48 protein-coding genes are annotated in these 56,945 nt (G+C 64.2%); 20 read left to right on the top strand and 28 right to left on the bottom strand.

Going from position 1 to position 56,945, the window contains the following annotated elements:
• The first annotated feature begins 127 nt into the window (after positions 1-127).
• On the top strand, positions 128-1,522 hold the full coding sequence (gene lpdA, locus I2H31_RS20905) for a dihydrolipoyl dehydrogenase (protein WP_230687965.1): 1,395 nt from the start codon (positions 128-130) through the stop codon (positions 1,520-1,522).
• A gap of 103 nt (positions 1,523-1,625) precedes the next feature.
• On the opposite strand, the gene I2H31_RS20900 is transcribed toward lpdA, so the two are convergent.
• The 3 genes from I2H31_RS20900 to I2H31_RS20890 all read right to left on the bottom strand — a co-directional run bounded on the left by I2H31_RS20900 (position 1,626) and on the right by I2H31_RS20890 (position 5,274).
• Positions 1,626-2,513: an energy transducer TonB gene (locus I2H31_RS20900; RefSeq protein ID WP_196294998.1), complete on the bottom strand. Its 888-nt coding sequence runs from the start codon at positions 2,511-2,513 to the stop codon at positions 1,626-1,628.
• A gap of 176 nt (positions 2,514-2,689) precedes the next feature.
• Positions 2,690-3,613, bottom strand: coding sequence for a DMT family transporter (locus I2H31_RS20895; protein WP_196294997.1), 924 nt, complete (start codon positions 3,611-3,613; stop codon positions 2,690-2,692).
• A 167-nt stretch (positions 3,614-3,780) separates the two neighbouring features.
• Positions 3,781-5,274 carry an ArnT family glycosyltransferase gene (locus tag I2H31_RS20890; protein ID WP_196294996.1) on the bottom strand — a complete coding sequence of 498 codons (1,494 nt, stop codon included), beginning with the start codon at positions 5,272-5,274 and terminating at the stop codon, positions 3,781-3,783.
• A 129-nt stretch (positions 5,275-5,403) separates the two neighbouring features.
• Between I2H31_RS20890 and I2H31_RS20885 the strand changes: the two genes are divergently transcribed.
• From I2H31_RS20885 to I2H31_RS20875, 3 genes are all read left to right on the top strand, one after another.
• A complete protein-coding gene (locus tag I2H31_RS20885) occupies positions 5,404-6,732 on the top strand; it encodes a replication-associated recombination protein A (RefSeq protein ID WP_196294995.1) in 1,329 nt (442 codons plus the stop codon).
• A gap of 206 nt (positions 6,733-6,938) precedes the next feature.
• Positions 6,939-8,714, top strand: coding sequence for a signal peptide peptidase SppA (sppA, locus tag I2H31_RS20880; RefSeq protein WP_196294994.1), 1,776 nt, complete (start codon positions 6,939-6,941; stop codon positions 8,712-8,714).
• 155 nt (positions 8,715-8,869) lie between these two features.
• Positions 8,870-9,694 (top strand): purine-nucleoside phosphorylase, encoded by an 825-nt coding sequence (locus I2H31_RS20875; protein ID WP_196295055.1) that lies wholly within the window; start codon positions 8,870-8,872, stop codon positions 9,692-9,694.
• A gap of 173 nt (positions 9,695-9,867) precedes the next feature.
• On the opposite strand, the gene I2H31_RS20870 is transcribed toward I2H31_RS20875, so the two are convergent.
• The 4 genes from I2H31_RS20870 to I2H31_RS20855 all read right to left on the bottom strand — a co-directional run bounded on the left by I2H31_RS20870 (position 9,868) and on the right by I2H31_RS20855 (position 14,164).
• Complete coding sequence (locus I2H31_RS20870; protein ID WP_196294993.1) at positions 9,868-10,719, bottom strand: DUF4249 domain-containing protein; 852 nt, start codon at positions 10,717-10,719, stop codon at positions 9,868-9,870.
• Positions 10,720-10,844: 125 nt separating this feature from the next.
• Positions 10,845-13,160 (bottom strand): TonB-dependent receptor, encoded by a 2,316-nt coding sequence (locus I2H31_RS20865; protein ID WP_317192253.1) that lies wholly within the window; start codon positions 13,158-13,160, stop codon positions 10,845-10,847.
• A 137-nt stretch (positions 13,161-13,297) separates the two neighbouring features.
• Positions 13,298-13,609 (bottom strand): thioredoxin, encoded by a 312-nt coding sequence (trxA, locus tag I2H31_RS20860; RefSeq protein ID WP_196294991.1) that lies wholly within the window; start codon positions 13,607-13,609, stop codon positions 13,298-13,300.
• Between the two features lie 102 nt (positions 13,610-13,711).
• Positions 13,712-14,164 (bottom strand): hypothetical protein, encoded by a 453-nt coding sequence (locus I2H31_RS20855; protein WP_196294990.1) that lies wholly within the window; start codon positions 14,162-14,164, stop codon positions 13,712-13,714.
• Positions 14,165-14,331: 167 nt separating this feature from the next.
• Between I2H31_RS20855 and I2H31_RS20850 the strand changes: the two genes are divergently transcribed.
• Positions 14,332-14,661 carry an HNH endonuclease gene (locus I2H31_RS20850; RefSeq protein ID WP_230687964.1) on the top strand — a complete coding sequence of 110 codons (330 nt, stop codon included), beginning with the start codon at positions 14,332-14,334 and terminating at the stop codon, positions 14,659-14,661.
• Here the strand turns inward: I2H31_RS20850 and I2H31_RS20845 are convergent.
• The 4 genes from I2H31_RS20845 to I2H31_RS20830 form a co-directional block, all read right to left on the bottom strand.
• Positions 14,658-18,401 (bottom strand): SbcC/MukB-like Walker B domain-containing protein, encoded by a 3,744-nt coding sequence (locus I2H31_RS20845; protein ID WP_196294989.1) that lies wholly within the window; start codon positions 18,399-18,401, stop codon positions 14,658-14,660. The two genes, I2H31_RS20850 and I2H31_RS20845, sit on opposite strands and share 4 nt — an antisense overlap.
• A 125-nt stretch (positions 18,402-18,526) precedes the next feature.
• A complete protein-coding gene (gene sbcD, locus I2H31_RS20840) occupies positions 18,527-19,780 on the bottom strand; it encodes an exonuclease subunit SbcD (protein WP_196294988.1) in 1,254 nt (417 codons plus the stop codon).
• 138 nt (positions 19,781-19,918) lie between these two features.
• Positions 19,919-20,743, bottom strand: coding sequence for a metallophosphoesterase (locus I2H31_RS20835; protein WP_230687963.1), 825 nt, complete (start codon positions 20,741-20,743; stop codon positions 19,919-19,921).
• A gap of 142 nt (positions 20,744-20,885) precedes the next feature.
• Positions 20,886-22,265, bottom strand: coding sequence for an MBL fold metallo-hydrolase (locus I2H31_RS20830; protein ID WP_230687962.1), 1,380 nt, complete (start codon positions 22,263-22,265; stop codon positions 20,886-20,888).
• Between the two features lie 136 nt (positions 22,266-22,401).
• Between I2H31_RS20830 and I2H31_RS20825 the strand changes: the two genes are divergently transcribed.
• Complete coding sequence (locus tag I2H31_RS20825) at positions 22,402-23,889, top strand: T9SS type A sorting domain-containing protein (RefSeq protein WP_196294987.1); 1,488 nt, start codon at positions 22,402-22,404, stop codon at positions 23,887-23,889.
• 92 nt (positions 23,890-23,981) lie between these two features.
• Here the strand turns inward: I2H31_RS20825 and I2H31_RS20820 are convergent, their stop codons facing one another.
• Positions 23,982-24,422, bottom strand: coding sequence for a hypothetical protein (locus I2H31_RS20820; protein ID WP_196294986.1), 441 nt, complete (start codon positions 24,420-24,422; stop codon positions 23,982-23,984).
• A 163-nt stretch (positions 24,423-24,585) separates the two neighbouring features.
• Positions 24,586-25,005: a hypothetical protein gene (locus tag I2H31_RS20815; protein WP_196294985.1), complete on the bottom strand. Its 420-nt coding sequence runs from the start codon at positions 25,003-25,005 to the stop codon at positions 24,586-24,588.
• Between the two features lie 255 nt (positions 25,006-25,260).
• Here I2H31_RS20815 and I2H31_RS20810 point away from each other — a divergent pair, with 255 nt between their 5' ends.
• Positions 25,261-26,841, top strand: a complete 1,581-nt coding sequence (locus I2H31_RS20810; protein ID WP_196294984.1) for an amino acid permease — start codon at positions 25,261-25,263, stop codon at positions 26,839-26,841.
• 86 nt (positions 26,842-26,927) lie between these two features.
• Here I2H31_RS20810 and I2H31_RS20805 read toward each other — a convergent pair whose 3' ends face one another.
• Positions 26,928-27,137 carry a hypervirulence associated TUDOR domain-containing protein gene (locus I2H31_RS20805; protein WP_196294983.1) on the bottom strand — a complete coding sequence of 70 codons (210 nt, stop codon included), beginning with the start codon at positions 27,135-27,137 and terminating at the stop codon, positions 26,928-26,930.
• A gap of 167 nt (positions 27,138-27,304) precedes the next feature.
• Between I2H31_RS20805 and I2H31_RS20800 the strand changes: the two genes are divergently transcribed.
• The 6 genes from I2H31_RS20800 (at position 27,305) to I2H31_RS20775 (ending at position 39,266) form a co-directional block, all read left to right on the top strand.
• On the top strand, positions 27,305-30,454 hold the full coding sequence (locus tag I2H31_RS20800) for an amidohydrolase family protein (protein ID WP_230687961.1): 3,150 nt from the start codon (positions 27,305-27,307) through the stop codon (positions 30,452-30,454).
• 91 nt (positions 30,455-30,545) lie between these two features.
• Positions 30,546-31,847, top strand: a complete 1,302-nt coding sequence (locus I2H31_RS20795) for an amidohydrolase family protein (protein WP_196294982.1) — start codon at positions 30,546-30,548, stop codon at positions 31,845-31,847.
• A gap of 217 nt (positions 31,848-32,064) precedes the next feature.
• Positions 32,065-33,972 (top strand): tetratricopeptide repeat-containing sensor histidine kinase, encoded by a 1,908-nt coding sequence (locus I2H31_RS20790; RefSeq protein WP_196294981.1) that lies wholly within the window; start codon positions 32,065-32,067, stop codon positions 33,970-33,972.
• Between the two features lie 92 nt (positions 33,973-34,064).
• Positions 34,065-36,077, top strand: coding sequence for a tetratricopeptide repeat-containing sensor histidine kinase (locus I2H31_RS20785; RefSeq protein WP_196294980.1), 2,013 nt, complete (start codon positions 34,065-34,067; stop codon positions 36,075-36,077).
• 169 nt (positions 36,078-36,246) lie between these two features.
• A complete protein-coding gene (locus I2H31_RS20780) occupies positions 36,247-36,924 on the top strand; it encodes a response regulator (RefSeq protein ID WP_196294979.1) in 678 nt (225 codons plus the stop codon).
• Positions 36,925-37,259: 335 nt separating this feature from the next.
• The gene (locus I2H31_RS20775; RefSeq protein ID WP_196294978.1) at positions 37,260-39,266 is read left to right on the top strand and encodes an RICIN domain-containing protein; all 2,007 of its coding nucleotides are present in this window, start codon (positions 37,260-37,262) and stop codon (positions 39,264-39,266) included.
• Between the two features lie 104 nt (positions 39,267-39,370).
• Here I2H31_RS20775 and I2H31_RS20770 read toward each other — a convergent pair whose 3' ends face one another.
• The 7 genes from I2H31_RS20770 to I2H31_RS20740 all read right to left on the bottom strand — a co-directional run bounded on the left by I2H31_RS20770 (position 39,371) and on the right by I2H31_RS20740 (position 45,999).
• Complete coding sequence (locus I2H31_RS20770) at positions 39,371-40,405, bottom strand: hypothetical protein (RefSeq protein ID WP_196294977.1); 1,035 nt, start codon at positions 40,403-40,405, stop codon at positions 39,371-39,373.
• A gap of 131 nt (positions 40,406-40,536) precedes the next feature.
• On the bottom strand, positions 40,537-42,174 hold the full coding sequence (locus I2H31_RS20765) for an NAD(P)-binding protein (RefSeq protein ID WP_196294976.1): 1,638 nt from the start codon (positions 42,172-42,174) through the stop codon (positions 40,537-40,539).
• Between the two features lie 185 nt (positions 42,175-42,359).
• Complete coding sequence (locus tag I2H31_RS20760) at positions 42,360-43,916, bottom strand: polyamine aminopropyltransferase (protein WP_196294975.1); 1,557 nt, start codon at positions 43,914-43,916, stop codon at positions 42,360-42,362.
• Positions 43,909-44,124 (bottom strand): DUF350 domain-containing protein, encoded by a 216-nt coding sequence (locus I2H31_RS20755; RefSeq protein ID WP_196294974.1) that lies wholly within the window; start codon positions 44,122-44,124, stop codon positions 43,909-43,911. The genes I2H31_RS20760 and I2H31_RS20755 overlap by 8 nt, the downstream gene beginning before the upstream one ends.
• Positions 44,125-44,136: 12 nt before the next feature.
• A complete protein-coding gene (locus tag I2H31_RS20750) occupies positions 44,137-44,337 on the bottom strand; it encodes a hypothetical protein (protein ID WP_196294973.1) in 201 nt (66 codons plus the stop codon).
• A 13-nt stretch (positions 44,338-44,350) separates the two neighbouring features.
• Positions 44,351-45,634, bottom strand: a complete 1,284-nt coding sequence (locus I2H31_RS20745; RefSeq protein ID WP_196294972.1) for a DUF4178 domain-containing protein — start codon at positions 45,632-45,634, stop codon at positions 44,351-44,353.
• Positions 45,631-45,999: an S-adenosylmethionine decarboxylase family protein gene (locus I2H31_RS20740; protein WP_196294971.1), complete on the bottom strand. Its 369-nt coding sequence runs from the start codon at positions 45,997-45,999 to the stop codon at positions 45,631-45,633. Before I2H31_RS20740 ends, I2H31_RS20745 begins: the two co-directional genes overlap by 4 nt.
• Positions 46,000-46,191: 192 nt before the next feature.
• On the opposite strand from I2H31_RS20740, the gene I2H31_RS20735 reads away from it, so the two are divergent.
• Positions 46,192-47,082 (top strand): DUF6929 family protein, encoded by an 891-nt coding sequence (locus tag I2H31_RS20735; protein WP_196294970.1) that lies wholly within the window; start codon positions 46,192-46,194, stop codon positions 47,080-47,082.
• 14 nt (positions 47,083-47,096) lie between these two features.
• Here the strand turns inward: I2H31_RS20735 and I2H31_RS20730 are convergent, their stop codons facing one another.
• Positions 47,097-47,498: a hypothetical protein gene (locus tag I2H31_RS20730; protein ID WP_196294969.1), complete on the bottom strand. Its 402-nt coding sequence runs from the start codon at positions 47,496-47,498 to the stop codon at positions 47,097-47,099.
• A 214-nt stretch (positions 47,499-47,712) separates the two neighbouring features.
• On the opposite strand from I2H31_RS20730, the gene I2H31_RS20725 reads away from it, so the two are divergent.
• Positions 47,713-48,138, top strand: a complete 426-nt coding sequence (locus I2H31_RS20725) for a hypothetical protein (RefSeq protein ID WP_196294968.1) — start codon at positions 47,713-47,715, stop codon at positions 48,136-48,138.
• Positions 48,139-48,317: 179 nt separating this feature from the next.
• On the top strand, positions 48,318-49,385 hold the full coding sequence (locus I2H31_RS20720) for a cobalamin B12-binding domain-containing protein (RefSeq protein ID WP_196294967.1): 1,068 nt from the start codon (positions 48,318-48,320) through the stop codon (positions 49,383-49,385).
• Positions 49,386-49,545: 160 nt separating this feature from the next.
• On the opposite strand, the gene I2H31_RS20715 is transcribed toward I2H31_RS20720, so the two are convergent.
• Both I2H31_RS20715 and I2H31_RS20710 read right to left on the bottom strand, forming a co-directional pair.
• Complete coding sequence (locus I2H31_RS20715; RefSeq protein WP_196294966.1) at positions 49,546-50,682, bottom strand: AI-2E family transporter; 1,137 nt, start codon at positions 50,680-50,682, stop codon at positions 49,546-49,548.
• 222 nt (positions 50,683-50,904) lie between these two features.
• Positions 50,905-52,098: a lactonase family protein gene (locus I2H31_RS20710; RefSeq protein WP_196294965.1), complete on the bottom strand. Its 1,194-nt coding sequence runs from the start codon at positions 52,096-52,098 to the stop codon at positions 50,905-50,907.
• A 191-nt stretch (positions 52,099-52,289) separates the two neighbouring features.
• On the opposite strand from I2H31_RS20710, the gene I2H31_RS20705 reads away from it, so the two are divergent.
• The 4 genes from I2H31_RS20705 to I2H31_RS20690 all read left to right on the top strand — a co-directional run bounded on the left by I2H31_RS20705 (position 52,290) and on the right by I2H31_RS20690 (position 55,014).
• A complete protein-coding gene (locus I2H31_RS20705) occupies positions 52,290-53,240 on the top strand; it encodes a helix-turn-helix domain-containing protein (protein WP_196294964.1) in 951 nt (316 codons plus the stop codon).
• Between the two features lie 93 nt (positions 53,241-53,333).
• On the top strand, positions 53,334-54,074 hold the full coding sequence (locus tag I2H31_RS20700) for an SDR family oxidoreductase (RefSeq protein WP_196294963.1): 741 nt from the start codon (positions 53,334-53,336) through the stop codon (positions 54,072-54,074).
• Between the two features lie 95 nt (positions 54,075-54,169).
• Positions 54,170-54,376 (top strand): hypothetical protein, encoded by a 207-nt coding sequence (locus I2H31_RS20695; protein ID WP_196294962.1) that lies wholly within the window; start codon positions 54,170-54,172, stop codon positions 54,374-54,376.
• A 242-nt stretch (positions 54,377-54,618) separates the two neighbouring features.
• Complete coding sequence (locus tag I2H31_RS20690; protein WP_196294961.1) at positions 54,619-55,014, top strand: SRPBCC family protein; 396 nt, start codon at positions 54,619-54,621, stop codon at positions 55,012-55,014.
• A gap of 28 nt (positions 55,015-55,042) precedes the next feature.
• Here I2H31_RS20690 and I2H31_RS20685 read toward each other — a convergent pair whose 3' ends face one another.
• The 4 genes from I2H31_RS20685 to I2H31_RS20670 all read right to left on the bottom strand — a co-directional run bounded on the left by I2H31_RS20685 (position 55,043) and on the right by I2H31_RS20670 (position 56,846).
• On the bottom strand, positions 55,043-55,600 hold the full coding sequence (locus tag I2H31_RS20685) for a hypothetical protein (RefSeq protein ID WP_196294960.1): 558 nt from the start codon (positions 55,598-55,600) through the stop codon (positions 55,043-55,045).
• A gap of 36 nt (positions 55,601-55,636) precedes the next feature.
• On the bottom strand, positions 55,637-55,924 hold the full coding sequence (locus I2H31_RS20680) for a hypothetical protein (protein WP_196294959.1): 288 nt from the start codon (positions 55,922-55,924) through the stop codon (positions 55,637-55,639).
• 153 nt (positions 55,925-56,077) lie between these two features.
• Complete coding sequence (locus I2H31_RS20675; RefSeq protein ID WP_196294958.1) at positions 56,078-56,452, bottom strand: hypothetical protein; 375 nt, start codon at positions 56,450-56,452, stop codon at positions 56,078-56,080.
• A 103-nt stretch (positions 56,453-56,555) separates the two neighbouring features.
• Entirely contained in the window at positions 56,556-56,846 is a 291-nt protein-coding gene (locus tag I2H31_RS20670; RefSeq protein WP_196294957.1) for a hypothetical protein, read from the bottom strand.
• Between the last annotated feature and the right edge of the window lie 99 nt (positions 56,847-56,945).

Genomic DNA, 56,945 nt, shown 5'->3' with positions numbered 1-56,945 from the left:
GGCAAGCTAAGCAGTAGCTACGGGATTGCGGCGCGGTGCGGACGTGCGGCTATCTTTGCGAACCTAATTGGGCGGGCCCCCAGCCGGGCCCGGTGTACTTTTTTCTTCCTGTCTTCCTGAGAAGTTTATGGCATTGCAATTTGATTTGGTCGTGGTCGGCAGTGGCCCCGGCGGGTACGTGGCCGCCATCCGGGCCTCGCAACTGGGCCTGAAAGTGGGCGTGATTGAGCGCGAATCCTTGGGCGGCATCTGCCTCAACTGGGGCTGCATTCCCACCAAAGCGCTGCTCAAGAGCGCGCAGGTGTTCGAATACCTCAACCACGCCGCCGATTACGGCCTCAAAGCCGAAGGCGTGGGCTACGACTTCGGCGCCGTGATTTCGCGCAGCCGCGGCGTGGCCGACGGCATGAGCAAGGGCATCAATTTCCTGTTCAAAAAGAACAAAATCGAAACCGTGATGGGCACCGGCAAAGTGCTGGCCCCCGGCAAAGTGGAAGTGACCAAGGCCGACGGCAGCAAGGAAACGGTGGAAGCCAAGAGCATCATCCTGGCCACCGGCGCCCGCTCGCGCGAGCTGCCCACCATGCCCGTCGACAACAAAAAAATCATCGGCTACCGCAAGGCCATGGCCATGGAACAGCTGCCCAAGCGCCTCGTGGTGGTGGGCTCGGGCGCCATCGGCGTCGAGTTTGCCTACTTCTACCGCACCATGGGCTCGGAAGTGACGGTGGTGGAATACCTGCCCCGCATCGTGCCCGTGGAGGACGAGGAAGTGTCGCGCCAGATGGAGAAGTCGTTCCGCAAAATCGGCGTGAACGTGCTCACCAGCGCCGAAGTTACCAAAGTGGACACCGCCGGCGAAGGCTGCCAAGTGACCATCAAAACCGCAAAGGGCGAGCAGGTGATAGAGTGCGACGTGGTGCTGAGCGCCGTGGGCGTGACCACCAACCTCGAAAACATCGGCATCGAAGAGCTGGGCATTAAAGTGGAGCGCGGCCGCGTGATTGTGGACGACTTCTACCAGACCAACGTGCCCGGCATCTACGCCATCGGCGACATCGTGCCCGGCCCCGCGCTGGCCCACGTGGCCTCGGCCGAAGGCATCATCTGCGTGGAGAAAATTGCCGGTCACCACCCCGAGCCGCTCAACTACCAGAACATCCCCGGTTGCACCTACGCCTCGCCCGAAATTGCCAGCGTGGGCTACACCGAAGCCGAAGCCAAGGAAAAAGGCTACGACGTGCTGGTGGGCAAATTCCCGTTTTCGGCCTCGGGCAAAGCCAGCGCCGCCGGCGTGAAAGACGGCTTCGTGAAAGTCATCTTCGACAAGAAGTACGGCGAGTGGCTCGGCGCCCACATGATTGGCTCGAACGTGACCGAGATGATTGCCGAAGTGGTGGTGGCCCGCAAGCTGGAAACCACCGGCCACGAAATCATCAAGGCGGTGCACCCGCACCCCACTATGAGCGAAGCCATTATGGAGGCCGCCGCCGCCGCGTATGGCGAGGTGATTCACTTGTAAAATTTGCCCGAAATCATATAGTAGAAAGGCCCGGCTTATTCAGTCGGGCCTTTTTCATTTAAAAGAAGGGGATGCAAACAAGAAGTATCTCGCACAGGAGAGCTTACTGAGGAACCGCTACTTGGGCGTCGCTGAATCGCAACGACTCGAAGTTGGGCTGCATTCGGGCATCCAGGATGGACTTCTCGTTCAGAATTTCCGGTTGGTTTTCGTTGGCGAGGTTCCAGGTGCCCACGTAATGTAACTTCCCGGCTTCCACCACAAACTGGAAGCGGGTGCTGCTCAAAGACGAGGAATAGCCCCGGCCGGGGGCGGGCTTGCGGATGCTCTCCGTGTGCATTCGGCAGGCGCCCCACACAGGGTCGGGAAATTCGTAGAGGTACAAGGCGTAGCGGCCCGCCGGCAATGCGTAGCAAAAGGCGTTTTCCCGGCGGGAATTGAGCGCGGGCTTGACGTTTAGCCGCACCGACTTGCCGGTCCTGACGTTCACGAGGCGCACGTACTCGCCCGTGCCCAGGCTGCTGGTCCCGCCGAGGCGTTGCAGGCAACTGCCGTAGATGAGGCCTTTGCCGGCGGGCAGCGCCTTGCGGTCGCTGTTCCAGGCCTGGGTCGGGAGAGCCAGCTTTTGAAAAGGGCCCAGGTCCAGAGAGTCGGCGGACCAGGGGGAAGGAGCGTCCTTGGTGCCAGTGCTAACGCTGAAGGTAAGGGGCGCCGTGAACGAGACGCTGACGGGGCGGCCGTCCTGCCATCCCGGCTGCCAGGTAACGGCTGCGAGGCGCTGAATGCAACGCAACGCCTCGGCGTCGATGTCGGCCCGAACGCCTTTTACCAGCTTGAGGTCGGTGGTGTGGCCCTGCGCGTTGACCGTGAAAGAAAAAAAAACCCTTCCCCCAACGCCGTCGCGCAGAGCGGTGCGCGGGTATTTGAAGTCTTTGCTGATGAAACGGGTCATCCGCTGGCTGGTGGTGCGGGCGCTATCGCCGGGTTCCAAAACCGGAAACACGGGCATTTTCTCCGAATAAGTGCGGCGTAGGGTTGCCGTAGAATCTACCGGAGCGGCGGTCTGAGCGGACGCATAACCCGGTAAAAGCATCAGCACGCCTAACAATGTCACCAAAACAAGACGCATGGCGGAGTCGAAGGGTAAAATGGAGAGTGCGTAAATTACTACTCCACCGCTACCTCCGGTACCTTGGTCGCCTTGGGTTTCTGGCTCACCAGCCACACGCCCAGGAAGATGAGCGCCGCCTGCCCGGCCTTGCCCAGGGTGAGGTGGTCTTTGCCCAGGCCCACGGCGATGAGCACGGCCAGCACCGGCTGCAGGTAGATGTAGACGCCCAGCAGGGCAGGGGAGGCGTATTTCAGCGCCCAGTTGTTGAGCAAATAAGCCAGGATGGTGAGAAAGAAAATCATGAACCCCACCTCGGCCCAGATGTAGAGCGGGAAGCTGGCATAGTCGGCCGTGAGAACCTCGCGCCAGCCGAAGGGAATGGCAATGAACCCGCCCACCAGAAACACCCGTCCCAGCACCGTGAACGGGTGGTACTTGCGCATGAGCGGCGTGACAATGACCAGGTAAACCCCAAATACGGTGGCGTTGAGCAGGATAAAAATGTTGCCCAGCGTGCCCTGCGGGTACACCGCCGCCGTGTGCGCGTTGCGGCCCAGAATGAGCGAGGCCGCACCCACCGCGCCCACGCCAATGCCCAGGGCCCGGGGCAGCGTGATGCGCTCGCGGAGCAGCACGGCCGAGGCGATGACCACCACAATGGGCGCCACCGTTTGCAGCAGCGAGGCGCTGATGGGCGCGGTCAGGTTCAGGCCCGAAAAGAACAGCAGCTGGTTGAGCCCGATGCCGAGCACGCCGCAGGCAATGGAGCGCAGGTTGTCGGCCCGGCCCGTAATGCGGTCTTCGCGGGCCACGATGAATTTGATGACGGCGAAGAAAATAATGGCCCCGATGATGCGCAACGAGACGATGCCGAACGGGTGCAGGTAGTGCGGCATCACGTCTTTCGACAAGCTGTAGTTGGCCGCGTAGATGACGGTGACGAGGAAGAGGGCCGCGTGCACGCGGTATTGAGTGCGCATAAGTGGAGATGGAGCGTGGCGCGGGATGGCGCGAACCAGAAGCCGGGCTAGGCCGGCGCCAATGGTTCGGAAGCAGGAGCCGCAAAGTTCGCGCTGCGCCGCTACACCGGCCGGTTATTTTCGCCGAACGACGAAACCGCCCGGCCGCCGCGCCGCCACGGGGGCGGCTATTTAGGGCCCAGAATCCGAAGGAAAACCCCTGAGGCAACGGGCATTAGCAACTTGGTATAATAACGCTGCTGCACGGAGCGAAGCATGGGCTCGGAGCCCACGAAAAGCAGCCCGGGGCGCAGGCGCCCCAAGGTCACGTCTTCGGCCGGCACAACAACCGGCTGCACGCCGGCCTGGCGCAGGGCGGCCACGTAAAAATTCAGCACGGCGTGGTACCGGTCTTCCTGCAGAATGCTGAAGGTGTAATACCTGGGCCGGCTGGCCGCGAGGGGTGGCAACTGGTAGCCGTAGCGCAGTAGGGGGTCGGTTTTTTCGGCTTCCCGGCGGGCGTGCTCGTGGTGCAGCAGCAGGCCCGTCGGCACCGCCAGCGCCACGGCCAGCGTGCCCGTCACGGCCGTGGCGGGCCAGTGCCAGCGAAGCCGGGCCTGCCGGGCGAGGTGCTCCAGGCCGAGCGCGCACAGGAGCGCGGCCATGGGGTACACGGGCGCGCTGTACCACCCCAGCCGGGTGCGCGCCACCGATATCAGGACCAGAAAGGTGAGGACAAACAAGCCGGCAAATTGGGCAAAGCGGCGTTTGGGGCCGGGGACCAACGTGGCCGAAAGCCCCAGCCAGGCGCCCACCGGCAGCAGCCAGCTCCAGGTCATCAGGCCGGGGAAAAGCAGGCGCTGGAAATAAATCCACCACGGATACTGCACCGTGACGATGTGCTGGCTGAACCGGCCGTACCAGTCATTAAACCAGGTGGCCGCCAGGTAGCCCGGCGCCGCGGCCTCCCGCAGCCCATAAAACAGCCCCAGCGGCCCAAACGCCGCGGCAATGGCAACATACGTGGGCCACTGCCGCAGTGCCCGGCGCCCGCCCGGCAGCGCCAGCCCGCCCACCGCCACCGCTGGCAGCACCAGTACTGCCGCGGCCGATTTGGTGAGCAACGCCAGCGCAAACCAGCCGGCCCCCCGCCACAGCCAGCGCCCCTGCTGCTCCTGCGCGTAGCGGTACCAGCTCAGGGCCGCGGCCGTAAGCCCGAAGGTCAGCAGAGCGTCGTAGTCGCCGAAACGGGCCACGTGCGTGCCGTTGAAGCCCGGGCTGGTGGCGAGGATGAGGGCCGCGAACGTGCCCACGAAGCGGCTGCCCAGCACCGCGCGCCCAAACCGGTAGAGCGCCCCGGCCGTGGCCAGCGCCGCCAGCACCGAGGGCAGCCGAACGGCCCACGGGCTGTAGCCAAACAGCCCCAGGCTGCCCGCCTGCAGCCAGATGAGCAGCGGCGGCTTGGTGTTCCACAGGTCGGGCTGCCCTTCGTAGCGCGTGATGAGCCAGTCGCCGCTGCGCAGCATCTCGGTGGCATTCACGGCGAGGCGGGCTTCGTCCCACACGTGCAAAACCGGGGCGCCTACGTTCCAGGCAAACAGGAGCAGCAACGCGGCCAGCAGGCCCAATTTCGGCCAGTCGAGGGGATTAGTTGCCCGGAAGCGCTGCCGAAAAAAAGCCATGCCCAAAGGTATGGCCGTGGCAGCACGGCCGAGCGCGCCCCTGCAAATACGCACTGCCACGCTTTCATGAAAAGCAAAAAACACGTATTCATCCCGGCGCGCTGCCCGAACTTTGCCCAAAACCTGCCCATGGCCTCCCTCTTTCCCGACGACGAACCCGCCGCTTTCACCCCGCCGCCCGCGCCCGGCCCCGACGCGCCCCTGGCCGAGCGCCAGCGCCCGCGCCGCCTGGCCGACTACGCCGGCCAGCAGCACCTGGTGGGCGAAACCGGCGTGCTGCGCCGCTACCTCAACGCCGGCCGGTTGCCCAGTCTCATTCTGTGGGGCCCGCCCGGCGTGGGCAAAACCACCCTGGCCCACCTGCTGGCCAGCGAGCTCAAGCAGCCTTTTTCGGCCCTCAGCGCCATCAATGCGGGCGTGAAGGACGTGCGCGACGTCATCGACAAAGCCAAGCGGCAGCGCGGCACCGTCTTGTTCATTGACGAAATCCACCGCTTCAGCAAGGCCCAGCAGGATGCTTTGTTGGGCGCGGTGGAGAACGGCACGGTCACGCTCATTGGCGCCACCACCGAAAACCCGTCCTTTGAGGTCATTCCGGCCTTGCTCTCGCGCTGCCAGGTGTACGTGCTGGAGCCGCTGAGCGCGGAAACGCTGCGCGATTTGGTGAAGAAAGCGCTGACCGAGGACGAAGCCCTGAAGCAGAAAAAGGTCAACCTCAAAGAAGACCATGCTCTGCTGGCCCTCAGCGGCGGCGATGCCCGCAAGCTGCTCAACCTCTTGGAAATCGTGGTGCAGAGCACGCCCCCCGATAAAAAAGGCACCATTCAGATTACCGACGCCGTGGTGCAGCAGGTGGCCCAGCGCCCGCTGGCCCGCTACGACAAGGGCGGCGAAATGCACTACGACGTCATTTCGGCCTTCATCAAAAGCATGCGCGGCTCCGACCCCAACGCCGCGCTCTACTACCTGGCCGTGATGCTGGAGGGCGGCGAGGACGTGAAGTTTATTGCGCGCCGCATGGTCATCCTGGCCTCCGAAGACATTGGCAACGCCAACCCCAACGCCCTAATGCTGGCCACCAGCTGCTTCCAGGCCTGCACCGTCATCGGCCTGCCCGAGTCGGACCTGATTCTGGCCCAAACCGTGGTGTACCTGGCCACTTCGCCCAAAAGCAACGCTTCCTATCTGGCCATCCGGGCGGCGCAGGCCGAGGTGAAGGCCCACGGTGTGCACCCCGTGCCGGTGCCGTTGCGCAACGCCCCCACGCGCCTGATGAAGCAGCTGGGCTACGGCAGGGAATACGCCTACTCGCACAACGGCGAAGGCAATTTTGAAGAGCAGGAGTTTCTGCCCGACGCCCTGAGCGGCACCCGTTTCTACGAGCCCGGCCAGAACGCCAGCGAGCAGAAAATCCAGGAGCGCCTGCGCGGCTGGTGGGGCGAGAAGTATGGCTATTGACCGCAGATTTAACGGATTTTAACGGATAAAACAGATTTTTTGTGGTTCTGAGTAACACCTCGCGTTTGCGTAATGCACGCCAAAGGCAAACGATACAAGTGCGTGTAACTTGCCGGCTAATTGGCCGCAATCCTGGCCGAACTAGGTGGGCGCGAAACCACAAAAAATCCGTTTCATCCGTTAAAATCTGTTAAATCTGCGGTCTTATGCGTCAGTTTTTTAAGTTTGTGCTGGCCACCATCGTGGGCCTGGTCGCATTCAGTTTCCTGGGTTTCGTGGTCTTTGCGGCCATCATTGGGGCGGCGGCCAGCGCCGGCGATAAGAAGGAGGTCGCGGCCAACTCGGTGCTGGAATTGAAGCTGAACGAGCCGCTGAGCGAGCGTGGGCGCGACAGCAGGTTCAGCCTCGGCGGCAACAATTCTTCCACCGGCCTGGTGAACCTGAAAGAGGCCATCCGGCGCGCCAAAACCGACGGCGACATCAAGGGCATTCTGCTCAACCTGGGCATCATTCAGGGCGGCATGGCCTCGCTGGAGGAAGTGCGCGACGCCCTGATTGATTTCAAGAAGAGCGGCAAATTCGTGGTGGCCTACCACGAAATCGCTTCTGAAAAAAGCTTCTACCTCTCCTCGGTCGCCAACGAAATCTACCTCAACCCGCAGGGCACGCTTGAATTCAACGGCCTGAGCTCGGAGGTGATGTTCTACAAACGCCTGTTCGACAAGGCCGGCATTCAGCCCTACATTTTCCGCGTCGGCTCGTTCAAAAGCGCCGTGGAGCCCTTTTTTCGGGAGAATTTCTCCGATTCGGCCCGCTACCAGACCGTCTCGTTCCTGAACTCCATCAACGGCTACATGGTGGGGCAGGTGGCCAAAGCCCGCGGCATCGACCCCGCCCGCCTCAAGGTCATCTCGGACTCCATGCTGGTGCACAACGCCCCCGACGCCCTGCGCCTGAAACTGGTGACCAAGCTCGGCTACTTCGATGAAGTGCAGGACTACATGCGCGGCAAGCTCGACCTGGCCAAAGACAAAAAGCCCAGCCTGGTGAGCTTGAGCGAGTACACCGACAGCGACGACGCCGACGAAAAAGAAGGCAAGACCAGCGGCAACCGCATCGCCGTGATTTACGCCGAGGGCGACATCGTGACCGGCAAAGGCTCCGACGACAACATCGGCAGCACCAAGTTTGCCGAGGCCATCCGCAAGGCCCGGCTCGACGACAAAGTGAAGGCCGTGGTGCTGCGCATCAACTCGCCCGGCGGCTCCTCGCTGGCTTCGGATATCATTTACCGCGAAGTGGTGCTCACCAAAAAAGTGAAGCCGATTATTGCCAGCATGAGCGACGTGGCGGCTTCGGGCGGCTACTACATCGCCATGGCCTGCGACACCATCGTGGCCCACCCGAACACCATCACGGGCTCCATTGGGGTATTTATGGTGCTGCCCAACATCCAGCCGCTGCTGGCCGACAAGCTCGGCATCACGGTGGACCGCGTGACGACGGGCAAGTTTTCGGACCTGCCCACCATCACCCGCCCGCTGTCGGAGTTTGAGCGCAAGGCCCTGCAGCACGAAGTGGACCGGACGTACGCCGACTTCACCAGCAAGGCCGCCCAGGGCCGCCACATGCCCGTGGAGCGCCTGCGCCGCCTGGCCTCAGGCCGCGTCTGGAGCGGCCTCGAAGCCAAAGAAAATGGTCTCGTGGACGTGCTGGGCGACTACCAGGACGCCCTGCAACTCGCGGCCCAGCGCGCCCACCTCAAGGCCGACGACTACCGTGTGCAGCGCCTGCCGCGCCAGCGTTCGGAGCTTGAAGGCCTCCTGAGAACGTTCGGCTTGGGCGACGACGATGACGAAGCCAAAACCAAAGCCCTCAAAACCGAGCTCGGCCCGCTGTACCCCGCCTACGCCCAGTACCAGCAACTGATGCAGATGCGCGGCGTGCAGGCCCGCCTGCCCTACACGCTCGACATTCAGTAACCGCATTTGTTGCCCTGCCATCTGTCATCCTCATCTGGCGTACGCGCAGCGAAGGACCTTTTCGAGCTTGAACAAATCGTTCAACAATGAGAAGGTCCTTCGCTGCGCGTACGCCAGATGAGGATGACAATTTTTATACATTCGCTCAACTCATGATGCTCGACCAACTCCGCGAAGCCGCCGCTTACATCCAGGCCCAGGCCAATAGTTTTCAACCCGAAACGGGCATCATCCTCGGCACCGGCCTGGGCGCGCTGGCCCGCGAAGTGGAGGTAGCGCACGAAATCAACTACGCCGACATTCCCAACTTCCCGCTTTCCACGGTGGAAAGCCACGCCGGGCGCCTGCTGCTGGGCCGCATGGGCGGCAAAAAAGTGGCCGTGCTGCAAGGCCGCTTCCACTACTACGAGGGCTACACCATGCAGCAGGTGGCCATGCCCGTGCGGGTGCTCAAGCTGCTGGGCATCAGCCGGCTGCTGGTGAGCAACGCGGCGGGCGGCCTCAACCCCGATTTCAACATCGCGGATTTGATGCTGATTGACGACCACATTAACCTGCAGCCCGGCAACCCGCTCATTGGCCCCAACCTCGACGAGCTGGGCCCGCGCTTCCCCGACATGTTTGCGCCCTACGACGCCGACCTGCTGGCCCGCGCCGAAGCCGCCGCCCAGGCGCTGGGCCAAGCCGGTACCACCCGCCGCGGCGTGTACGCCAGCGTGCCCGGCCCCATGCTTGAAACGCCGGCCGAGTACCGCTACCTGCGCACCATCGGGGCCGACGCCGTGGGCATGAGCACGGTGCCGGAAGTCATTGCCGCGCGCCACCTGGGCCTGCCGGTGCTGGCCGTGTCGGTCATCACCGATTTGTGCGCGCCCGGCCACCTCAAGCCGGTGGTGCTGGCCGATATCTTCGCCGCCGCCGCCGCCGCCGAGCCCCGCCTTACGGCATTAATTAAAGCCGTGGTGGCGGGACTGGAATAGCGGCAGCCGCCTAAAAAAAGGACGGTCAGGCCGAGCGCAGCAGAACGTTCAGGTCGAGCTGGTCGAGACATCTCGCGTGCCGCAGTATTCCAATCGAAGGATTTTGCTTCAGCACGCGAGATGTCTCGACCAGTTCGACCTGACCGTTCTTATACATTCCAAGGAGCTAAAAGCTATTTGACAACCTTCGTCGCTCGGGTCGCGCTGAGCACGGCAAAAATGCCCACGCCGCCCTCCACGTTGCCGTAAATGGCGGACGGCTGGGAGAAGGGGTTGCCGTTGGCGTTGCGGGCGTCGCGCACCGACTGGCGGAAGCGGTAAAAGGCGTATTCGGTGTGGTAGAGCGTGGCCGTCACCGAGTCGTTGGCGTTGAAGCGGTAGCTGGTGCCCACGGTGAAGTTCTGGCCGTTGAGCAGCCGGTCTTCGAGCGATATGTCCACTTCCGGGCTCTTGATGAGGTTTTTGGGGATGGGGTCGCCCTTGTGCAGCTGCAGGCGGTAGCAGTCGCCGGGCGTGGCCGGGTCGCGGAAATTGGTGAGGAAGTAGGCCTTGCGCTCCGAGCCCGTCTTGTCGTTAAACTTAAACTCCACCGAATCGATGGGAATGGGGGCCAGGTAGGTGGTGGTGCTGGTGGCGTGGCGGCCCTTGGTGTCGCGCACGTCGAGCCGGAACACGTCGCCGGGGCGGGCCACCAGCGGGTCGCGCCCGATGTGCGAATGGAATTTTTCGCCCGTGGTGTCCGTCAGGGCCTTGAAGTTGGGCGAGTACGCCAGCGGCACCGACGTGCCGTTGGGCATAATCAGGGTCACGGTCACGTCGCTGGGCACCTGCGGCAGCACGGAACTCAGGTAGGGCACCGACGTGGTGACGGCCAGGCTGGGCACTTTGCCGGGCTCCAGGTAGCATTCCACCACCAGCTGCGACGAGTAGGAAGGCAACGGCACGTCGATGTCGTTTTGCAGGTTGCTGCACCCGGCCAGGGCCAGGATGGCGAGAAAGGCAGCGGACTTTAAGAGGTAATTCATGTAGAAACCGTTGTTAGAACGTCATGTCGAGCTTGTCGAGACATCTCGCGTGCCGTAGTAATCCAATCAGTTGAGTTACTGCCTCACGCGAGATGTCTCGACAAGCTCGACATGACGGTTCGGGCTTAAAACCGGAAATTGTACGTCAGCGAGGGGATGACGGGGAACAGCGACACCTGCTTGGCCGCGAAGCCGACGGTACGGCCAGAAATCTTGTCCTTCTGCGTTTCGAAGAACACGAAGTAGGCGTTGCGGCGGTTGTAGGCGTTGTAAATGCTCAGGGTGAGGTCCTGGTTGAGGCGGGAGCCGATTTTGTAGACCACGCCGAGGTCCAGGCGGTGGTAGGGGATGAGCTGGTAGGAGTTGCGGTCGGGGTAGATGGGCACCGGGCGCGGGTCGAGGCCCACGCTGGAGCCGGGAATGTCCTGCACCCCGAAGCGGCCCAGGGGCAGCGTGGTGAGGTTGCCGGAGCTAAACACGAAGCTGGCCGTGAGGTTGACGCGCGGGTTGAGCTGGTGCAGCAGCACCACGGTCAGGTTGTGGCGCCGGTCGTAGCTGGGGTGGAAATCCTGGCCGTTGTTGATGCCCGTGGTGCCGCGCTGGGGCTGGAAATTGCGCCAGCTCCAGGCCAGCGTATAGCCTATCCAGCCGGTGGTTTTGCCGGTTTTCTTTTCCAGGTAAATCTCGTTGCCGTAGGCCCAGCTTTTGCCAAAAATGAATTCGGCGTCCAGCTCCGGGTTCACGAACAGCTGCGCGCCGTCCTTGAAATCAACCTGGTTCTGCCCCCACTTATAGTATACTTCGTTGGTGAGCAAGTACTTGCCCTGGCCCAGCAGAAAGCTCGCGCCACCGCTCACCTGCTGCGAGCGTTGGGGCTTCACCGACAGGCGCGAGGGGTACCAGATATCCGTGGGCAGGGTGGCGCCGGAGTTCGTGACCAAGTGCACGTACTGGTACATCAGGGCGTAGTTGGCCTTGAAGGAGGTGCGCTCGTTGAGCGAGTAGCGGGCCGAGGCGCGCGGCTCAAGGCCGCCGTACTGGTCCGAGCCGCTGCGGAAGCCGGTGAGGCGCAGGCCGCCTTCGAGCTGCAGCTTGTCGGTGGCTTTGTAGTTGTCGGAGGCGTAGAGGGCGCCCTCGGCCCCGTAGTAGTTCACGTCGGAGCCGAAGTTCACGCGGCCGTCGCCGGAGTTGGCATCGAGGCGGCCCACGCCGAAGCGGTGCTGCGTGACCGTGGCGCCCGCCTTCAGCAGGTGCCTGTCGTTGGGCGTGTACTCGGCGTCGGTGCGGGCGGTGTAGTCGCGGATGTTGGAGCCCAGGCCGAAGGAAAACTGGTCGAGCCGGTTGGTGAGGCTGTAGTGGTAGTCGGAAACCGCCACCGACGTGTTCAGAAACAGCCGGGGCGAAAACACGTGGTTCCAGCGCAGCGTCCCGATGGTGTTGCCCCAGTTGAAGTTGAAATTGAAGCCGCCCGTGCTGCTGAACCCGAACACGTCGCGCCCCAGGTAGCCCGTGAAAAACACCTGGTCCTTGTCGCCCAGCGTGTAGTTCGCCTTGGCGTTCATGTCGTAGAAGTAGTAGTCCGGGATGGGGCTGTAGTCTTCCTTGCCTTCGTTGGCCCGGTTGAGGGCCCGCGTAAAAATGTCGAAATACGTGCGCCGGCCGCTCACAATGAACGAACCCTTGCCCTTGTTAATGGGCCCCTCGTAGGTGAGGCGCGACGAAATGAGCCCGATGCCGCCCGTGGCCACGTAGTGCTGCCGGTCGCCCTCGCGCAGCTTCACGTCGACCACCGACGACAGGCGCCCGCCAAACTGCGCCGGAAAGCCCGACTTGTACAGGTCCACGCCCTGCACGGCGTCGGAGTTGAACACCGAAAAGAGGCCGAACAAGTGGTTGGGGTTGTACACCACCGCGTTGTCCACCAAAAACAGGTTCTGGTCGGCCGAGCCCCCGCGCACAAACAGGCCGCTGGTGCCTTCGCCGCCGCTCTGCACGCCGGGCTTCAGCTGCAGGGTTTTCAGAATGTCGACCTCGCCAAACAGGGCCGGCAGCAGCTTGGCTTCGCGCACGCTCAGGTGCTCCACGCCCATCTGGGTGGTTTTGAGTTTTTCCTGCAGCGTGGCGGCGCCTTCCACCACCACTTCGCCCAGCTCGTTGCCGCCTTCTTCGAGCGAAAAATTAAGCCGCTGGCTGTGCGTCAGGTTGATGTCACGGGTGATTTGCTGATAGCCGATGGAGGCGACCACCAGCTGGTGGCGCCCGGCGGGCAGCGTCAGGCTGAAGTGGCCCACCGAATCGGCGGCGGTGCCGGTGCCGAGCTGAGGCACGGCCACGCTGGCGCCCGGCAGGGTTTCGCCACGGGCCCCCCGCACGGTGCCGCTGAGCGTAAACCGGCTGGCATTCTGTGCGAAAGACCGGTGCGGCCCAAGGCCAAACAGCACCAAAACAAGAACCAGATAACGCAGAGAAGAACTAAAAACCATACAGTTGGCAGCAGGGGAACGCAAAGGTAACGCTCCCCCAACGCCAGCGTGCGGCAGAATAGTTTGGTGGCGGCCCGGCAGCGGCCCAACCGCTCTTATTTGCCCACGAACGGTTGCAGGGCCTGCGCTATTTGCGGGGCCGGCACCACGCCCGCCTGCCGCCATACCGGCTGCCCCTGATGAAACAGAATCAGCGTCGGGATGCTCTGCACGCGGTATTGTTGGGCCACGGCGGGGTTGCGGTCCACGTCGATTTTGATGACGCGCAGCTTGCCGCCGTGCTGGGCCGCCACCTGCTCCAGGATGGGCGCCATGGTTTTGCAGGGCCCGCACCAGGTGGCGTAGAAGTCGACCAATACCGGCATGCCGGGGCTGTTGATGAGTTCGGAAAAAGACTTGCGGGGCATAAGCAAAGCAATTAAAAAAGGAAACAGCGCAGCGTACTATAACGAAGAAAGCCCGGCACAGGGCCAGGCTTTCCACAAATTTCGCCTCCCAGCTGGGCCGGCCTATCTGTTTATCACCGTCACGTCGTTAGCCACTTCCGGAAACACGAAGCGACCGCCTACGGCTTTCACGCCCTTCACGCGGCATTCCCAGGTGTAGCGGCCGGGCGTGGCCGTGGCCGCTTCCCCGCTTTCGGCCTTGAAGTATTCGGGGTCGGAGGGGTCGGTGGGAAACAGCACGTCCACGCCCTTCTGGTTTTGGCCCAGCTGCTTCACCAGGAAATAGTCCTTGCCGGTTTTTTCGTTGTGCACCACAAACGTGGCCGTGTAGGGCCCTATCTGGCCGTATTTGTCGAGAATGCCCAGCTTTATTTGGGCCGTGGTGCTCACCATCCACGTTTGGGCGCGGGCCGGCGCGGCCGCGCTCAGCAGCAACAGCGCCAGCAGGGCGCCGGTGGCCCGGCCCGCCCGCGCCGCGCGTTTGGGAAAAGAAATGGCAGGTACAGTTATCATCATGCGAAGCAGCAAAAAAGTGAAGCGCAACAAGCCATCGTTGCTCATAAAAAAGCAAGTAAGCTCATTCGAGGCCAAGGTAACGCCCTGAGAACAAATAAGCAACTTGCGCCATCTCCCAGCTGTTATAGTTTTGAGAAAAGCCAACCCTGATTCTTCGTTTTCGACGCATGGCCAGACGGCGCTTGCGGCCCGCCGAAGGGCCTTCCGCTCAACCTTCCCTTTCCGCGAACCCGTGTTGTGGCCTCTGCGAGCGCGAGGTGCAGGCCACCTCGCGCCACCACTTGGTGCCGCGCGAAGAAGGTGGCCGCTACGGCCCCACCGTCGACCTGTGCCAGCCCTGCCACAGCAGCGTGCACCGCTTCCTGAGCAACCGCGCCCTGGCCCGCCAGTATGCCACGGTGGAGGCTCTGCGCACCGCCGAAGAGCTGCAAACCTACCTGCGCTGGATAAAGCGGCAGCGCGTGGAGCGCATCACCAACCGGCGCGGGCGGCGCTAGCCGGCCACCGGCTCCGGCCGTTGGGCCGGCACGGCGCAGCTGGTTTCGTGGCCCATCACGCCCACCAGGTGCACGGTGCTGTTGCCGCCGGCACCGGGTCGCACCCGAATCTGGGTGCCAATCCGGTCCTTCAAATCGGAAACGTGGGAGATGACGCCAATCATCTTGCCCGAGTGCTGCAGGCGTTCCAAAGCATCCAGGGCCGTGTTCAGCGCGTCGGGGTCCAGCGTGCCGAAGCCTTCGTCGATAAACAGCGACTCGATGCGGGCCTTGTGGCCGGCCAGCTCGCTCAGCCCTAGGGCCAGGGCCAAACTCACGAGGAAGCTTTCGCCGCCCGAGAGCGAGGCCATGGGGCGCACGGTGTCGGCCTGGTCGTGGTCGATGATTTGCAGCTCCAGGTTGCGGTGCGGCGTTTTGAGGATGGTGTAGCGGCCGGTGAGCTGGCGCAGGCGCAGGTTGGCCAGCCGGGCCAGGTGCGTGAGCGTGAGGCCCTGGGCAAACTGGCTGAACTTGTCGCCCCGCGCCGAGCCGATTTGCTCGCTGAGGTCCTGCCAGCGCTGCTCTTCTTTCTGACGCTGTTCCAGCTCGCGCAGGCCGTCGGCCTGCAGCTGGCGGGCGTCGTCGTCCTGCTTGAGCTGGTTGCTCACAGCGCCCAGCTTCTGCTGCAGCGTGTCGTCGGCGGCCGAAAGGGCGTTGAGCTGGGCGGTTAGCGCCGCGGCGGGGTGGGGCGTCAGGCCGGCCTCGGCGTGGCGCTGCTGCTCGGCGGTGAGGTCGGCGAGGCGGCGGGCCGTGGCGGCTTTGGCCGTGAGGTGGTCCTGGCGGCACTGGTGCAGGCGCTCGGCCTCGGCCGGGGGCAGGAGCAGGGCGCGGGCATCGGCGGCACTGGCCAGATTGGCGGCGGCCAGGGCCGTGTTCAACTCGGCTTCGCGCTGGGCGAAGGCCGTGCGGTGGGCTTCTAGCTGCGTTTCCAGGCCGGTGCGGGCGCTTTGCTTGATGGCTAGGGCCTTCTGCTGGTCGGCCAGCTGCGTTTGCGCCAACTGCATAGCCTCGGCCAGGGCTTGGGTGGCCTTGCGCAACTGCTCGGCTTCGGCGGCGGGGTCGGGCCCGGAATACTGAGCCTGGCGGGCAGCTCGTAGCTGGTTGAGGGTTTCCTGGTCGACATCCAGCCCGGCAGCATCGGCCGCCAGCTGCGTGGCTTGGCGGGCCAGCGCCTCAGTGCGGGATTCCAGCTGAATGGTTTTCTCCTGCAGCGTTTTACCCAGCGCAGTCTGGGCGATGACCTGCGCTTCGTAGTACTCCGCCCGCTCGCCCAGCGTGGCCAGAGTGCCGTCGTAGGGCGGCTGGGCAGGCAGCGCCAGGCGGTGCGGCCGCAGAATATCCCGGATGGTGCCCTGGAAGATGTCGGCCTGCTCGCGCCAATACACCAACTCTTCGGCCAGTTCATTCAAGGCGGTTTCGATGGCGGCCTGCCGTTCCTGCAGGCGCGGAATCTCGCGCTGGGCGGCCGTGGCGGCCTCGCCGGCCTGCAGGTACTTCTCGCGCAGCGCGGCCAGCTTTTCATCCAGCTCGGCCAGGCGGCGGCGGGCCGCTACGGCGGCTTCCTGCTGGGCGGTGGCCTCGGCCAATAGGGCGCGCACCGCGTCCGCATCGGCCGGCTGGGCCGGGGTGGGCAGCAGAGCTGCGGCCAGCGCCCCGGCTTGCTGCTGGGCTTCGGCGGCGGCGGTCGTGGCTTCGTCGCGCTGGCGCTGGCGCTGCTGCTGCTCGGTTTGGCGGCGGGTGCAGGTGCTGGTGGCGCGGCGCAGTTCTTCTTCCAGCGCCGTCAGGGCCTGCTGTTGCTGGGCTACGCGTTGCTCCTGCTCGTCGGCCTCGGCCGCAAAATCGGCGGCGAAGGCGTGTTCCAGCGCGCCGCACAGGGGGCAGGGCTGGCCGTCGTGCAGGTGCTGGCGGTGGGCGTTGAGGTCGGCCATGGCCTGCTGGGCGCGCAGCTCGCGGCGGTAGCTTTCCAGCAGCGCCTTGCCGTCCTTGAGGCGCGTTTCGAGGTGACTTACCGCCGTTTCCGCCGCCGATAGAACCGGTGCTTCCTGTTCGATTTCGGCGGTCAGCGTCCGGGCGCGGGCCTGGTATTCCTGGGCGGCTTCCGCCTTGGGCAGCAGCTGCTGCAGGCCCTGGCGGTAGGTGGTCAGGTCGTCGGCGCGCTGGGCCAGGGCCGCGGCCGTGGTGTCCACCAGCAGCGCATCGCGCTCGGTGCGGCAGGGCTGGCCCTCGTCTTTGATGGTTTGCTGGCGTGCCAGGGCCTCGGTTTCGAGGCCGCGCTGGCGCTCCAAATCGGTGGCCGCTTCGCGCTGATTCTTGAGCAGCTCGGCGCGGCGGGTTTCCCGGGAGGAAATTTCCTTTTGGGCGCCCTGCAAATCAATGATTTCGCGGCTTAGCTCAAACAACTGATTTTTGAGCTCAACCTCGGCATTGTGCGCAATAAGCCACCGGTCCAGCTCGGAGCTTTGCGTTTGCAGGCCCTCGATTTCAGTTTTTTGCTGGGCTAGCTCGGTTTCAGCTTGTTTGTATTCGGCCTCGTGTTGCCCATAGGCCTCGCGCTTAAGCGTCAGCTGGTGCAGCGCGGCGGCAATGGCCGCGTCCTGCTGCTGGGCCTGGTTGAGCAGCGGGCGCAGCCGGTTTTCCTCGGCTAGCGCGGCGGCATGGGCTTCGGTGGCGGTACCGTGGGCGGCGTCCGCGGTTTCGGCTGCTTTGGCCAGCAGGGGCAAGGCGCGCGCCAGTTCCTGCAGCTGCGCGGTATCGGTGGCAACTTCTTTTTCGGCGGCTTCGGCCAGTTCCAGGGGTTTGTCGACGCCGGCGGCGCGCACGTGCCCGTCGAGGCGGGCGAAATCAACTTGCAGGGTTTCGTCGGCTTGGCGCAGGCGCTCGGCTTCGCGGGTGGCTTCCCACAGTTGCTTGTCGAGCTGGTCCAGAATGGTGCGCCAGGTCAGGCACAGGTTCAGGTCCTGCTGCTCTTCGTAGTGCTGCTCGGCCTGCTGGTGCAACACGTCGAGCTGCCGTTCCAACTCCGCGCGCTCGTCTTCCGACAGCAGGCGGGTGGCGTCCAGCTTGGCGCGCAGCAGCTTGGTTTTCAGTTCTTCTTCCCTGGCTTTTTCAAACGCCGCCACCGAGAGCCGCGAATATATGCCCACGTTGGTCATCTTCTCCAGCAGGGCGCTGCGCTCCTTTTCGGGCGCGTGCAGGAAGCGGGCAAACTTGCCCTGGCTCAGCAGTACCGACTGCTCAAACTGCCCAAAATCCAGCCCCGACAGCTCGCCCACCCGTTTGGGCACAGCCTCTTTGCCGCTGATGACGGCCGCGTTAGACGGGCTCATTACCAGCGACATGGCGTCGGCATTGAGACTGCCTTTGTCTTCGCCGCGCACCTTGCGCTTCACTTCCCAGCGCGAGCGGTAGCGCACCCGGTCCACCACGCCGGTGTCGGGGTCGGTTTCGTGCACCTCAAATTCTACTTCCGAAAACGCGTCTTTGGCGTGGCGGCTCACCATTTCGCCCACCTGCCGGTCGTGGCGCGGCACCCGGCCGTAGAGGCCCACCGAAATGGCGTCGAGCAGGGTGCTTTTGCCCGCCCCCGTGGGCCCCGTGATGGCAAACAATCCGGTGTCCGCCAGCGGCGTCTCATCAAAGCGAATCAGAAACGGACCGGGCAGCGAGTTAAGATTAGCGAAACGGACGCTGATAATTTTCATTGGATACTTTTCCCCTCAATACTTCCCGAAGATACAACACAGCGTAGCGTGGACTCGGCGAGTCCGCGCATTCCAGCAGATACATCCGCCAAGGCGCGGACTCGCCGAGTCCACGCTACGCCGCGCTACTCGCCGCCCCAGGCCAGCGGGTCGGCCTCGGCCAGCAACTGGCGCAGCTCGCCGAAGGTGGCGGTGAGGGCGGCGGCCCGCTCCGGCGGCAAGCCCGCCACGCGCCGGCCAAATACTTCTTCTACGGTCAATTCGTGCAGCAACGCTAGCGGAATGGCGCTTTCGGCCAAATCCGGCGCCTCGGTGGCGCGCTGGTGGCGCACGCCGCGCGGGGCCACCACCTGCTGCTTTTGCAGTTGCAACACGGCCTGCACCCGGCGCTGCACTTCGGCCGGCGTCTCGTCGGAGCGCACCAACACATCGGCCCAAGCCACCAGCGGGAAGGCCGCGTTGTCGAAAGCCAGAATGTCGGCCTCCACTTCTTCCAACGAGCCGTGGAAACGCTGCAAACGGCGCGCCACCGGCACCGGGATGCTGCTGATGCGCGGCGCGCCGGCTCCTTCAAATTCGAGCAGCAAGACCTGCTGCTTGTCGTCGGCTTCGGTGAAGGACAGCGGCACCGGCGAGCCCGAGTAGCGGATGTGCGCCCGTCCGCCCACCACCTGCGGGCGGTGCAGGTGCCCCAGGGCCACGTAGTCGAACGCGGCCGGAAAGTGCTCGGCGCCAATCAGACCCAGCCCGCCGATGTGCACGTCGCGCTCGGCGCCTTCGCGGGCCTCGCCGCCGGCCGCGTAGAGGTGGCCGGTGGCCAGCACGGGCACGTCCTGCTCGCGCAGGCGGCGCACAGCGTCGCTTTCGGCCAGGGCCGCGTAGTGGCCGGCAATGCTCTGGCGAATACGGATTTGACGGTCGTCGAGGGTTTCGCCGGCCACGGCCAGGCGGATGTCGCGGTCGCGCAGAAACGGCACCGCGCACACCACCAGCCCGGGCCGGCCATCGGCGCCGTGGAGGGGCAGGATTTGCTCGGCTGGGTCAGTGGGCACGCCGCCCACCACGTGGATGCGCAACTGCCGCAGCAGCTGCCGCGAGGCGTTGAGCATGGTGGGCGAATCGTGGTTGCCGCCCACCACCACGATGTCGCGGCAGCAGGTGGCCTGCATCTTCACCAAAAAGGTGTAGTACAGCTCCTGCGCCGTGTACGAAGGCGTTTGGGTGTCGAAAATGTCACCGGCAATTACCAGGGCGTCAATGCCCTGGTCCTGCACCGTCAGCAGCAGCCAGTCGAGGAAAGCCTGCTGCTCGGTGGTGCGTTCCTGGCCCGTGAGGAAGTGCTGGCCGAGGTGCCAATCGGCGGTGTGAAGGACGCGCATATGGTAGAGATAATCTCAAAGATACCCACGCGGCAAGCAAGGAAAAAGCTCCGGTATCCTGTGAGGGCAATTGTAAAACAGCCCTGCTGGCAAGCCTTGCGGACGCGCGCCAACGGAAAGGGCATACTCTTCCGCTTTTCAGGTCGCCATGTAAAATACGGCAATCTCAGCTCTTGCCATAAATCTTGCAGGCAAAATACTTGTTCCAACACCCTTTGAAACATACATGTTTAGGGCATTGTCGTTATACCACCCTTTCAAATATTTGCCACTACCTCGCGGCGTAAAAGGAACAAAACCAAACAAATTAATTTGCCCGCCGTGGGTGTGGCCAGATAGAATAAAGTCTACTGGAACGGTTTTGGGCACTTGCGTTGCAATGGTTTCGCTGTATTGCGGGCAATGATTTAAAATGATGTGATAGTCACTTTTCCGGTAGGTTGTTAAGGCGAAGTCGATATCCGCCGTGCCGCCGATGTAATCATCAACACCAGTCAGGGCAATTGTCTTGTTGCGAAAAGAATATTGCCTGGATTCATTAACTAGCAGGTCACAATTATTTTCGGTGTAAGTGTGCTTTAGCGCGGTGAGGTCTATTCGTCCCCAGTATTCCCAATTTCCCAGAATTGCCACCTTTTTAAGGTTAATATTAATAAGTCTCAGAAAGGTATTCAGCAGATGAATGTTTCCGGCTTCGTCTACTGCATCACCGGTAATTAAAATGAGGTCCGGTTTAAGGGTGTTGAGTTGTTGGGCTAATTGCTTGAGTTGGTGATTTACGGAATGAATATGAATGTCCGATACTTGCACAACTTTCATGTCGAACTTTCCTGCGCTGGACTTACCCAAAAAGAATTCGTTTGTTTCAATAAAAAATGGCTCTATCCAGAACGAGTCCACTGCTGCCAGCCCGGTCGCTGCCGCAAGTCCGGTCTTTATAAACCTTCTTTTTGTCCAAGTCATAAATAAATAAAATAGGTGGGGGTACCGTTCGGCTTGCCGCTACTCAGCATAGCGGCAAGCCGAACGGTACCCCCACCTGAGTGGCGTAATCTGAGCCAAACCGGGTGTAATTACGCTCTATCCGTCATCGCGGGAAGTAGCGCTAATGCACCGCCTGCTTCTGAAAATCCGTAATCGCCTCGCCTAAATCCAGCACTTCCACGCCGGTAAGGGCCTGGTGCACGATGCTGGCCCCGGCCGCCGAACGGTAGCCGCCGGCGCAGTGAATGAGCACGGGCTTGTCGGTGGGGATTTCGTGGGCGCGCTCGCGCAACTCGGGCAGCGGGATGAGCAGGGCGTTGTCGAAGACCGGGACTTTGGCTTCGGCGCGGTTGCGGATGTCGACGATGGTGAACTGCTCGGGGTGCTGGCGCACGGCTTCCACGTCCACGGCGGGGGCGGTTTCGGGCAGGGCCAGCGGGGCCAGTAGGGCGCCTTTGATGTTGGCTTCGTAGCCGATTTTGGCGGTTTTGCGCACCACCGTGTCCAGCGCAATCTTGGTGTCGGCCAGCAGGTAGAACTTCTCGCCGGGGCCCACCACCGAGCCCAGCCAGGTTTCGAACTTGCCGCCGTCCTGCAGGTTGATGGCGCCAGGCAGGTGGCCGGCGCGGAACTTGGCCGCCGGGCGCGTGTCGATGACGAGCACACCGGGCTCCAGGGCGGCGGTGCTGCTCAGGTGTGGCACCGCCCGGATGCTGTCCTCGAAGCTGGGGGCGCCCGCCTTGTTCAGCTTCACGTCGTGCCCGAAATATTTGGGCACGAAGGGCTGGTCTTCGAGCAGGACTTTGATGAACTCATCCTGCGACATGGGTTGCAGGGCGTAATTGGTTTTCAGCTCCTTGGCAATGGTGCTGTCCAGGTCCGGGCTGGTGGTTTTGCCGCAGAGGCTGCCGGGGCCGTGCGCGGGGTACACGCGGGTGGTGCCGGGCAGGGTCATGAGCTTGTTGCGGGTGCTGCGGTAGAGCTCGGCGGCCAGTTCTTCGCGCTTGTGGCCGCCCACGGCCTCTTCTTCGCGCAGGTCGGGCCGGCCCACGTCGCCCACAAACAGCGTGTCGCCGGTGAACACGGCGCGGCTCTGGGCCATTTCATCCAGCAGCAGGATGCTGATGCTGTCGGGCGAATGGCCGGGCGTGTTGATGGCGTGGAGCTCCACGCTGCCGAGCTTGAGACGGTCGCCGTCGTCGAAGCTTTTGTGGGGGTACTTGGCGCCCACCAGCTTGCTGCAGTAGATGGTGGCCTCGGTTTCCTGGGCGATTTCCAGGTGCGACGACACAAAATCGGCGTGCGGGTGCGTCTCAATCACGGCCACGATGTCGGCCTCGTGCTCGTCGGCGAAATCGTAGTAGGGCTGGGGGTCGCGGCCCGGGTCGATGATGGCGACCTGGCGGCCGCAGCGCACGGCGTAGCTGGCGTGGGCCAGGCCCTTGTCGTAGAACTGCTGAATTTGCACGGCCGAGGCCGTGCTACTGGGAAGGGGAGGCATGGGAGGGAGGGGATGGTGGTACGGGGCTTTGAACCAGTCAAATCAGGGGGTGTAGTAGGTCAAATATAAATACCCGGCGGAGAGTTATTGGCGGGATTGCATATTCCCAGCCGCAAACAGCCTAAAATTGCTTATTTTGTCCCTTCAAGGCACGGGAATAGTCTACAAAGTGCTGCCAAGGCCGTTAAAGATGTCGGACAGACTGTCTTCAGGCCAACGTTTATCAGATTTCTTTCTTAAAAAAACACGAAAAATGAAAAACAAGCTACCTATTTCGCTGCTTGCGCTTGTGCTGCTAAGCAACGCATTACCTCAGCGCGTGTTCGGGCAAGCGCCGTGGGTGGCGCCCACCGGAGTACCGAATTTTTACACAGGACTGGGGGCCGGCGCACGGTTGTTCCGGGCACTGCCGAACGTGCTGTGGGGAATATCTACCCAAAGCTCTGGGCTCGGAAGTTATTCTTCCACCTTATTTCTGAGCGCTGACAATGGGCAAACCTGGCAAACGCGGGGCTTGGCATCTTCTGGGGCCACCGGGGCATCGGTGCCCCCGTCGGGGAATTGGCTGGTGGATGTTGACGTGCTGGATGGACAGAATGCCTGGCTGCTTACCAAAAGCGCGGTGAATGGCGCATTGACGTTTGAAAGGACCGTTTCAGGAGTGACGGGTTTTGTAACCCTGGCTGTGCCACCCGCAGCATTTAAAATGGTTCACTTTTTTACCACCACCACGGGCATCGCATTGGCGGGCACCACTAATACGGTGTACCGGACCACGGACGGGGGCAGCACCTGGGGGCAGGTGGCCACCATTCCGCCTTACGCAACCGCCGCGGGGGATTTAATCTTTTCCGAGCAAAGTATTGGCAGCAGCCTGTGGCTCACGACTTCAAATGGGGCCTTGCTGCGCACCGCTGATGAAGGCCTGACCTGGACGTCAACGGCTGGTATTGGCCGGAAGGTAGCCTTTGAAAATGCGCTGGACGGCTTGGCCTACACACCGGACCTCCCCCCGCTAAGATTGCTGCGCACCGCCGATGGGGGGGCCACTTGGACTGCCGTTGCATTCAGTGGCCAGCCCCCGCTGATGGACCTGACACCCATACCGGGCCGGCCGGGTACCTACCTCAGCGTGGGTTCCCAAAGCGTCAGACTTCCTAACCAGTTTCCAGTCTTCACGGGGATTACCGCCATCACGCGCGACCGGGGCACCACTTGGCAAGTACTGGGAACGGATGCAACGCTGTATGGCACGGTTGCGGCCCTTAATGATACCGAAATATGGGCAACCCCTACGTACGAGGACAATAAATCTGCTCAGAATCAGAAAATGCTGTTGCGCTATTCCGGGGTAGCGTTGGCGGTACGAAACACGGCCGACCCCGCCCGGCAGTTGCTGGCCTATCCCAACCCGACCGCTGGCCCCATGCAATTGTCCGGGGCGCTGGTAGGCAATGAAACCGTGCGCGTGTACGATGCCGCGGGCCGGCTTTGCCAGCAAGGGCAGGTATCGGACGCAAAGCGCACGCTGGATTTATCGGCCCAGCCCGCCGGTTTGTACCACGTGCAGGTAACCGCGCCTGACGGGAGCGTGCGTAGCCAGCGCGTGAGCAAAGCCCAATAACCCCGGGCCGTTACCCGGATGCGCCACAAGCCTAAAAAGCCCCCCGAACAATACGTCCGGGGGGCTTTTTAGGCTTGTGGCGCGGCCAGAAACTATGCTTTGGCTTTCACTTTGGTTTTGCCGCCCGGGCCTTTGCCGTGGCCGCGGTGTTCGTCCTTCATCTGGTCGAACTTGGCATATTGCTCCGGCGTGAGGATGGTTTTCAGTTGCGCGGCGTACTTCTCGTGCGAGGCCTTCATTTCGGCACGGCCGGCGTTTTTGTCGGCGGCGTACTTGGTTTTGAGGGCGGCGGTTTCCTGCTGGCGGGCCAGCATCAGCTGCTCCACTTTGGCTTCCTGGTCGGCGGTGAGGCCGAGCTCCTTGGCCATTTTGGCGGCTTTGTGGTCGGCCATCTTGGCGGGGTCCTTGGGGCCGTGGGCGCCTTTGCCGCCGTGCATTTTCACCTTGGTGGTAGCAGCGGGGGCGGTTTGGGCAAAGCTGGTGCCGGCGGTGGTGAAAGCCAGGGCAGCGAGCAACATCAGGGTCTTTTTCATGAGTACTTTGAAGAAGAAGGAAAAGTGAAGGGTAGGGAGGGGGTGAACGGTGCGACATTCACTTGCCAGGGTAATTGCAAGCAGTATGCCAAGACTCAGTTCCGGACAACAGGCGCCTGCTGCTATCGATGAGCAGGCGCTTTTTCCAGCTTAACGCCAGGAATTAGCGCCCCGCGGGCCGGCCCTGGCCGCTGGCCCGGCGCTCGCGCATTTTGTCGCGCTGCTCGTCCTTCAACTGGTCGAACTTGGCAAACTGCTCGGGCGTGAGCACGGCCTTCATCTGCTCGGTGTATTTGGCCTGGATGACTTTCAGCTCCTGGCCCATGCCGCGCTGGCGGCCGCCGGCTTGCGCCTTGTCGCGCAGGGTCATCATTTCCTGGCGCTGGGCCAGCAGGATGGGCTCCAGGCGGGCCTGCTGGTCGGCGGTGAGGCCGAGTTCTTTGGCGAGGTGCTGGGCGCGGCGCTGGGCCTGCTGGTCGGGCGATTTTGGGGCCGTGGCCGGGCTGGCGCCGGCCGGCGCCTGGGCAGAGGCAGTGCCGGCAGCGGCGAGCAGCACGGCGAGCGCAACGAGAATCCTTTTCATATAAAACGGAGCGATGAAGGGTGAAACACGGGCTTGGATGCCGGGGAGCGAAGCAGGTTTAAGCGGCGCAGCGCAACGGCGGCGCCGTAGCCGCATCCGTGCCCCAGGCCGGCTCGGCCTAATCGGAGCCAATTTGCTGCCTATATTTCGGACCCGTCGCTGGTGCCTAGGTTAAAATCCTCGGCCAAACGCGCTGGGCCAACCCGCTTACCGAACCCTTTTATTTCACACTTCTTCCTTCTTTACACCTAACACATGGCAAGTATTTTCGCCAAAAAACCCCTGGCCGTGCTTCTGGGCGAGGCCAATGCCTCCGGGCACGGGACTTTGCAACGGACGCTGGGCGCCGGTAACCTCGTGGCCCTGGGCGTGGGCGCCATCATCGGGGCCGGCCTGTTTGTGCGCACCGCCGCCGCCGCCGCGCAGGCCTCCGGGCCGGGCGTGACGCTGGCTTTTATACTGGCGGCCTTTGGCTGCGTGTTCGCGGGCCTGTGCTACGCCGAGTTTGCGGCTATGATTCCGATTGCCGGCTCGGCCTACACCTACGCCTACACCACCATGGGCGAGTTCGTGGCCTGGGTTATCGGCTGGGCCCTCATCATGGAATATGCCCTGGGCGCGGCCACCGTCAGCATTGCCTGGAGCGAATACCTCAACAAGCTCTTGGAGGTCTTTGGCACGAGTATACCGTATAGTTTGTGCCACTCGCCTTTCGAGCACGCCGTCATTAACAACGTGGAGCAGCACGGCATCATCAACCTGCCCGCACTATTCATCATCGTGATGCTCAGCCTGCTGCTGGTGAAAGGCACCCAGGAGTCGGCCCTGTTCAACGCCATTATTGTGGTGCTGAAGGTGCTCATCGTGGTGGTGTTCATCGCCGTGGGCTGGCAGTTCATCAACTCGGCCAACCACACGCCCTACCTCATTCCGGCCGATGCCGTGGTGAAAAACGCAGCCGGCGAAACGGTGCGCACCTACGAAGGCTTCTTCAAGCACGGCATCGGCGGCATCATCGGCGGCGCGGGCATTGTATTCTTTGCCTTCATCGGCTTCGACGCCGTGAGCACGGCCGCGCAGGAAGCGCGCAACCCCAAGCGCGATATGCCCATCGGCATTCTGGGTTCGCTAGCCATTTGCACGGTGCTGTACATTCTGTTCGGGCACGTGCTGACGGGCGTGGCCAGCTGGCGCGAGTTTGCCGACCCGGCGTTGGGCGGCGAGGCTTCGGTGGCCTACGCCATCCGGGCGCACATGCCCGGCTACGGCTGGCTGGCCACGGGCGTCACGGTGGGCATCCTGCTCGGTTTCACCTCGGTTATCCTGGTGATGCTCATGGGGCAGAGCCGCGTGTTCTTCTCCATGGCCAAAGACGGGCTCATGCCCAAGGCGTTTTCGGAGCTGCACTCCAAATTTAACACTCCCTACAAGTCGAACCTGATGCTGATGGTGTTTGTGGGCCTGTTCGCCGCCTTCGTGCCCGGCTCCTTGGCCGGCGACCTCACCTCCTTCGGCACGCTGCTGGCCTTCGTGCTGGTGAGCATCGGCGTGTGGATTATGCGCCGCTCCGACCCCAACCAGCCGCGCCCTTTCCGTGCGCCGCTGTCCTCGCCCAGCTTCCCGCTGGTGCCCATCATGGGGGCGCTGGTGTGCACGCTGCTCATCGTCGGCCTCGATTCGTTTACGCTGAAGGTGGCCGTGGGCTGGATGCTGCTGGGCTTCATCGTTTACTTCCTCTACGGCCAGCGCAACTCCATGCTCCAGAAGGGCGTGGTGGTGGTGCCCACCGAAATGGAAGAAGAAGCCTTCATCAAGCCTGACCCGAACAACCGATAGCCCGGAGTTGCGGCTCAATAGGTAAAAAGCCTCGTCAGGACCTGACGGGGCTTTTTTGTGGTGTCTTTGTGGTGTTACGGCAGGTGCTAGCTGGCCGCTTTCACCTCGCTTTTGAGCTTGAGCACCCGGTCGCCGTTGTCCTGCACGATGACCAGGGCCGGGTCGTCGGCCGAGCCATTGCGGTGAATCTCGGAGCCTTTGATGGTGCGGGAAACGGGCTCTTTGTGCACCGATTCAATTTTGCCGGTGGCCGTGCCGGTGCCGTATTTCCAGGTGACTTTGGTGCCTTTGCGCATGGTGAAGCAGGAGGGGAAAGGGGTGAGTATTTGGTTCAGAAGCCTATTACTTACTGCCAATCGGGCTGAACCGTTGCCGGAGCGTTGGCCACCGGGCTACATTTGTTGACAGAATGAGAATGAATTCCGGCTTTCGGAATGATTCTGCAAAACCGAATGGGTATTTGATGAAAAACCATACGAAAAAGGGCATGGCCACGGCATTGCTGGCCGTGGCGGGCAGCGCGGCCTGGGCCCAGCCCGGCACGTTCCCGCGCAACGGCGTGTACGACCAGCGCCCCGGCACCTTTGCTTTTACCCACGCCACGCTGTATACCGATTACCAAACCAAAATCAGCGACGGCACGCTGCTGGTTCGGGACGGCAAGGTGGTGGCTACGGGCCCCGCCGCCAGCGTGAAAATCCCGGCCGGCGCCGTGGTGCAGGATGTGGCGGGCAAGTTTATTTACCCCGGCCTGGTAGACGTGTTCACGAGCTACGGCGTGCCCGACGCCCCGGCCGCCGCGCGCAGCCGCCGCGCCGGCCCGCAATTTGAGAGCCAGAAAACCGGCGCCTATAGTTGGAACCAGGCCGTTCACCCGGAGGTGAACGCGGCCGAGCTGTTCAAAATCAACAACGACCAGGCCACGGCCTACCGGGCGCTGGGCTTCGGGGCCGTGCTCACGCAGCCGGCCGATGGCATCATGCGCGGCACGGCCACGCTGGTCAGCCTCAACACCAACCGCCGCGAGCAGGAGGTGATGCTGCTGGAGCGCGCCGCCGCGGGCCTGTCCTTCGACAAAGGCAGCAGCACCCAGGACTACCCCGGCTCGCTGATGGGCAGCATTGCGCTGCTGCGCCAAACCTACCTCGACGCCCAGTGGAACCAGCGCAACCCCGCCCGCGAGCGCAACCTCTCGCTGCAGGCCCTGAGCCAGCAGAAAGCGCTGCCGGCCATCTTTCAGGTCAATGATAAACTGTCGGCCCTGCGGGCTGATAAGTTGGGCGACGAAGCCGGCCAGCAGTACATCATCAAAGGGCGCGGCGACGAATACCAGCGCCTCGACGACCTGAAAAAGACAGGTGCCACCTTCGTGGTGCCCCTCAACTTTCCGGAGGCCTACGACGTGGCCGACGTGTACGATGCGCTGCGCATCCCGCTCGAAGACCTCAAGCACTGGGAGCTGGCGCCCGCCAACGCTGCCCGCCTCAGCCAGGCCGGCGTGCCCTTCGTGCTCACGGCGGCCGACCTCAAAGACAAGAAGAAATTCCTGCCCAACCTGCGCAAAGCCGCCCAGTACGGCCTGAGCGAAACCGCCGCGCTGCGCGCCCTCACCGAAACGCCCGCCCGCCTGCTGCGTGCCCAGGACCGCATCGGGGCGCTGAAGCCGGGTATGGAAGCAAATTTTATCGTGTGCTCGGCCCATTTTCTGGCCGACGACAACGTGCTGCTCGACAACTGGGTGCAGGGCGAGCGGTACCAGCTCAGCACCGTGCCGGCCGACTACCGCGGCGTGTACAAGTTCAGCCTGACTTCGGCCGAGAAGATTCTAAAAAATGAGTTTTACATCGGCGCGGACATGTCCATGCTCATCCAGGGCAAACCCGAAGCGCCGGAGCTGAAAATTGTGCCCACGGTGGGCGATACCATCAAAGGCAGCGTGGCGGTGACCAGCGAACTGGCCACCATCGTATTCAACTTCAGTGACAAGCAGAAAGGCAAGGGTGCTAAAAGTGCTGAGGTGCCGAAAGCACCCAGCAGTGCACCCTCGCCGGCTGAGGGCTCCGTGCGCCTGAGCGGCTTTTACACCCAGGAGGGCCGGGTGTTTCAGGGTGATGGCCTGCTGGCTGATGGCACGCCCGTGAAGTGGCGCGCTGTGCGGCAGGAGGAAGCCACCCGCGCTGCCCGGCGCGACTCGGCCAAAGTGGTGCCGCTGCCGGTGCTGGGCAACGTCATTTTCCCCTTCGCCGCCTACGGCCGGGCCGCCCTGCCCAGCCAGCAGCCCACGCTCATTAAAAATGCCACGGTGTGGACCAGCGAGGCTGCCGGCAAGCTGGAAGCCACCGACGTGCTGCTGGAAAATGGCAAAATCACGCGCATTGGCAAGAACCTAGCGCTGCCGAAAGGCGGCCGCAGCATCGACGGCACGGGCAAGCACCTGGCGCCGGGCATTATTGACGAGCACTCGCACCTGGCCATTTCGGGCGGGGTGAACGAGGGTACGCAGGCCGTGACCAGCGAGGTGCGCATTGGCGACGTGGTGGACAACGAAGACGTGGGCATCTACCGCGACCTGGCCGGCGGGGTGGTGGCCGCGCAGTTGCTGCACGGCTCGGCCAATCCCATCGGCGGGCAGTCGGCGCTGGTGAAGCTGCGCTGGGGCGCCACGCCCGAGGACATGAAAATTGTCGGCGCGCCAGGCTTCATCAAGTTTGCGCTGGGCGAAAACGTGAAGCAGAGCAACTGGGGCGAGCTCAACGTGTTGCGCTTTCCGCAAACGCGCATGGGCACCGAGCAGGTGTTCGTGGACGCCTTCACCCGCGCCCGGGAGTACGAGCAGGAATGGAAGGCCTGGAACAAGCTCAGCAAAGGCAAGCAGAAGGCCGCCGAAGCCCCGCGCCACGACTTGGAGCTGGAAGCGCTGGTGGAAATTCTCAACAAGCAGCGCTTCATCACCTGCCACAGCTACGTGCAAAGCGAAATCAACATGCTGATGGGCGTGGCCGACCGCATGGGCTTCCAGGTGAACACCTTCACCCACATTCTGGAAGGCTACAAAGTGGCCGACAAGATGAAAGCCCACGGCGCCAACGCCAGCACGTTTTCGGACTGGTGGGCCTATAAGAACGAGGTGAAAGACGCCATCCCCTACAACGCCGCCATTATGACGCGCGCCGGACTGAACGTGGCCATCAACTCCGACGACGCCGAAATGAGCCGCCGCCTCAACCAGGAAGCCGCCAAAACCGTGAAGTACGGCGGCCTGAGCGAGGAAGAAGCCCTGCGCCTGGTCACCATCAACCCGGCCAAAATGCTGCACCTCGACGCCCATATGGGCTCCATCAAGGAAGGCAAGGACGCCGACGTGGTGCTCTGGTCTGAAAACCCGCTCAGCATTTACGCCCACCCGGAGTACACGTTTGTGGACGGCCGCGAGATGTTCAGCCTGACCGCTGACGCCGCCTTGCGCGCTGATATTAAGCAAGAGCGGCAGCGGCTGGTGCAGGCCATGCTGGCCGCCAGGAAAGGCGGCGCGCCCACCCAGGCGGCCCCCGGCAAAGCCCAGGGCCTGTGGCACTGCGACACCCTGGGCCAGGAAAAAGAGGCGGCGCAGTAGGGGCGGGGCTCGCCCCCGCCCGGTTACTCGCACCGAGTCAGATTAAAAGTATCGTTCAACGACGGGCGGGGGCAAGCCCCGCACCCTACTTATGCGTTTTCTTATTGCTGCTGCTTCCTTATTCGCCACCGGCGCCGCCCTGGCCCAGGTGCCCATGCCGGCACCCGCCCAGGCCAAGCCGGTGCTCATCACCGGCGCCACCTTGCACGTGGGCAATGGCACGGTGGTGCCCAACGCCGCGCTGGCCTTCGACAAAGGCCGCCTGACCTATGCCGGCCCGGCGGCCGGGTTCACGCAGGACAAAAGCAGCTTTGAAACCATCGACGCCACCGGGCAGCAGCTGTACCCGGGGCTGATTTTGCCAAACACCACGCTGGGGCTGACCGAGATAGAAGCCATCCGGGCGACGGTGGACGAGGAGGAAGTGGGCACGCGGAACCCCAACGTGCGCGCCCTCATCGCCTACAACACCGACTCCGACATCCTGCCCACGGTGCGCACCAACGGCGTGCTGCTGGCCCAACCCACCCCGCGCGGCGGCCTGCTGGCCGGCCAAAGCAGCGTGGTGCAGCTCGACGCCTGGAACTGGCAAGACGCCGTGGTGCGCGCCGACGACGGCCAGCACCTCACCTGGCCCGCCATGGTGTTTCGCAACAACCCGAACGAGGACGCCAGCGCCCTCGACAAGCGCCAGAAAGCCCGCGAAGAGCAGCTGCGCGACCTGGAGCAGCTTTTTGGCGAAGCCAACGCCTACCGCCAGCTGCCCGCCGGCCGCAAGGAAAACCTACGCCTGTCGTCCTTAGCTGGCATCTTCGATGGCTCGAAGACGCTGTACCTGCACGCCGACTACGGCAAGGAAATCATCGAAGCGGTGCGCTTTGCCCGGCGGCTGGGCGTGCAGAAGCTGGCCGTGGTGGGCGCCCGCGACGCCTGGATGGCGCTCGATTTCCTCAAGCAAAACGACGTGAGCGTGGTGGTGTCGCGCATCCACGCCCTGCCCCGGCGCGACGCCGACGACTACGACCAGCCCTACAAGCTGCCCGCCCAGCTGCAGGCCGCCGGCGTGCGCTTCTGCCTCGACTACCAGGGCGACCAGGAAACGGCCGGCTCGCGCAACCTGGCCTTCATCGCCGGCACGGCGGTCAATTTCGGTCTCACCAAGGAGCAGGCCCTGACGGCCGTCACCCTCACCACGGCCCAGATTATGGGCATCGACAAAGACTACGGCTCGCTGGAAACCGGCAAAAGCGCCACCTTCGTGCTCAGCAAGGGCGACCTGCTCGACATGCGCACCAACGCCGTGACCCGGGCCTTCATCGACGGACGCAGCATCTCGCTTGAGAGCAAGCAGACCTATCTGGAAAAGAAATTTCGCGGCAAGTACGGGCTGTAGCTTTGGCTAAAGCATAGCGGCACACGGCTTTCTAGAAACCAGAAAAATAAGAGCCGCTAAGTATGGCATAATTGCTTTACTTAGCGGCTCTGATATTTTCGGTTGCTTTTGCGGAAGCGGTGAACTGGCCTTGTTCTTTTTAGAACGCGCCGGCCGCCAGCTTACCGAGAGCCCGGCAAGATGAGGAGGTGAAAACGTTTCTCAACCGGCTCATTTCATGCGCTTCTCTTCTTCCGGCGGCCGCTTTCTTCTGCAAGTCGGGCTGGGCCTCGGCGGCCTGTGGCTCGGTGCCGCCCCGCCTGCCTGCGCCCAAACGGTGGCCACCTCGTCGCTGGCCGACAGCCTGAACCGCCGCCGCGCCGCCGCCCCCGACACCGCCCAACTGCGCCTGCTGCTGGCCGATGCCAACGTTCTGCGCACTGCCGAGCCCGCCGAGGCCAAGCGGCTGGCCACGCTGGTGGTGCAGCGCGCCGGGGCAGGCCACCCCGCGCCGCAACAGGCGGCCTTGCTGCTGCTCGGCCGCATGGCCAACGCCGAAGGCGACTTCCCCGCCGCCGCCGAAAGCCTGCTGCAGGCCCTGCGCCTGGCCGAGCAGCGGCACGACCTGCTGGGCCAGGGCAGCGCCTGCCTGGGCCTGGCCACCACCAACAAAAACCTCCAGAAATTCGACCAGAGCCTGGAATACGCCCGCCGCGCCCAGGCCCTGCTGAGCCAGGCCGTGCAAGCCGGCGATGCCCGCGCCGCCAAGCCCCTGGCCATTGCCTTCAACAACAGCGGCACCGCCCTGATGGGGCAAAACCGGCTGGCCGCCGCCCGCGCCGACTTCCAGATATCCCTGCAAAAAGCCCGCGCCCTCGGCGATTCCAGCGTGGCCGTGCTGGCCCTCTACAACCTCGGCGGCCTGGCTCTCCGGCAGAAACATGGCGCCGAAGCCCACCGCTACTACCGCCAGACGCTGGCCATCGACCAGGCCGAGGGCAACGAGCAGGGCCAGGCCGAATCGTGGCTGAACCTGGGCGACGCCCTGGCGCTGCTGCACCGCACCGCCGAGGCCGAAGCCGCCTACCAGCAGGCGCTGCAGATTAGCCGGCGCCTGCACGCCTTGCCCATCGTGCGGGTGGTGTACAACGGGTTTGCTTCGCTGTATGAAGACAACGGCCAGCCCGCCAAGGCCTTGCAGTGGCAGCGGCGCTTTCAGCTGCTGAACGACTCGCTGTTTCAGGAGCAGAGCACCCAGCAGGTGGCCGAGCTGCAAACCAAGTACGACACCGAGAAAAAGGACGCTCAAAACCGCCTGCAAGCCTCGCAACTGCGCGAGCAGCAGCAACTCATCCGGCGGCGCACCACGCTGCTGTGGGCGGGTGGGCTGGTGGCGCTGCTGCTGGCGGGCCTGGCCTACCTGCTGGTAAGCCGCCGCCGCCTGCGGCGCGAAATGGAGTTTACCCAGGAGCGGCAGCAGTTGGAGCGCCTGCGCGCCGCCGCCGTGCTGGAAGCCGAAGAAGCCGAGCGCCGCCGCATCGGCAGCGACCTGCACGACGGCGTGGGCCAGCTGCTCACGGCCGCCAAGCTCAACCTGCACGCGCTGAGCGAGGAGCTGGGCGTGCCAACCGTGGGCCAGCAGGCCATGCTGCAAAACGCGCTCGATGGGGTGGAGGACAGCTTCCGGGAAGTGCGCAGCATCTCGCACAACCTCATGCCCAACGCCCTCATCAAGCGCGGCCTGGCCCAGGCCGTGCGCGACTTTCTGGACAAGGTGACGCCCGATGGCCGCCTGAAAATCAACCTGGAAGTGGTGGGCCTGGACCGCGGCGGCCGCCTGGAGCCCACGGTGGAGAACGTGCTGTTTCGCGTCATTCAGGAACTGGTGCAGAATATCTTAAAGCACGCCCGGGCCACGGAAGTGACGCTGCAGATTATCCGGCACGCCGAGGAGTTGACCGTGCTGGTGGAAGACAACGGCGTGGGCTTCGACCCCGCCGCGCTGGGGCCCGACGCCGGCATTGGGCTGAAAAACATTGAAAGCCGGATGGCTTATCTGGGTGGCCGCGCCAATTTTGACGCCACTCCCGGGCATGGCACCTCCGTGACGCTGGAAATGCCGCTGACTAATGCGCTGGTTGGGTAGGAAACGGCCGCTCAACCTTGCAGCTCAGCGCGCCGCTTCCGCCGGGCGGGGTGACGAAAATACCTGAATATTTGATTTTTAACCGTAATTCTATGGTGAGTTTTTACCGGCTGAGCGCCTGGGTATTGGTGCTGCTGGGCGTGGCCGGCCTGGCCCACGCCCAACCCAAGTCACAAATCCTGCCGCCCGCGCGCGATACCCGCGCCGTGGACAGCCTGCGCCGCGTGCTGGCCCAGCACCCGCGCGACACCAACGGTACCAAGGCGCTGGTGACGCTGATGTTCAACTTCCAATACAACGACACGGCGCAGGCCGGCAGTTACGGCCGCCAGGCCGCGCGCCTGGCCACCGCCCTCGGCGATAGGAAACGGCTGGCCCGGGTGAGCTACAACCTAGCCATTCTGGCGGCCCAGGGCGGGCACAACGAGGAATCGGTGCGGCTGCACCTGCTGTCGGGGCGGGAGTTTGCGGCCCTGGGCAACTCCCTGTGGGTGGGCCACAACTACGCCAACGCCGCCAAACGCCGCATCGGCCAGGGCCGGTTTGCCGAGGCCATGCGCCTGAGTTTGCGTGGCCTGCGCCTGCGCCAGGCCGCGCACGACACCCCTTCAGTGGCTGATTCCTACGGCACCATCGGCCAGATTTACCTGGAGCAGCAAAACCTGCCCGCTGCCCAAACCGCCTACGAGCAGAGCCTGCGCGGCTGGCAGCTGGCGCGGGTGCCGCCCTACGTCGTGCACTGCCTCAACCATCTGGCCATCATTCACCGCGATGCCGGCCACTTTGCCCGGGCCCGGGCCTACGTGGCCGAAGGGCTGGCCGTGGTGCGCGCCCAGCCCGACACCACGGCCAACGACGGCCTGCTGCTCACGCTGGCCGTGCTGGAGCAGTACCAGGGCCACTGGGCGGCGTCGCTGCCGCTGCTGCGCCGGGTGGAGGCCGCCTACAACCGCCGCCCGGCCGGCACCCTGACGCCCGGCGCCCGCGCCGACCTGTATTCTATTCTGGGCGAGTCGTTGGTGCAAACCGGGCAGGCCGCCGCCGCCGCGCCCTACCTCACGCAGGCGCTGGCCCTGGCCCGCGCCGCCCGCGACCGGCAGGAAGAAGCCGATGCCCTCGAAGGCCTTGCCGACCTGGCCGCCGCCCGCGCCGACTACCGCGCCGCCTTTGCCTACCGCCGCGACATGGGCCTAGTGCGCGACACCCTGCGCCTGGCCGCCACCACCCGCACCGTGGCCGAGCTCCAAACCCAGTACGAAACCGAGCGCAAGGACGCCCAAAACCGCGTGCAGGCCGCGCAGCTGCGCACCCAGCAGCAGGTTATCCGGCGGCGCAGCGTACAGCTGTGGGCGGGGCTGGCCATTGCGGCGCTGGCCGCCGGCGTGGGCTACCTGCTGCTGAGCCGCCGCCACCTGCGCCGCGAAGTGGAGTTTGCGGCCGAGCGCGAGGCCCTGCAGCAGCGCCGCGCCACCGCCGTGCTCGAAGCCGAAGAAGCCGAGCGCCGCCGCATCGGCGCCGACCTGCACGACGGCGTGGGCCAGCTGCTGAGCGTGGTGAAGCTGAACGTGCACGCCCTGGGCGAAGAGCTGGCCCCGCGCCTGAGCCCCGACGAGCAGCGCCGTTTCGGCGACGCCCTGGGGCTGGTGGACGAGAGCGTGGGGGAGGTGCGCGACATCTCCCACAACCTGCTGCCCAACGCCCTCATCAAGCGCGGTCTGGCCCGCGCCGTGCGCGAGTTTCTCGACAAGGTGCAGCAGCCCGGCCGCCTGCGCATTCACCTCGAAACGCTGGGCCTCGACGATACCCGCCTGGCTTCCAATACCGAAAGCACCCTCTACCGGGTGGTGCAGGAAGCGGTGCAGAACATCGTGAAGCACGCCCGGGCCAGCGAAATCAATTTGCAACTCATCCGCCACGCCCACGAGCTGACCCTGCTGGTGGAAGACGACGGCGCGGGCTTCGACCCCGCCGCGCTGGGCGAAGGCGCCGGCCTGGGCCTGCGCAACATGGCCAGCCGCGTGGCCTACCTCGGCGGCGTGCTCGACGTGGACAGCCGCCCCGGGCGGGGCACCACCGTCACGGCCACGGTGCCGCTGCCGGGCTAAGTCCCGGTTTCGTGCGGTGAAATCTTTGCCAATTGCTATGAACCGTAGGAAAACGGAAGTATGTTTGAATTAACGTATTCGGACGCTGCGGCGGAAACGAGGGCGACTGGCAAGGTCGGTTGGCCCCAAGCCGCCGCTCCGGATGCCCTTCGCTTCTCTGCAAAAAAAAATGCCCATGTTCGCTGCGCCAACTGCTCCGTCCCGCACCAATTTGCTGCTGGTTGATGACCACCAGATGGTGATTGAAGGCATCAAAACCCTGCTCAAAACCGATGCGTCGGTGCGCGTGGTGGCCCAGGCCAATTCCGGGGCCGAGGCCCTGCGCCGCCTGCGCCAGCACCCGGAAATCCAGGTTGCCCTCGTGGATTTGAACATGCCCGAGATGAGCGGCGTGGAGCTCACCCAGCACCTGCGCACCGAATTTCCAACGGTGCGGGTGCTGGCCCTGAGCATGTTCCACGACCACGCCTCGGTGATGGAAGTGCTAGAAGCCGGCGGCGCCGGCTACCTCCTGAAAAACACTACCAAGGCCGAGCTCAGCGCCGCCATTGCCAACGTGGCGGCCGGCCGCACCCACTTCAGCCAGGAAGTGGGCCAGACCCTGCTCCAGCACCTCGACGTGCCCGCCCAGCGCCCCGGTGCTGCTCCAGTAGTCGAGCTGACGGCCCGCGAAAAGGAAATCCTGCGCCTGGTGGCCGAGGAAAAATCAAACCAGGACATCGCCACGGCCCTGTTCATCTCCGAGCGCACCGTGGAAACGCACCGCAAAAACATCCTCACCAAAACCAGCTGCAAGTCGGTGGTGGGGCTGATTCAATATGCCATCAAGCACAAGCTGCTGGCGTGAGGCGGGGGGAGTGGCGAGTTGGAGTGGCCAAATAAAGAACGTCATGCAGAGCGCAGCGAAGCATCTTTACCGCACCTCTTGTCATGCTGAGCCTGCGAAGCATCTTATCACGTCCACATAGTTCTGGCTTGATAAGGTCCTTCGCTATGCTCAGGATGACAGACGAAGCGGTAGAGATGCTTCGGCTGCGCGGACGCCAGATGAGCATGACCCGCTGATAAGGCCCTGGTTCATCCAGCCGCCCGCCCATCCCATCATTTCGGCGTTCTTTTGCGTTATGCACCCACGCGCCCTTTTCCGCGCCCCCGCTGATGTTTCGATTGCTGTCGCTGTTAATGTTGCTGCCTGTTTTTGCCCAAGCCCAAACCCCTTTCGTGCCCGATGAGCGGGCGTATTACGGCCTGATAGACCGCGGCAGCGGCCGTTGCCTCGACATTGCCAGCGCCAGCACCAGCAGCGGCGCGGCGGCCGTGCAGTGGGAATTCACCCACGCCAACAGCCAGCAGTGGCGCTTTGTGCCGATAAGAACCGGCAGCGAGTACTACCGCATCGAGGCGCGCCATAGCAGCCTTTGCCTGACGGCCGACAAGCCCGGCGAAAACATGGCTCTGGTGCAGCGCCCGTTTCAGGGCGGCGAGCAGCAGCAGTGGCGCCTGGTGCCGGCGGGCCCGGCCGGCAGCTTCCAGCTCGAAAACCGCAGCGAAAGACGCGTGGCGGCTCTAGCTGCCTCCGATAAGTTCAACGGCACGCCCGTGCTGGCCCAGAAAAGCAACGGCCGGGCCAGCCAGCAGTGGCGCCTGTTTCGGCTGCGCCTGAACGTGTTGGAAGGCCCTTCGCCCTTTGGCCCGCCCCAGCCCCTGAGCGGCGGCATCAACACGCCCGGCAACGAACTGCACCCGCTGCTGAGCCCCGACGGCAGCACCTTATTTTTCGCCCGCACCAAGTTTGCCGGCAACACCGAAGGCAACACCGACAGCGGCGACGCCTGGCTGAGCCAAAGCCCCGACCACGGCCAGACCTGGGGCGCGCCCACCCGCCTCGATGGCATCAACACGGCCCAAAACAACGAAGTGGTGGCCGCCGTGGGTCCCGAAGGCAAGACATTGTACGTGCGGGGCACCTACGACTCGAACGGCTTTCGGGACGAGGGGCTGAGCCAAGTAACGCGCGCGGCAGCTACCGGCGTGGCCAGCAAAGGCGGCCGGCCAACGCCCGCGCCCATCGCCAATTTTTACACCGCCGTGCCGGGAGCCGGCTATTTTCTGAGCAGCGACGGGAAAATCCTGCTGCTCTCACTGGAGCGCGGCGATTCCGAAGGCGGCAACGACCTGTATCTGAGCCGGCCCGACGGCAAGGGCGGTTTCACCGAGCCCGCCAGCCTGGGTCCGGTGCTGAACTCGCCGGGCTTCGACTTCGCGCCCTGGCTCGCGGCCGATGGCAAAACACTGTATTTCGCTTCCTACGGCCACATGGGCTACGGCTCGGCCGACATTTTCGTGAGCCAGCGCCTCGACGAAAGCTGGACCCGGTGGAGCGAGCCCCGCAACCTGGGCCCGGCCCTGAACGGCCCCGGCTTCAACGCCTACCTGAGCCTCGCGCCCGACGGCAAAACGGCGTATTTCTCGTCTTCAGCCACGCCCAGCGGCACCAGCGACATCTGGCGCACCGGCCGCGCCGTATCGGCCGACTCGCTGCCGCCCGCGCCGGTGGCCGCCGCGCCCGATGCCAACACCCGCGCCTACCTGAGCGGCCGCGTGCTTGATGCCCGCACCAAGCAGCCGGTGCCCGGCGCTATCGTAAAAGCCAACCTGCTGGCCAACAAAGCGGGCGTGCAGTACAACGCCACCCACAAATCGGACAACACCGGCGGCTACCAGCTCTCGCTGCTGCCGGGCCGCTACTACCTCACGGCCACCGGCGGCGGCTTCCTGACGGTGGGCGACACGGTGGACATCAGCGGCTCGCCGCGGCGCGACCTGCTGCTGCTGCCCGCCGCCATCGGGGCTAAAATTGACTTGCCCAGCATCCTTTTCGCGCAGGGCAAGGCCACGTTACTCGGCACCGCCTACGCCGAGCTCAACCGCCTGGCCATTGCCCTGCAAGCCAGCCCCGGCACCGAAATCCGCCTCGAAGGCCACACTTCCAACGAGCCGCCGGCCGACAAAAACCAGCAGCTTTCCGAAGACCGGGTGGCCGAGGTGAAGCGCTACCTTGTGGGCCGCGGCGTGGCCGAAAACCGCATCACCACGGTCGGCTTCGGCGGCTCAAAGCCCAAGTACAGCAACGACCGCGAAGAAACCCGCCGCCTGAACCGTCGCGTGGAACTGGTCATTGTGAAGTAGCTTGGACGCTGCGAGTCCGAGCGCGAGCGCAGCGAGCATCTCGCGCCTGGATTTTTCGGTTCTTCATACTCGCTGTGCTCGTGCTCGGACTCGCAGCGTCCAAGCTACTTGGAGCGGCGCCAGATGAAGCCGTCGAGCACGTAGTGGGTGGACTGGGGTAGCGCCAGCAGCGGCACCAGCCACATGAGCAGCGCCGGGCTGGCCACCGTCGGCAGGTGCTGAAACCAGCCGAACACGGTGCCGTGCTCGCGCCACACCAGCCCGTCCCACAGCCCTTCTTCCAGGTAGGCAAACAGCGCCACCGCCGCCAGAAACACCAGCAGCCCGTAGCGGCCCGCCCAGGCCCCCCGGCGCGGCGCCCGCCGAGCCGACGCAGGAGTGGGGCCGCCGTTCCAGACCAACGCCAGGTAGGGAATGCCGTGCGACACCACGTTGAGCAGGGTAAAAGCCAGGTCGCCGTTGAACCACACGATGCCCGCGTACCAGGAAACCAGCGTGCCGCCCAGCAGCAGGTTGCGCGGCACATTCAGCGTGCGGGTGCGGCGCCAGCGCCGCAATTCCCAGGCCGCGTAGGCCGCTATCAAACCCACGTACAAAACCGTGGCCACCAGCCGGCCCGCCGGCCAGTCCACTTGCACGAATTCCCCATCAATAAACCAGTTGAAATTGCGCGCCGGCGAGAGGTGCCAGTACAGCAGCGGGTAAATGGTGGCGTAATACACCAGCGCCGTGGCCAGCCACGAGCCCGCGTCCCGGGGCTCTTGCCGACCATAGAGCCGCAGGAAACCGTATTGCTGCCGGATGAAGTGAAAAACGGCCAGGTACGCCAGCGCCCGCCAAAACACCATGCCGCCCACGCTGTGCAGGGCCACGCCCGCCGCGTAGCAGGCCAGCGGCACCACCCACAGCAGGGTGCGGCGCTGCTGCCGCTTCAGCGGGTCGAAATAGGTCTGAAAGAGCGTGCCGTAGACGTGCGCCACGTCGATGAGCACCACCAGGGCCACCCAGGCCAGCAGCGGCATCCGGGCAGTGCTGCGGTAGGGCGCGGGCAGCAGCAACACCACCGCCAGCGCCAGAAACGGCGGCGCCAGTATCAGCAGCCCGTCGTAGCGGGCCGAGCGTATCCAAGGTTGGCGCATAGGGAATGATATTAAAAGAGCGTCATGCCGAGCGCAGCGAAGCATCTTTACCGCTTCACCTGACGCCGGAACCTCACCCCCGGCCCCTCTCCTTGGGGAGAGGGGAGCCAGGCGAAGCATGACGTTTCTGCTTAGCTTGATTTCGTTGTTTCCAGGATTTCCCGGGCGGCGCGGATGCCCTGGTAAAACCCTTCCTCAAAAATAGATATGCCGCTAAAATCAGTGTGGGCGAAGAAAATACGGTTGCGGACCGGCTGCATGGCGGCCTGCCGGGCGGTGCCCCACACCAGGCCGGGCGTGGGCGCCACCATGCCGTGCCCCCACACCCACAAGTCGGCGTGCTGGATGTAGGGCGTCACGCCGGGGTGGTAGGTTTCGAGCTCGGCCACCACGCGCGGCAGCCACTCGGTGTAAGGCGTTTGGTAGGCCCGGCGCCGGGCGGGGCCGGGTGCTTCGTCGGTCAGCGGCCAATACAGGGTGATGACTTTGGGCGCGCCATTTTCCTGCTGCACCGACTGCTGCGTGGCGTTGATGTAGCCCAGCGAGGCGCTGCCGTAGCGCACGTTGTCCCAGCTCAGGGGGCGGCCGGGGCCCTGGGGCAGGCCGGCCACGGTGAGGTTGGCAATGAGCCAGGGCGCGTGGTGCAGGGAGCCCGCCGGGGGCAGGGCGTGGCCGGGCACCTGGGCCAGCAGCCGCTGGGCCACGTGCTGCGGGGTGGCCAGCAGCACCCGGCGCGCCCGCACCCGCGTGCTCTGGCGGGTGGCCACGTTGTGGATGAGCACCTCTACGCCGGTGGGGGTTTCGCGCAGGTCATAAGCCAGGGTGTGGGCCTGCAGGGGCGCGGTGGCGTGGCGCCGCAGGTGTTCCGTCAGAAAATGGTTGCCCTCGGGCCAGGTCAGCACGTCGCCGCCGGTGGCGTTGTGGGCGCGGCCCTTGCGGCTGGCGAAGTAGTGCAGGCCCGCCCAGGCCGAGACTTGCGAAGCCAGGGCGCCGTAGTCGTCGCGACAGGCGTAGTCGAGGTACCAGCGCAGGGGCCGGGCGGTGAAGCCTTCGCGGGTCAGGTAGTCGGCAAAGGAAAGCTGGTCGAGCCGGCGGTATTCAGCGTCGGCCGAAGCGTGGTCGAGCGGAATGCAGAAGGCGTCGCGCCCGTCGTGCCCTTTCGCGGTTTTGAGGGTTTCAATCAGCTTAAAAAACCGGGCAAACTGCGCCTGCTCCGCGGCCGTGAGGTTGAGGTTGGGTACCAGCCCGTCCTGCCAGTGCCCGTCGAGGCTGAGCCGCTCGTCGGGGTCGTGGCACAGGTGGTAGTCGTTGTAGATGGGCAGCCCATCGGGCCCATAGCCGGTGAGCGTGCCGACTTCCTGCAAAAAGTCCAGCAGCTCCACGTTGCGCACGTCGGGCACCGGCAGGTAGTGGGCGCCCCAGGGGTAGGCCGACGCCGCGTTGTGGCCCGCGGCAGCATTGCCGCCGGTTTCGGCCGCCAGCTCCACCAGCAGCGTGTCCGTCAGCCCGTGGCGGTGCAGCCAGCGCCGCGCCGCCAGCCCCGCCACGCCCCCGCCAACGATGAGCGCATCGGTTTCAATGGTTTGGGTGGGAGCGGGGATGCGGCCGGGGTCGCGCAGCAGGTGGCCGGTGGCGGCATCGGCCCCTAGCATCCGGCCTTTGATGTGCGCCAGCGGGTTGCCGGGCGCGCAGCCGGGCAGGGCCGGGAGCAGCAGCGCGCCGGTGAGGGCCGCGCCGCTTTGAGCCAGAAAGGTGCGACGGGTGGGCATGAGGGGAAGAAGGGAAGCGGGAAAGAGGGAAGAGGGACGGTCAGCAAAAGCAAAAAAGAGCGTCATGCCGAGCGCAGCGAAGCATCTTTACCGCCACCACTGATTCAATCATAAGAGTTTACTGGTGGCGGGCAAGATGCTTCGCTGCGCTCGGCATGACGGTTTGGCATCGCCCACCGTCAATGTCAATGCACATACGGCCCCCAGTCTTCCTCAAAATACCGCACCAGCGCTTGGTTATTCAGCTGGTTTACTTCGGTGGGCACTTCGCTCATGTCGGGCGGGAAGCGCAGCATGTCGTGAATGGTGCCGGGCGTGATGTAGCGCAGCCCGGCCGGCAGCGGGCCGGCGTCGCCGCGCCACTGGGCATCGGGGCCGGCCAGCACGTAGCCCCACTCGCCGAACGAGGGCACGTAGAGGTGGTAGGGCACCGTGTGCAGGCCCACGGCGGCCAGCGTGTGCGCCACGCACCAAAAAGACTGCCGGGCCAGATAAGGCGAGGTGCTTTGGACCACCATGCGGCCGCCGGGCGCCAGCCGCCGGGCCAGCGCCGTGTAGAAAGCCGCCGAATACAATTTGCCGATGGAGTAGTTGCCCGGGTCCGGGAAGTCGACGATGATGGCGTCGTAGCGGGTGGTGTCCTGGCGCACCCACTGGTAGGCATCGGCGTTGAGCACCTGCACTTTGGGGTTGTTCAGGGAGCCTTTGTTGAGGGCCAGCAGCAGTTCGTTGTGCCGGAACAGCCGGGTCATGCCGGGGTCGAGGTCAACCAGGCGAATCTGCTCAAGGCGAGGGTATTTCAGCAGCTCGCGCACGGCCAGGCCGTCGCCGCCGCCCAGCACCAGCACGCGCCGGGCCCGGGGCAGCGCCTGCAGCAGCGGGTGCACCAGCGCCTCGTGGTAGCGGTACTCGTCGGCAGAGCTGAACTGCAGGTTGCCGTTCAGGAACAGGCGCAGCTCGCGCGGGTTGCGGGTGAGCACAATGCGCTGGTAGGGCGTCGATTTGGAGTAAATCACCTGGTCCTGGAAGGCCAGCGTTTCGGTGTAGGCCAGCAGCTTGTTGGCGAAGCCGAACAGCACGGCCAGCCCCAGCAGCGCCGCCGCTATGCCGGTGGCAAAGCGCCGCCGGTAGGGCCGCGTTTCGGGGAAGCGGGCCAGCACCACGGCGGCCACCGCCAGGTTCAGCCCCCCAAACAGCACCGACGTGCGAATGAGCCCCAGCTGCGGCACCAGCACCAGCGGGAATATCAGCGAAGCCAGCAGCGCGCCCACGTAATCGACGGCAAACACGCGCGCCACCAGGTCTTTGAACATGTAGCGGTGCTCCAGAATCCGCATCAGCAGTGGGATTTCGAGGCCCACGAGCACGCCGGTGAGGCCCACCAGCGCGTAGAGCAGCAGCCGGAACGAGGCCACGTACTCGAACGACACGAACAGCAGCGGCGCCATGCACCCGCCCACGATGCCCACCAGAATTTCGAGCCGGATAAACCAGCGCAGCAGCGAGCCGCCCAGGTACTTCGACAGCCACGAGCCGATGCCCATGGCAAAGAGGTAGGCCCCGATGATGGTCGAAAACTGCGTCACCGAGTCGCCCAGCAGGTAGGAGGCCAGGGTGCCGGCAATCAGCTCATAAATCAGCCCGCAGGTGGCAATGACGGCCACCGCCACCAGCAGCAGGCCCGGCGGCTGGCGCTGCACCGCGGGCGCCGCCACGGCCGGCGCTACTTCGGTGTCAACCATGAATGGCGGCGCTGATGATGAGGGCCACGGCCAGCATAAACGCCGCGCCCAGAATGGCCAGCGCCGTGTTGTGGTCCTCGATGATTTCCTTGCGCAAGGTGCCCGGCGTCAGCTTGTTAAAAACATAAAAGCTGACCACCAGGATGAAGATGCCGAGCAGCGAATAGACAATGGACGCCGTGAAAGCCTTGGGGTTGAGGTATTCCATGAGTTGAAAAGGTTACTTGTGATAAAAGCGGGCGTGGCCGATGGTGCTGCGGCCGCTGGCGCCGCCCGCAGTCAGCGTTTCGGTGCTCTCGTTGTCGTCGCCGAGCAGGCGCGTGCCGGTGGCCGCGCCCCAGGCAAACCAGCCCAGCGGCAGCAGCAGCAGCAGGGCGTAGAAGCGCACCGGGCGCAGAAATTTCAGCAGGTTTTCGAGCATGAAGCAGGGGCGCTTATTCGGTGGCGTAGGGGTTGTAGTCGCTGTTGGCCCAGCGGCGGCGCTCGTGCCGGGAGCGGCGGAACACCTGCACCATGGGCAGGAGCAGCACCAGCCCGGCCACCACAAAAAAGTTCGAGGGCAGCGCCGGGTCGGCCCACACCGTCACCTGCAGCTCGGGCGTGACGCCTTTTTCGGTGAAGGGGTAGAAGTTGAGGTGGTAGCGCCCGGCCGGCACCCGCGAGAGCACGGCGTCGGCGTCGCGGCCGCCTTCCACCCAGCTTTCGCCGCCTTCCACGCCGCTGTAAAACTCAATGTTCTTGGTGAACTCGAAGCCCTGGCCGGTTTGCTCGTTCACCAGGCTCACGGGCAACTCCAGCCACTGGTTGCTCAGGCTGGCCGTCAGGTCCACCTGCAGAGCCGCCTGGTGGTCGAGGGTAAACGAGGGCGATACCAGCACGCGGCCGGTGCCGGGCGCCGCCGTGGTATCGGGCACTACCTGAATGGTTTGGCTAAGCAGCGGCTTGCCGGTGCGCACCACCAGCACCAGCTGCATGGCCAGCAGCGCGGCCAGCACCAGGCCCGTCAGGGCCCACAGTGCCCCCCAGCTTTTGCTGCCGGGGGCGGGCTCCACGGCGCCCGTGCCGTACTGCGAAGGCAGCGCGCTCCGGCTGATGTGGAAGGCTTCGGCCACTTCCTGGGGCGCCACGTGCCGGCCGCGGTACCAGTTTTTCTCGTTGCCGCGCTGCTCCTGCACCAGGAGGTAGGGCGGCTTGATGTATTCGGTGACGTGCAGGTTGCTGTCGGTTTCGATGTCCCAGTCGAACTCGCCCAGCGCCCAGTTGACGCGCGACTGGTATTTGTTGAACAGCTTGAAATCGGGCAACTTGTACTCCTCGCGGTCGGCGTCCTGTTTGCTGGCGGCCCAAATCAGCGTCCAGTGCCCGTCAAACTCGGCCAGCTGGGCGTACTGCCTGGTTCCGGCCTCGAAAAGCTGGTACTCGCGCCAACTGTACTGCGGGTGATTCGCCTCGCGGCGCGACACCACCCCCACCACGCGGAACATGCGGCCCAGGAGCGTGCCCACGGCGCCAATGGGAAGGGCGGGGGACGTGCGCGGCGCCTGGTCGTACTTGCCAAACACTTTGGGCTTTTCCTCGCCCGACCATTGGAAGTAGGTGTGGCAGTTCGGGCAGGCGTAGTATTCGCTGCCTTCCACGTCGTAGTACGTGATGCTGGTGCCGCACGCGGGGCAGTTCAGTTGGGCCGATTCGGGCCGGGGAGTAGCGGTTGCGCTCATCGGCGGACTTCGGTTTTGGCTTGCTCGGTGCCCTCAAAAAACGCCAGTGTGGCCGCGTAGATGCCGCGCACCTTGTCGGCGTTGTCGCGCCGGAAATTCGACAGAAACACGTCGAACGTGGCCAGCCCGTGCTCGGGCCAGGTGTGAATGCTCAGGTGCGACTCGGTGAGGGCCAGCACGGCCGTGAAGCCGCCCGCGCCGTTCGCATCGGCCGGAAACGTGTGGTAGGCTTCGCCCACTTTTTCCAGCCCGAAGGCCAGCACCTGGGCATCGAAAAAGGCGCGGCAGGCAGCGGCGCCGCGCAGGGCGGCGGGCGGCGCGGCAAACGTGGCCAGAATGTGCAAGCCGGGGGAGTAGGGGGGCACGGGGTGGGGCATCGCGGCAGCAAGATAACAAGCGAAAGGTTGCGCACTATAAAGGGAGTGCACTATATCGTCCAATACCGCTTCGCCATTACGCCCGCTGCTGCCCAAGCCCTTCTGGCCCGGGGCAGCCAACTTTGGCGCTTTGCGTAAACCGGCTAGCGCCGCCCGTCGTGGTTTTCCGTTTGCTTGCTCATGACCGCCACCATCCTTTCCGAAACTGCCATGCCGGGCCTGCCGTCCGCCTCGGGTATTGAAATCGTGGGGCCGACGGCCTATGTGATTGGCGACGACTCAGCCAGCTTGCACGTGCTGGACGCTGCTACGCTGGCGCCGTTGGGCCGCCGCCGGCTCTTCGATGCCCCCGCCAGCGGGCCAGCGCGCCTCCCCAAAGCCACCAAGCCCGACCTGGAGTGCATGGCCGCCCTGCGCTGGCCCGACGGCCGCGCCGGCCTGCTGCTGCTGGGCTCGGGCAGCCTGCCCACCCGCGCCCGGGGCTGGTTTGTGCCCACCGATGCCGCGGCCGCGCCCGAGGAACTGAATCTGGCCCCGCTCTACGCCCTGCTGCCGCCCCACCTGCCGCCCGGCGCGGCCCTCAACCTGGAAGCGGCCGCCACCTCGGCCACCGAGCTGCTGCTGTTTCAGCGCACGGTGGGGCGGGCCGATGCGGCGCTGCTGTTCCGGCTGCCGCTGGCCGCCGCGCTCCGCTTTGTGCGGGGCGGCGGCCCGGCGCCCGCGGTGCAGCCGCTGCGGTTTGAGCTGCCGGAAATTAACGGCCGGTCCGCCGGGTTTTCCGGGGCCACGTTTGCCGACGGCCTGCTGTTCGTCAGCGCTTCGGTGGAAGACACGGCCGATGCCGTGCTCGACGGGGCGGTGCTGGGCTCATTCGTGGGGTTGGTCGATTTGGAGACGCAACAGGCGGCGTTCGGGCTGCTGGCCTGGCGCGACGGCCGCGCCTACCGCGGCAAGGTGGAGGGCCTGGCCGTGCGCCGGGCCGTGGGGCGGCGCCACTGGGAGGTGCTGCTTGTGACCGACGACGACGCGGGCGGCAGCACGGCCGTGGTGGCCGAAATCAACCGGGAATAGACGCGGAGCGACGGCTAGGGCAGTTGTTTCAGCCATTCCACCGCCTCGGCTTCCTCGTCGAACAGCCGGTAGGTGAGGGCCGACTGCTGCGTGTCGTTCATGACCAGGTTCAGCGAGAGCCGGGCGAAAACATCGGCCGGGATGACGATGGCCCCGAAAAGCTCGTAGCCGTCGCTGGCGCTGCTGGCCAGCCAGAATTCGTGAATCCAGGCGCGTTCCTCGTCGGTGTACGGGGCCATGTGGCGCTGGTCGGCCAGCATTTTGTGCCACTGGTGGCGGTGCAGCAGCTGGCGGGTGTGGGTGAGGAAGGCCTGAAAGGTGGGCAGGTCGCGGGCGCCAGCGGCGTACTGCACCAGGGCATAGCCGTCGGGGTGTTCGAGCAGGCGGCCCACGGGGTTCTCAAAATATAAACGCATGGACTAATTCATCGCGGTCAACCCGCTGATATATAGAAGCATAAAATAGCAAATGGACTGGGTGGGCAACCGCCCCCAAACCCGGCCTACTTACGCAAGCGCGACGGTTTGGTTGAGAAATAAAAACCCCGGGATTGCGCCGCGGCGCGTAGTTTTGTCGTCGCTCTTTTGCCGGCTTCCGCAGCACTCTTCGGGCCCCTCTACCTTCTTCGCTATGAATACGCTGCCCCGCGCCCAGGAAACCCTGTATTTTCAGAACGCCGCCGGCAAGGTGTACCACCACCCCACAGGCTTCGTGCGGCTGGCCTGGGGGGCCGAGCGCGCGTCGTTTGAAACGGTGAAGGCTTTTTATGAGCAGGTGCTGGCGCTGCTGCTGAACTCGGGCGCCCGCAAAATCCTGTCCGACCACGGGCAGCGCGCGCCGCTCTCGGGCCCCACGCAGGCCTGGCTCACCGAAAACTGGATTCCGCGGGCCATGGCGCAGGCCCGCACCCGCCACTGCGCCATCGTGGAAGGCGCCGACCCGCTGCACCGCCTCTCCACGCAGTCGGTGGTGTCGTCGTCGCCCACGGGATTCATCTTTCAGCGCTTTCCCACGGTGGAAGAGGCGGAAACCTGGCTGCGAAGCGTACAGCCCTAACACCGCTGCACCGTCCGGAAAAAGACGGGTGAGCTGCCCGCTAAGAAAAAGTTCTGCCTCAGCCTCACAGCCTTGGGACGCGGCCGGGTAGACTCGTGTATCCTGCCGGGCCCGGGTTGCGTAGGAGCGGAGTTATTGCCGGAGTCATTCTTTCGTTACCCGAAACCGTTTCCACGCCTTTGCCCACCAACCAAGCGCTGCGCGAGCAGATTGCCCAGCGGCTCTACCAAGAGTTGGGGGCGCTGGCCGAGTCAGCAGCAAAGCAGCTCCCCGTTGCCGCCGACCCCGGGACGGACCTCGCCGACCCCGACCATTCCCCCGACCATCTGCAGCAGCACCTGCTGGCCCTGGCCAACGCCGTGCTGATGAACAGCCCGGCCCTGTTTGAGGGCCACGTGCTGCAGTTCAGCCAGCAGCTGGGCCCCGCGGCCATCACCGAGCAACTTGCCGCCCTGCGTCAGGCCTTGCTGTTGCGCTTCACGGTGGGCGAGTACGTGCTGGTGGCCAGCATTCTGAGCGCGGCCCTGGTTGCCCTGTCGGCCCCGTTGGCGGCCGCGCTGAGCCCGGTGGCCGAAGCGGAGACGAAATCGCCGGAAACCACGCGCTTCGCCTCGCTGACGGCCGACTACCTGACCTTGCTGCTGGCGTCGGACCGCACCGCTGCCCAGCGCCTGCTGCTGGCCGAGGCCGAAGCCGGCACCGACGTGCGCGACCTGTATCTGCACGTGCTGCAGCCCGCCCAGCGCGAGGTGGGCACCCGCTGGCACCGCGGCGAAATCAGCGTGGCCGAGGAGCACTACTGCACGGCCGCCACCGCCGGTGTGATGGCGCAGCTGCAGCCCTATTTCCAGCGCACGCCCCGCAACGGGCGCCGCCTGCTGGCCGCCTGCGTGGCCGGCGACCTGCACACCATCGGCCTGCAAATGGTGGCCGACTTTCTGGAATACGACGGCTGGGACGTGAGCTACCTCGGCGCCAGCACGCCCCTGGACAGCATCCGCCGCATGATAGCCGACCAGGGCGTGAGCCTGGTGCTCACGGCCGCTTCCATGCCGCACCACGTGCCGCTGCTGCGCGAGCTGGTGGAGGCCCTGCGCCGCGACCCCGCCACCCGGCACGTGCGCGTGATGGTGGGCGGCCGGCCCTTCGTGTACGACGCTGACCTGTGGGAGCGCACCGGCGCCGACGCCTGGGCCGCCAGCGCCGACGAGGCCGTGGTGGAGGCCCGGAAGCTGTTCGGGAAGTAGGAAACGAAGGAGGCGTTGAGGCAACTCAAAGGCGGTCATGCCGAGCGCAGCGAAGCATCTTTACCGCAGTCACTAATCCTGTCGATTGGATTGCCATTGCGGTAGAGATGCTTCGCTGCGCTCGGCATGACGTTCTATGTATATCAGTCTTTCTTCAACTCTACCCGACCCCCGGCGCCACCTTTTCTGACTGCTCGGCCTCCTTGGTTGGTGGGTTGATTTTGCGGCCGCGCGGGGTTTCCTCGTCGCCGAGCAGCATGCCCCAGGGCTTGAGGGAGGGGATGCGGTCGAACACGATTTTGAGAATGGCGATGACGGGGAGGGCCAGAAACATGCCCGCCACGCCGCCAATGGCATTGCCCACCAGCACGCCCACGATGGCCACCAAGGCGTTGACCTTGATTTTGGACGCCACGATGCGCGGGATGAGGTAATGGTTGTCAACGAACTGGATGACCATGTAGGCGGCCACCACGGCAATGGCGTGGCCGTAGCCGGGCTTGGTGACGAAAGCCATGAGCACCGGCAGCGCAATAGCAATGAGCCCGCCGATGTAGGGAATGAAGTTCAGCAAAGCGCCCAGTACGCCCAGCAGCAGCCCATACGGCACCCCGATGATGAGCAGCGCCGTGGTGTTGAGCGTGGCCACGATGCTGGCCTCGATGAGCAGGCCCACCATGTAGCTCTGGATGGTGGCCTTGCTTTCGCGCAGCACCTCGGCCACCCGCGAATCCTGCCGGCGGCCGGAGAACACCTGGGTCAGGAAATCGACCAGCCGCCGCTGGTAGAGAAACAGCAGAAAAATGTAGACCGGCAGGAGTGTGACCACCACCGCCAGCCCCGACACCGCCGAGAGCGTGCCGCCCAGCAGCGCCGAGGCCCGGTTGCCGGCCTCGCTCAGGTAGCCCTGCAGTTTCTGGTCGCTCACGCCGAAGCGCGTTTGCAGCCACTGGTGCACCTGGACGGTGGTTTCGGCAAACTTCTTCTTGAACAGCGGCATCTGGCTGGAAAGCTGCGAGGCTTCGACGTACACGAAGTAGAGCACGCCCAGCAGGGCCGTCACGCCCAGCACCACCGTGAGCGTGATGGCCAGCAGCTTGGGCACCCGGTGGCGCAGCAGCCACTGCTCTACGGGGTGCAGCATGATGGCGAAAATGGCCGCGAAAAACAGCGGAAAGATGATTTCGCTGGCCACGTGAATGGTGAACACGGCCAGGGCCAGCCCCAGCAGTATCAGCGGCAGTTTCACGTAGAGCGGGAATTGCAGCTCGCGGGAGGGTTCGTAAGGGTCGGGCATTGCCGAAAGGAATGAGGGCCAGCCAGCGGGGCGCAGGTTGGCAGGTATGCCCCGCTTACGAGTGGCAACGAAGCGCGTTGCCAGGCCAACGGGAATACAGAATTAACTATCACGCCGAGCGCCAGCGAAGCAGCTTTACCGTGGAAGTAAATAATTACTACTGCGGGTAAGCTGCTTTGCTGGCGCTCGGCATGACGTTCTTCCGGCTCCGTATTCCTGGCTTTACCGCGTGAAATCCTCCACCACCTGCACGAACATGGGCGAGGGCACCTCCACGGTTTGGCCGGTGGGAATGAGCAGGCCGGTTTGCCGGTCGACGCGGAAGGTGACCACGTTGTTGGAATTCTGATTGGCCACCAGCAGCAGGCGGCCCGAGGGCGTGAGGCTGAAGTTGCGCGGCGTGCTGCCCTGCGTGTTCACGTGCTGAATGGGGGCCAGCGTGCCGTTGGAAGTGTCGATGGCGAAGACGGCGATGCTGTTGTGGCCCCGGTTGGAAGCGTAGAGGAACAGGCCGTCGGGCGAAATGTGGATGTCGGCGCCGGAGTTTTGGGCGGTGAAACCTTTGGGCAGCGTGCTCACCGTCTGCAGCTCCCGAAACTTGCCGGCCGCGGCGTCATACGCCAGCGCCGTCACGGTCGAGTTCAGCTCGTTAATCAAATACGCCTGCTTGCCGTTGGGGTGGAAGACGAGGTGGCGCGGCCCGGCGCCGGGCGCGGCCTTGAAGGCGGGCTCGGGCAGGCGCGTGAGCTGGCCCTGGGTGGCGCCGAGGCGGTAGGCCACCACCTGGTCGGTGCCCAGGTCCACGGCGAAGGCGTAGGTGTTGGCCGGGTCCGGAATGATGCAGTGGGCGTGGGGGCCGTTTTGGTTTTTGTGGGGGCCGGAGCCCTGGTGCTGGTCGGTGGCGGTGGGGGCGGCCAGCTGGCCGTTGGGCGCCAGGGGCAGCAGGGCCACGTTGCCGCCCACGTAGTTGGCCACCAGGGCCGCCTTTTCGGAGCGGTCGAGGCTGATGTAGCAGGGCGAGGCACCGGTGGACGGCTGCTGGTTGAACAGGGTAAGGCCACCGGTGCGCGGGTCCACCGCCAGGGCGCTCACCCCGCCGCCTTTGGCCCCTTGAAACGTCTGCGTCTCGCTCACCGCGTACATGAACTTGCGCCCCGCGGGCATGGTGAGGTAGGTGGGGCTGGCCCCGCCCCGGTACGCGCCGACGGGCGTGAGGATGCCCGTAGCCGGCGCGAGGCGGTAGAGGTAAATCGAGTTTTCCTGCTCCGAAGCCACGTTGGTGCCGATGTACACTAGGTAGTCGCGCGAAGCGGTGCCGGTGGCCTTGCGCGCGCACCCGCCCAGCAAGGTGGCCGCGGCTAGCAGGCCCAGCCCGCACAGGGGCAGAAAATAACGGAAACGAGCAGTAAGCATCATCGGAGAGGGAAGCGGAGTAAGGCTGCAAAAGTGCACAATTCAGGCGAGCCGTGCCGGATACCATACGGCAAAGGTCCGGAAAGCAGTTGCTTTCGCAGCGGGAGCGGCTTGGCGCTGGCTCCGAAAAGCACGGACGCCACAGTTTCGGTTTCAGAAGGGGTGCCTTTGGTTTGATTTGCTTATGTTTGGGCATGCCTTTGCCTTCCCCGCTATCCGATTTGCCAGCCCTGAGCCAGGCGGAAGCCCCCGCCGCCAGCCCGCTGCCGGCCATCGTCGCCTCGGGCTCATTCAACGTGTACGCCCGCGAGCAGTTCAGCACCCGCAAGCTCACGTTTGGGCGGCGCGACTACTACAAGATTTCGCTGCTCACCGGCAGCAGCCGCTACAACTACGCCACCCGCGGCGTGCTCATCGACCGGCCCGCGCTGGTGTTCTCCAACCCGCTGATTCCCTATTCCTGGGAGCCCGTTTCGGCGGAGCAGGGCGGCTACCTGTGCATGTTCACCGAGGAGTTCCTCATCGTGAACGACCGCGCCGCCAGCCTGCAGGAGTCGCCGCTGTTCCGGCTCGGCTCCGACCCGGTGTACCTCGTGAACGAGACGCAGTACGCCGACCTCAGCTACTTCTTTCGCAAGATGTTGGAGGAGTTAAGCTCGGGCTATGTTTTCCGGCAGGAAGTCATCCGCAACTACCTCAACCTGCTCATTCACGAGGCCCTGAAGCTGCAGCCCCAGGCCAGCTACTACCAGCACCCCAACGCCGCCACGCGCATCGCGGTCCTGTTTCAGGGCTTGCTGGAGCGGCAGTTTCCCATCGACTCGCCCGCCCACGGGCTGCAGCTGCGCACCCCCGGCGACTTTGCCCGCCAGCTCTCGGTGCACGTCAACCACCTCAACCGGGCCGTGCGCGAGCTCACCGGCAAGCCCACTTCCGCGCACATCGCCGAGCGCCTCATCACCGAAGCCAAGGCCCTGCTGATGCACACGAGCTGGAGCACCGCCGGAATCGCCTACGCCCTGGGCTTCGAATACCCCACGTATTTCAACAACTTCTTCAAAAAGCAAACCGGCACCACGCCCTCGGCTCTGCGCGCCTTATTCAACCAGCGCCAGGCGGCCGCTGCTCCGCCGCCGGTGGTTTGAATTTCTTACACTTTCGTTTGAATCCCGTTATGGGCCCGGGGCCTGGCGGGGGACTTTTGTGTTGTTCAATCAACGCAACGTTAAACCCTCCCCATGAAACACGCCCTCATCACCGGCGCCAACAAAAGCATTGGCTTCGAAACCGCCCGTCAGCTTCTACAACAAGGTTTTTACGTGTACCTCGGCAGCCGCCAGCTTGAAAACGGCCAGCAGGCCGTGGCCCAGCTGCACGCCGAAGGCCTTTCCCAGGTCGAGCCCGTTCAGCTCGACGTCACCGACCGCACCTCCGTGCAGGCCGCCCGGCAAGCCATCGGTCAGAAAACCAGCGTCCTCGACGTGCTCATCAACAACGCCGGCATCAGCGGCGGGGGCGTGCCCCAAACCGCCATTGGCACCGACGTGGCCGTGTTCAAAGAGGTGTTCGACACCAACCTGTTCGGCGTGGTGCAAACCACGCAGGCCTTCCTCGACCTGCTGCGCGCCTCGGCTGCGCCGCGCATCGTGAACGTGACCTCGGGCCTGGGCTCGGTGAGTTTGAACGCTGACCCGGCCTGGAAATACTACGCCGTGAAGACGGCCGCCTACGGCTCGTCGAAGGCCGCGCTCAACATGTACACCATCGTGCTGGCCTACGAGCTGCGCGACACCCCCTTCAAAGTAAACGCCGTGGACCCCGGCTACACCGCCACCGATTTCAACCATCACAGCGGCCCCGGCAGCGTGCCCGATGCCGCCGCCCGCGTGGTAAAAGCTGCCCTGATGACTCCAGATGGCCCCACCGGCCAGTTTTTCAGCGACGATAACGCCCCGGAAACGGGCATCAGCCCCTGGTAGCTGGCGGCCCGCGCGGTGCCAGGCACCTGCCGGGCTGCAGTGGTCTTCATTCCGGCAGCCCCCTACCTTAGCCGCCGCTTTTCAACGAAATCGCAGTGTTTGGCCTGGCTTCTGTCTTTTTCGCCCTTGTTGCACTAGTGGCTTTAATTGTGCTTGGCGCGGCCATTGTGTCGATTTTTGAAACGGTGAAAAACCAGGCCAGCCGTCGCGTCGAGCGCGTGTTGGGCGGGGCACTGCTGCTGGTTCTGGCAACGGTCTTTGGGAGCTTGCTGCTGATTACGATAGCGCTGGCTGTGCTCTGAAACCGCCTGGCCCGCAACCAAAAAGCCTGCGCGATGAGTGCGGGCTTTTTGGGTAAAGCAGCGGCCGCCCTGCCACTGTGTGCCCAGCGCGGCCGAGGCAAGCCAGCTGCGTGGGGGAGGGGCCCAGCTTGAACAGCGAGGCAGCTGCTTCCGCGCCAGTGACGACGCAGCACCGTGGCTTTTAAATACATTTGGGTTCCAGCTGGCCATTCATTGCCGGCAGCAACAACATCCTCGCTTTTATGGCCAGCACCGTTACCAAAACCATCAACATCCAGGCCAGCCCCGCGCGGGTGTGGGATTTCCTCAACGACTTGGCCAATTGGCCCCAATGGGCCATTCATAACGTTTTCAGCGCGGTGCCCGGGCCGGACGGGTACTGGCTCATGGAAGGCCCCCGGGGCACCCAGCAGGTCAAGATGCTCTCGAACAAAGAATTCGGCATTCTGGACCAGGAGTTCCGTGACCCGGTGGAAGGCAACTGGCTGGTGCCCTGCCGGGTGGTGGCGGGCAGCGAGGGCGCGCACTTTATGATGAGCTTCACCAAGCCGGCCGAGATGCCGGAGGAGCCGTTTTATCAGGCCGTGCAAGTGATTGAGCAGGAAATGGCCAAGCTCAAAGAAGTGCTGGAGAATTGATTTAATCGAAGCCTTGAGCCTGAATGGCCTACCGCCCCACCCCGCCAAGCGCCGCAATCAGCCCCACGACGAAGCCGCCGATGGTGGCCATTCCCGAAACGAGCAACAGCAGTACCAGGGGCAGCGTTTTGCCGGCCGTGGAGGGCAGGATGCTCAGCTTGTCGCCGAGGTGGAACTGGGTGGTGCCGTGGTTGAGGAGTTCGTATTCGCCCGGCGCGTCGGCCACGAAATCGGCAATGCGCAGGGTGGTGTCGCCGCTCATGTTGGTGCGCTTGGTCATGCTCCAGAGGCTGGGCTCCAGGCGTTGCACCGGCCCGTCGGGCAGCCGGCGCACCTGCAGCTCGACTTCGGGCAGCTTGAAATAGCTGCCCCAGCGCCCGGGGCGGGTGCAGGACACCTCGAAGGCGCCCGCCGCCGTGAGCGTGAAGCGAAACGCGGCCTGGTCGGCCGGCACGGTGAAGTAGTTGGCGTCCGGATTGAACATTCGGCTGGCCCAGCCGATGCCGCGCCCCAGCCCGTAAATTCCTAACACAAAAGCCGCCCCGCAGGGCCAGGCCAGCCAGACGGGCAAAGTAGCAGCAGGCATAAAAGACGGTGGGATTTAACGCTGGAAAAAGGATTTTCAGGGTCGGGGAGTGCCGTACTTGGCATACACCAGATACGCATTCATGAAAAGCATAAAGATGCCGGGGGCCAGCATCCAGTAGCTCTGAGTTACTAATTCAAGGGAAACGAACGTTCGGACAACGACCTGGTGCACAAAGAGAACCAGCAGGAATAGCAGCAAGGTAATCAGTGACTTCGACTTATAGAAGGCATAAGTAAACGCTATTTCCAGCAACAGCACCAGCACGCTGACGCCGCCGACCACAAAAGTGAAGAACGTTTCAAAACCGACGTCGAGCAGCATATGCAAGGGCAGCTAAAAGGAAACCAATGATACAACCAACCCTTCCTTCTGCGGCCCGGCCGGTGGTTGCGCCGCCGCCGGCTGAAAGCGCAAAGCCCCGCGCCGGTGAGACGCGGGGCTTTGCGGTGCGGCTGTAGCCAGCGCCGGCCAGAGCTACTTTTTGGCGAAGCCCAGGGCCAGCACGGCGGGCAGGTCGGCGGGGCTCACGGTGGCTTCCAGCACCAGGCCGGTGGGGCACGTGCAGGCGGCGCAGACGGCCGGCGGCCCCGCGACGCTGGCCTGGGGCTGGTTCAGGGTGAGGCCCTGCTGGGCGAGGTAGGCCTGCGCCTTGGCCACGAGCTGCTGGGTGCCCTGGGCCTGGCCCCAACGGTCGTTGCACTGGGTTTGGGCGTAAGTCACGGCCACCAGGTCCTGTTTCTGGGCCGGTTCGGGCTGGATTTCGTCTTTTTTGCCGGTGCAGCTCACGGCCGCGAAGGCGCAGAGGCCGCTGAGCAGCCAGGTAGCGAGGCGAGTGGGTTTCCGTTTCATTGAGCAGGGGTTTAAGGGGTTCAGGGCGTTGACCGGCCGCGCCCGGCCGGGGTTGCGTGGGGCAAGTTGTTTTTGGGCACCCCCCGGCCCATTCCCCGAGCCATCAACAATCAAGCTCCCCGTCGCTGAAACCGCTTAGCGCGGGCCCGCCGTCAATGGCGCTGTTAAATTCTTCAGCAAGGGCCCTCAGACCCGGGTTGCTCGACAAAATAGTCGTGAATACCCCGGCTGTTTCCGGGCCGCGCACCAGGATTATTTTCCCCGGATAAATCTGCTCTAAAGTGGCGGCAATGCGAGCCGGGTTTTTCAGCTGCTCAAAGTTCGCGCGATTGATAATGCCAAAATGCATGGAATGGCCTTTGAACGACAGGTTTATAAATCGGTAGAAAGCCATTGGTCGTTCTTGATTAATTAGTTAGGTTGCACGGACAATTAACGAAGCCACCACAGGGCTGAAACGAAGTGCACCATTCCCAGAAAGCTGCTAGCCGTT

The organism is Hymenobacter ruricola (assembly GCF_015694525.1).
In the GTDB taxonomy this organism is placed as follows: domain Bacteria; phylum Bacteroidota; class Bacteroidia; order Cytophagales; family Hymenobacteraceae; genus Hymenobacter; species Hymenobacter ruricola.
Note: the sequence above shows the minus strand (reverse complement) of the source record. Positions and strands in the feature narration are given on the sequence as shown.

Bases quoted from the DNA above. Each gene is read 5' to 3' on its own strand.
- I2H31_RS20895 (WP_196294997.1), bottom strand. From the start codon at position 3,613: ATGCGCACTCAATACCGCGTGCACGCGGCCCTCTTCCTCGTCACCGTC.
- I2H31_RS20885 (WP_196294995.1), top strand. From the start codon at position 5,404: ATGGCCTCCCTCTTTCCCGACGACGAACCCGCCGCTTTCACCCCGCCG.
- I2H31_RS20890 (WP_196294996.1), bottom strand. From the start codon at position 5,274: ATGGCTTTTTTTCGGCAGCGCTTCCGGGCAACTAATCCCCTCGACTGG.
- I2H31_RS20820 (WP_196294986.1), bottom strand. From the start codon at position 24,422: ATGAAAAAGACCCTGATGTTGCTCGCTGCCCTGGCTTTCACCACCGCC.
- I2H31_RS20715 (WP_196294966.1), bottom strand. From the start codon at position 50,682: ATGCCCGACCCTTACGAACCCTCCCGCGAGCTGCAATTCCCGCTCTAC.
- I2H31_RS20870 (WP_196294993.1), bottom strand. From the start codon at position 10,719: ATGAATTACCTCTTAAAGTCCGCTGCCTTTCTCGCCATCCTGGCCCTG.
- I2H31_RS20785 (WP_196294980.1), top strand. From the start codon at position 34,065: ATGGTGAGTTTTTACCGGCTGAGCGCCTGGGTATTGGTGCTGCTGGGC.
- I2H31_RS20760 (WP_196294975.1), bottom strand. From the start codon at position 43,916: ATGGTTGACACCGAAGTAGCGCCGGCCGTGGCGGCGCCCGCGGTGCAG.
- I2H31_RS20700 (WP_196294963.1), top strand. From the start codon at position 53,334: ATGAAACACGCCCTCATCACCGGCGCCAACAAAAGCATTGGCTTCGAA.
- I2H31_RS20710 (WP_196294965.1), bottom strand. From the start codon at position 52,098: ATGATGCTTACTGCTCGTTTCCGTTATTTTCTGCCCCTGTGCGGGCTG.
- trxA (WP_196294991.1), bottom strand. From the start codon at position 13,609: ATGCCCCGCAAGTCTTTTTCCGAACTCATCAACAGCCCCGGCATGCCG.
- I2H31_RS20810 (WP_196294984.1), top strand. From the start codon at position 25,261: ATGGCAAGTATTTTCGCCAAAAAACCCCTGGCCGTGCTTCTGGGCGAG.
- I2H31_RS20835 (WP_230687963.1), bottom strand. From the start codon at position 20,743: ATGACTTGGACAAAAAGAAGGTTTATAAAGACCGGACTTGCGGCAGCG.
- I2H31_RS20670 (WP_196294957.1), bottom strand. From the start codon at position 56,846: ATGGCTTTCTACCGATTTATAAACCTGTCGTTCAAAGGCCATTCCATG.
- I2H31_RS20855 (WP_196294990.1), bottom strand. From the start codon at position 14,164: ATGATGATAACTGTACCTGCCATTTCTTTTCCCAAACGCGCGGCGCGG.
- I2H31_RS20755 (WP_196294974.1), bottom strand. From the start codon at position 44,124: ATGGAATACCTCAACCCCAAGGCTTTCACGGCGTCCATTGTCTATTCG.
- I2H31_RS20750 (WP_196294973.1), bottom strand. From the start codon at position 44,337: ATGCTCGAAAACCTGCTGAAATTTCTGCGCCCGGTGCGCTTCTACGCC.
- I2H31_RS20815 (WP_196294985.1), bottom strand. From the start codon at position 25,005: ATGAAAAGGATTCTCGTTGCGCTCGCCGTGCTGCTCGCCGCTGCCGGC.
- I2H31_RS20775 (WP_196294978.1), top strand. From the start codon at position 37,260: ATGTTGCTGCCTGTTTTTGCCCAAGCCCAAACCCCTTTCGTGCCCGAT.
- I2H31_RS20805 (WP_196294983.1), bottom strand. From the start codon at position 27,137: ATGCGCAAAGGCACCAAAGTCACCTGGAAATACGGCACCGGCACGGCC.
- I2H31_RS20770 (WP_196294977.1), bottom strand. From the start codon at position 40,405: ATGCGCCAACCTTGGATACGCTCGGCCCGCTACGACGGGCTGCTGATA.
- I2H31_RS20875 (WP_196295055.1), top strand. From the start codon at position 8,870: ATGCTCGACCAACTCCGCGAAGCCGCCGCTTACATCCAGGCCCAGGCC.
- I2H31_RS20725 (WP_196294968.1), top strand. From the start codon at position 47,713: ATGAATACGCTGCCCCGCGCCCAGGAAACCCTGTATTTTCAGAACGCC.
- I2H31_RS20735 (WP_196294970.1), top strand. From the start codon at position 46,192: ATGACCGCCACCATCCTTTCCGAAACTGCCATGCCGGGCCTGCCGTCC.
- I2H31_RS20850 (WP_230687964.1), top strand. From the start codon at position 14,332: ATGGCCAGACGGCGCTTGCGGCCCGCCGAAGGGCCTTCCGCTCAACCT.
- I2H31_RS20675 (WP_196294958.1), bottom strand. From the start codon at position 56,452: ATGAAACGGAAACCCACTCGCCTCGCTACCTGGCTGCTCAGCGGCCTC.
- sbcD (WP_196294988.1), bottom strand. From the start codon at position 19,780: ATGCGCGTCCTTCACACCGCCGATTGGCACCTCGGCCAGCACTTCCTC.
- I2H31_RS20800 (WP_230687961.1), top strand. From the start codon at position 27,305: ATGAAAAACCATACGAAAAAGGGCATGGCCACGGCATTGCTGGCCGTG.
- I2H31_RS20690 (WP_196294961.1), top strand. From the start codon at position 54,619: ATGGCCAGCACCGTTACCAAAACCATCAACATCCAGGCCAGCCCCGCG.
- I2H31_RS20830 (WP_230687962.1), bottom strand. From the start codon at position 22,265: ATGCCTCCCCTTCCCAGTAGCACGGCCTCGGCCGTGCAAATTCAGCAG.
- I2H31_RS20745 (WP_196294972.1), bottom strand. From the start codon at position 45,634: ATGAGCGCAACCGCTACTCCCCGGCCCGAATCGGCCCAACTGAACTGC.
- lpdA (WP_230687965.1), top strand. From the start codon at position 128: ATGGCATTGCAATTTGATTTGGTCGTGGTCGGCAGTGGCCCCGGCGGG.
- I2H31_RS20780 (WP_196294979.1), top strand. From the start codon at position 36,247: ATGCCCATGTTCGCTGCGCCAACTGCTCCGTCCCGCACCAATTTGCTG.
- I2H31_RS20685 (WP_196294960.1), bottom strand. From the start codon at position 55,600: ATGCCTGCTGCTACTTTGCCCGTCTGGCTGGCCTGGCCCTGCGGGGCG.
- I2H31_RS20765 (WP_196294976.1), bottom strand. From the start codon at position 42,174: ATGCCCACCCGTCGCACCTTTCTGGCTCAAAGCGGCGCGGCCCTCACC.
- I2H31_RS20705 (WP_196294964.1), top strand. From the start codon at position 52,290: ATGCCTTTGCCTTCCCCGCTATCCGATTTGCCAGCCCTGAGCCAGGCG.
- sppA (WP_196294994.1), top strand. From the start codon at position 6,939: ATGCGTCAGTTTTTTAAGTTTGTGCTGGCCACCATCGTGGGCCTGGTC.
- I2H31_RS20790 (WP_196294981.1), top strand. From the start codon at position 32,065: ATGCGCTTCTCTTCTTCCGGCGGCCGCTTTCTTCTGCAAGTCGGGCTG.
- I2H31_RS20680 (WP_196294959.1), bottom strand. From the start codon at position 55,924: ATGCTGCTCGACGTCGGTTTTGAAACGTTCTTCACTTTTGTGGTCGGC.
- I2H31_RS20795 (WP_196294982.1), top strand. From the start codon at position 30,546: ATGCGTTTTCTTATTGCTGCTGCTTCCTTATTCGCCACCGGCGCCGCC.
- I2H31_RS20845 (WP_196294989.1), bottom strand. From the start codon at position 18,401: ATGAAAATTATCAGCGTCCGTTTCGCTAATCTTAACTCGCTGCCCGGT.
- I2H31_RS20730 (WP_196294969.1), bottom strand. From the start codon at position 47,498: ATGCGTTTATATTTTGAGAACCCCGTGGGCCGCCTGCTCGAACACCCC.